Below are 57,671 nucleotides of genomic sequence, written 5' to 3' on the forward strand. Positions count from 1 at the left end.
AAGAAGCCGTCTCATAAGTCAATTATGGGGCGGTTTTTTGTTTTAGGGGATTAAGATAGGCCATTAGTCAAGCCGGACCGTAATGACTTAATTTGGAGATGCGTTCTTGTTTGGCGCTTGTTTTTTGGGGATAAAAAGCCTTTTTTCTCAGGCTTTCCACTTTCTGAGGTTGTGTGCGATGGACAGCAAACCTATTTCGACCTCGGTTTTGGATATTCCTTTCAGCAGAAAGCGCCTGAAGCCATGATTATGCTTCAGGTTTGCGAACACCGGTTCTACATCAGCGGCTCTTCGCTTTCGGTATTTGATGCCTTGTTCTGTATTTAACCTTTCTTTGGCCGCCTGCTTGTGTAAGCGCAGGCTATGATTAATCTCGACGATGCGGTTACCCTGCCCGTCATGGCAAACACCCCGCATCGGACAACCTTTACAGTTCTGCGCCCGGTAACGGCTGGTCAGTTGCACAAACCCTGATGAAGTGGCCCTGTGACCATCACCGATGTGCTGCATGCGCTGACCCATCGGGCAAACCAGGTAGTTCTCCTGTTCATTGTAGTACAAACTGTCATTACTGAAGGCCTTGGTACCTTCTTTCTGCTCTTTATCAAAGGTGTTATACTTGATGTAAGCCTCTATGCCTTTTTGTTGCAATATTCCATAGTTCTCATCCGAGCCATAACCGGCATCGGCAACTACGGCTTTCGGTTTTTCATTGTACAGGGCTTCATATTCGGCAATGTGTGACGGCAGGGTTCCATAATCTGTTGAGGTTTGGTGAAGTGAATAATTGAGAATGAACTGCTCCTGGGTGGAGATCTGCAGGTTATAAGCCGGTTTAAGCTGACCGTTCAGCATATGGTCTTCTTTCATCCGCATGAAAGTGGCATCCGGGTCGGTCTTGGACATACTGTTACGTCCTGCCAGTAACTTCTCCTGTTCATTGTACCTGGTCAAATTCTCCGGCCAGTGCTTCTTCGCGTAGTTCAGCTTTTGCTTTACCTTCTTGTCAACGTCTTCCTTGTCTTCTAAGGCCGCATTGATCTTTGCGATGGTTTCCTTTACTTTTTCCGGGTTGATCTCGCTGTATCCCAGCGGTGCGGTATCCTTCAGTTCTTCTGCGGCAATGCTTTGCGCATAACCCCACAGCTCATCAAGCTGGGCTTTCATCTTCTCCCTGCTTTTCTTAATGCTTTTGCCCCATACAAAGGTGTACCTGTTCGACGCTGACTCGATCTTGGTACCATCAGTAAATACCGCTTCTTTCAGCGATACGATACCTTCCTGCTGTAATAACAAAACGATCTGGGAGAAAATCTGCTTTAAAATACCTGATAGCTTTTCACTGCGGAAGCGGTTGATCGTATTATGGTCGGGCTTCTTCATGCCCAAAAGCCACATGAAATGTACATTCTGCGCTGCTTGTTCTTCCAGTTTACGTGAAGAATAAGTATTGGTCAGATAACCATAGACCACCAACTTCAGCATTAACCGCGGATGAAAGCTTGACGCGCCTCCGCCTTTATACTTGCGGTTGATCGGTTTAACATCTACCGCATCTACCACTTGTTTAACGATCCGTACCGGATGAGCTGACGGTACCAATTCTTCCAGTTTGTAAGGTAAAAAAGTTAACTGGTCAGGATCATATTCCTTAAAGACTACTTTGCCTCCCATGCCTTTAAGATAACCAAAATCATCCTAAAATAAAAGAGGCCGCCTCACTTTTGAGACAGCCTCTTTATTTTAGAAATCTATTTTAAATATTTGTGTTAATGCGTACTTTCAGCGATTAAACCAAATAGTTAAATGGATCATCAAGCTAAAACCAACAGCCGTAATGTAATTTTCTTAGTTATTGTAGCTGCTCTGGGCTATTTCGTCGATATTTACGACCTCGTTCTGTTTTCGGTAGTGCGCTTAAAAAGTTTTACCGATATAGGGGTTTCTGCAGCACATATGCGTACCGAAGGGGAATACGTTATCAATATGCAGATGTTTGGCCTGTTGCTTGGAGGCTTAATTTGGGGAATAATAGGCGATAAATTCGGGCGGATCAAAGTATTATTCGGATCAATTTTAATGTATTCATTGGCAAATATAGCCAATGGCTTCGCAATTGATGTGCATACCTATGCCATGATCAGGTTTATAGCAGGCATTGGCTTAGCGGGCGAATTGGGTGCGGGCATTACCCTTGTTACGGAAACCATGGATAAAGAAAAACGCGGTTACGGTACCATGGTGGTGGCTGGCATTGGTTTACTGGGCGCCGCGGCAGCAGCTACCATCGGAAAGCATTTTACCTGGCAAACGTCTTATTTTGTAGGTGGCGGTATGGGCTTGCTGTTATTGCTTTTGCGTGTAGGCACTTTCGAATCGGGTATGTTTAAACATGCTGAGCAGGATAAACAGGTTTCAAAAGGTAATTTCTTTATGCTATTTTCTGATCGGAAAAGATTCTTAAAGTACCTGGCCTGTATCTGTCTGGGCCTTCCGCTCTGGTTTATTGTCGGAATTTTAGTTACCCAGTCACCAGAAATAGGTAAAGCATTGGGCGCTAAGGATGCCTTGAATGCAGGAACCGGCATTATGTATACCTATTTTGGTATTGCCATTGGCGATGTGGTTTGTGGTGTTTTAGCACAGGTTTTAAGATCGCGTAAAAAAACAGTACTTATTTTTCAAAGTTTATCGGTAATCACCGTCCTGGTTTACTTAAATAGTACTGGTTTAACAGAAAGTAATTTTATCTTGATCTGCCTTTTTATGGGTTTTGCAGTTGGTTATTGGGCAACGTTTGTGACCATTGCTGCCGAACAGTTTGGTACAAACATCCGCTCAACAGTTACCACTACAGCGCCCAACTTTGTGCGTGGCGCTTTGATTCCGATCACGTTTGTTTTCGAATTCTTTGTGCATCGCTACAACATTGTATCTGCTGGTTTTATTGTGATGGGGATTGTAACCGTAATTGCCATGATTTCTGTTGCCTATTTAAAAGAAAGCTTTAATAAAGACCTTAATTACCTGGAACAATAGGCGCAGGATTCGGGACAGCGGAGATGAAAGACTTCTGGCTAAAAAGCAATGTCAACGCAATGTACTATATAAACATAAATCAATATAGCTGCCTTATTAGCTTTAAATTTGTATGGAAATAGAAAAAATCATCATGTTCAAAGAAGAAGTAGCAGTAAGATATAAGCAAATACAGGATGAAATTTGCAGGGGACTGGAAATTGCAGATGGCAAAGGAAAATTTGAGGAAGAGCTCTGGGATAGAAATGGCGGGGGAGGCGGGCGTACCCGGATTATGCAAAAGGGCGCAATCATCGAAAAGGGTGGCGTGAATTTTTCTGCTGTACATGGTAAGCTGCCGGAAGCGGTAAAAAAAGCCTTCAAGGTTAATGAGGATGATTTTTTTGCTACAGGCGTTTCTATCGTAATCCATCCAAATCATCCACTGGTACCGATCATTCACATGAATATCCGTTATTTTGAACTCAATGAGGAAACGCGTTGGTTTGGTGGTGGTATCGATTTAACCCCGCATTATGTTTTCGAGAACGATGCACGTTTCTTTCATCATAAATTGAAGCAGGCATGCGACGATTTCAGCACTGAATTTTATCCAAAATTTAAAACACATGCTGATGATTATTTCTTTATTAAACACCGTGAAGAAACACGGGGTATTGGAGGTATTTTTTACGATCGCTTAAAACCTGAAAACACCAATCTGTCATGGGAACAGATTCTAGATTTCTCTATCAACGTTGGTGAAACATTTTTACCGATTTATACCGAATTAATTGACCGCAATCGGGACAAAGAATTTACCGAAGCACATAAAGAGTGGCAATACCAACGCCGTAGCCGTTACGTAGAATTTAATTTGGTATATGATTCCGGAACCAAATTCGGACTGGAAACCAACGGTCGGATCGAATCGATTTTAATGAGTTTACCGCCACAGGCCAACTGGGGCTACAATGTGCAGCCAGCAGTAGATTCAGAAGAATACAAAACGCTGCAATTGCTTAAAAAAGGGATTAACTGGATTTAGGTTGATCGTGTCGTCACCCTGATCCGATAACTATTGTATTTTTTCAGGGGCTTTCATGCAGAAGATGCTGAACAAGTTCAGCATCCTGGCTTTGAGCTAAAATAGCGTTAAGGGTGCCGATACTTCATGGAAACCAGCTTTCAGTTTACCGGTTCTGAAATCATTTACAATATTGTGCGCCATACGTGTTGGCTCAGGGATTCGGTAATTCCCCACGCAGTTTTTTACAATTTCCAGGCTTTGATCAGCGGTAATTAAATGACCGGCAGATACGTAAACCGTCGCACACTTGATCTTTGTGCGTAAAGCGAAACCTAAGGTTTCGCCATGACTGATAATTTCTGTAGTGCTTAATTTTTTATTTTCAGGAACATGGTTTTCACCATATAAAAGGCTCTTGGCACAACCTATAGTTGCTTGATTGGCCAAAATCCCAAAATGTGAAGCAACGCCCATTCGCCTCGGGTGTAAAATTCCATTTCCATCCAATACCACAACATCTGGTTTATTTTTAATCAATTCCCAAACTTTTAATAATGCAGGCACTTCTTTAAAACCTAAAAAACCAGGCTTATAAGGGAAACTGGTTTCATAAGTTGCTAACGAGAAAGATCTCAAAACCATATCCGGATAGGTGAGTATTACAATTCCCGCATACATTGTATCGCTGTTTTTATTAAAAGAAATATCAGCCCCGGCAATCGTATCAATATTTTGGAGCTGCTGAAACTTTAATTGTTTGGCGAGTTCGGTCTGATAAGCGGTAGCTTCCTCGAAGCTGTAATGGTCGTACATAATTTTAGTACAAGTTGAGGCCATAATTGTTTGCATTAACCTAAAGACAATGAAATTGGGAAGAACTCAAAACAATTTTAATGGTTGATAATCAGCTAAATTAACAGCGTGCGTTCTGGGCGAATTTCTCCAGCTTATTGACCGGTTTTTCTTTGATCCTTCACAATATTGACCATCTACCTGTTCGCTTAAAAAGGAAAATAGGAAAAGATGGTGCTTCGGAAAAACAACTTCCTCATCTTTGATCAGAGGAATTTCATTTAATTGTTTACTGATTTCGCCGATCAAATGAATTGGCTCAGCGCTAAAAATTGGTATATCCTGAAAATGGAGCAGTTTTGCGCGGTCATCGGCAAAAATTTCCACCAGCTGATCTGCTTTGTACTCCAGAGATATTCCTGATCCCCAGAATGTGGTGGAAATATCGTCCCGCTCATTGCCAATAGTTTCCTCTAATGCTTCAATTGCGATTTTTAAATCTTCTTTACTAAAAAATTGGCTGAATTGTTTTACTGTATCCTGTAAATCCTGTTTCCGTTTTTCCAGGTTCTCGTGTTCTTCTGCTATGATTTTACCCAAGATTTTATCATATAACTGTACATCTGTTTTCTCCGAGAGAAACTGTATAGGTCCTAAGCCTTTTAGTGGCAATAATTCCCAAAACAAATGTAAATCTAATTGATCCATAATTTAAATGTAGTTAATTAACGGCGTATAGATTTTATTTTTTAAAAAGCTTAAATAAATGTGTAATAACTATTAAAGTAGTATTAAATTTCATTACTTTAACTATTTTAGGAATATGTAACAGAATTAAACCTGAAAATGAACAATATAGCCTTCTTTGATATAGAGCTAAATGCCTCGGACAAACAATTGCTTGATATTGGCTGTGTGTTGTCAGATGGGCAGGGCTTTCATAAAAATCACCCGGAAGAATTTGTAGATTTTATCAGGAAGTGCGACTTTATTTGTGGACATAATATTGTAAAACATGATCTGGCTTACCTGCAAAAGTATTTTAGTCATGCTGAATGGGGCTTCGATAAAGCTATTGATACCTTGTTATTATCGCCTTTATTGTTTCCGAAACTACCTTATCACCGTTTGTTAAAAGACGACAAAGTTCAAACCGAAGAGCGCAATAATCCTTTTAACGATGCGAAAAAAGCAAAAGACTTATTTTACGATGAATTAAGGGCTTTTAAAACGCTTGATGAGCGCTTTAAGTTGATCTTGTATGGTCTGTTGCATGATCAAACCGGTTTTGATAATTTCTTCAGATATTTTAATTATTCCGCACCAGTTAATAAAGAACAGCTTAATACTAATATCAGTATTTTATTTCAAGGTAAGGTTTGCAAAGAATTTGAACTTAATCATTTTATCGATACAACTCCTGTTGCTTTGGCTTATACGCTGGCTTTGCTCCATTGCGATGATCGTTTTTCGATTACACCACCCTGGGTATTAAAAAACTATCCAGATGTAGAGCGCCTGCTTTTCCTGATGCGGAACAATCCGTGCTTGCGTGGATGTGATTATTGCAGACTTGCCCACGATCCGATATTGGCATTGAATAATCATTTTAGTTTTTCCGGGTTTCGTAAGTATGGCGATGAGCCGCTCCAAGAGGATGCCGTTAGGGCTGCTATCCAGGGCGAATCTATTCTGGCAGTATTTCCAACGGGTGGTGGTAAGTCTATTACCTTCCAGGTACCTGCATTAATGAGCGGCGAAAATGCAAAGGCCTTAACCGTAGTAATTGCTCCCTTACAATCTTTGATGAAAGATCAGGTAGATAACCTGGAAAAGAAAGGGATTACAGAAGCAGTTACCATCAACGGACTGTTAGATCCGATAGATCGTGGCAAAGCGATAGAACGTATAGAAAATGGCTATGCAAGCTTACTTTACATTTCGCCTGAATCGCTTCGTTCAATTACTATCGAAAGGCTGCTACTTAAAAGGAAGATTGCCAGATTTGTGATCGACGAAGCACATTGTTTCTCATCCTGGGGGCAGGATTTCCGGGTAGACTACCTATATATTGGCGATTTTATCAAAAATCTGCAGCAAAAGAAAGGACTTGATCATACCATTCCGGTGTCGTGCTTCACGGCAACAGCAAAGCAGAATGTAATTGAAGATATCAGGTCTTATTTTAAAGAGAAATTACAACTTGATTTAAAAGTATTCAGGGCTGATGCATCACGCACAAACTTACACTACCGTGTTTATCAACGGGATAATGAGGATGAAAAATATAATCAGCTTAGAGATATCATCGAGGAAAAGAATTGTCCTACAATTGTTTACGTATCCCGTACAAAAAGGGCCAGGAATTTGGCCCATAAGCTAACCAAAGATGGATTTGTTGCCAAGGCCTACCATGGCAAAATGGAAAAAGACAAAAAGTCTCAAAATCAAAATGCTTTTATGCGCGGTGAAGTCAACATTATGGTAGCCACTTCTGCATTTGGTATGGGGGTAGACAAAAGTGATGTTGGCGCCGTTATCCATTACGACATTTCCGACTCGCTGGAGAATTATGTACAGGAGGCCGGTAGGGCAGGGCGTGATGAGCAGCTACAGGCCGATTGTTTTGTACTTTTTAGTGAAGAAGACCTGGATAAACATTTCATCCTACTCAACCAAACCAAAATTAGCAGCAAGGAAATAAACCAGATATGGAAAGCCATAAAGGAGTTAACCAGATCAAGGGATAAAGCTTCTAATTCAGCGCTTGAGATAGCAAGGAAAGCAGGCTGGGACGATGGCATCAGTGAGATTGAAACCAGGGTAACCACCGCTATTGCAGCATTGGAAGATGCCGGTTATTTAAAGCGAGGACAAAATATGCCTAGGGTTTTTGCGACCAGCATATTGAGTAAAAATGCACAAGAAGCAATAGAGCGGATTTATGCATCAGAAAAATTTTCCGAAGACCAGCAGAAGCAGGCAGTGCGGATTATTAAAAAACTTTTTTCGAGCAAAAGCAAAAGATTATCAACAGATGAGGTTGCTGAGTCGAGAGTAGATTATATATCCGATCAATTGGGTATGTACAAAGAAGATGTAATTAGGGCAATTGAATTGATGCGCGAGGAAAAAATACTGGCCCATACCAAAGACCTTACAGCTTTTATTAAAAAGACAGAGTCTGCCAGCAGATCATTGGCCATTGTAGAAAGTTTTAGAAAACAGGAAGAACTCTTATTGTCACAATTAAAAAACGGGGAAGGAGCTTACTATTTAAAGGAAATCATTGAGGTATTTTTTAATTCCGGTATCAAAGATAGTTCGCTTAACCAGTTAAAGACGATCATTAACTTCTGGGCGATAAAAAAATGGATCAATCGCCGCAATTTAGAACACACGAAAAACCATATGCAGATCGCTTTACTGGTGGATAAAGCAATCTTTAGCGGAAAGCAGGAAAAGCGGCATCTTCTTGCAAGGATGATTACAGAATATCTGCACAGAAAAGCATTGGCACTTGTTAAATCTGATAACAATGAAGAAGAAGAGGTCTTGATTGAATTTTCTGTACAGGAACTTAAAGAGATGGTAAAGAAGGAGCAAGGCATGTTTTCTCTACAAGCTGATATCGATGATATTGAAGACAGTCTTTTTTACCTGTCGCGCATAGGCGCCATAAAGATAGAAGGCGGGTTCATGGTTGTACATAATAAGCTCACCATTGAGCGGATTGAAAAGAACAACCGTATACAATATAAAGAAAGTGATTACGACAAACTGAAACTGTTTTATCAGCAAAAAGTGCAACAGATCCATATTGTTGGAGAATACGCCCAGAAAATGATCCGCAACTATAATGAAGCGCTAAAATTTGTCGACGATTATTTTAAACTAAACTATCCTTCTTTTCTCTCGAAATATTTTCCCGGCAGCAGGCAGGATGAAATAAAACGCAGCCTTACGCCTGCAAAATTTATGAAATTATTTGGTGCGCTTTCACCAACACAGCTAAAGATCATTAATGATACAAGCAGCCAGTACATCGTTGTAGCTGCCGGACCCGGAAGTGGCAAAACAAAGTTATTGGTACATAAGTTAGCCTCTTTACTAATGGCTGAGGATGTAAAACATGAGCAATTGTTAATGCTTACATTCTCGCGTGTAGCGGCAACAGAATTTAAGAAACGGTTGATGGAACTCATTGGTAATGCTGCCCATTATACCGAAATCAAGACTTTCCATTCGTACTGCTTTGATCTGTTAGGCAGGGTAGGAAGCCTTACGGCTTCTGAAAATATTATCCAAGCGGCGGTTGACAAAATTAGGGTTGGGGAGATGGAGCCTTTCAGGATTACAAAATCCGTATTGGTGGTGGATGAGGCTCAGGACATGAATAAAGAAGAGTATGAACTGGTACAAGCCCTGATGCAGCAAAATGAAGATATGCGGGTAATATTGGTTGGCGATGATGACCAGAACATTTATGGTTTTCGCGGGGCAGATGCCGCCAACATGCAAGCCTTTATTACTGAAAAAGATGCTGTTAAATATGAGCTTACGCTAAATTACCGTAGCAAAAACAATATCGTATCGTTAGCCAGCCAGTGGGCAGAAACCATCAGCGGCAGGCTCAAAACTGAACCTTGTTTTGCAAGCCAACATCAAAACGGACTGATCCATATTATTGAGTATGCCAAAAACCCAATTATCGTTTCCCTGGTTGATAATTTAAGCGCAGCGGAACTTTCCGGATCTACCTGTGTGCTTACACATACCAATGAAGAAGCCATGTTACTCTGTGGCCTGCTTTTGCAAAAAGGAGTAAAGGCTCAGCTAATACAGTCAAACGATGGCTTTAACTTGCAAAATCTTTACGAACTACGCCTTTTCTCTGATATGATCAATGCCTTTTCAGACAGTCCACTGGTAGCAGATGAAGAATGGAGTGAGGCCAGTCGGCGTTTAATGGGTTATATTGAAACCAGTGCCCAGAAAAACATTGCTATTTCTGCAATACGTAAGTTTGAGGAGGTGAATAATGCTAAAAAATATAAAAGTGACTGGAAAGCTTTTCTTTTTGAATCTAAAGTAGAAGATTTCGTGGATATTGATGCAGTAGTAGTATATGTTTCTACGATCCATAAAGCCAAAGGTAAAGAATTTGACAATTTATATCTGTTATTACAGCATTTTAAACCCCTTAATGATGAGTATAAGCGACAATTTTATGTAGCCGTTACCAGAGCTAAAACCAATCTTAATATATACTATCAAGGCAGTTATCTCCGGCATTTTGTCGCAAACGGACTTATATATGCCAAAGATGATAACCAATACCCTGAGCCGCAACAAATAACCATGCATCTTACGCTTAGAGATGTACAGCTTGGTTATTTCGAACATATACAGAATCGCATTAATTCAAGCTTTAGCGGTTTACGTCTGCAGCCGTCAGATGAAGGATTAAAAAATGGTCATGGTGAACTCATCGTTAAATATTCACAAAAATTCAAAAACATTCTACAGGAGCGTTTTGACCAGGGATTTAAAATAGCTGCTGCGAAAATAAATTTTATAGTGTACTGGAAAGACGAGGAGAAACAAAAAGAATCAAAGATCGTGTTGCCATCATTATTGCTGAAAAAAGATTGAGGTTTAAATAAGAATACGCCATAACAAGCAATATAATATTGTCTTATAATTAATATTATGTTAAGTTAAATATTGCAATAGTACCCTATCGACTTAAATTTCAAACTCTTCTATAATTCCTGAAGTCTGCGGTTAAGTTCCTGCACTCTGTTTGTTGCTCCTTTTTTATTATAGATATCGATCAGCAACTGCACGGTTTTTCTATCGTTCGGATTAATTTCGTTTGCGCGCTGCAAAGCAAACTGGGCACGGTTAATTAAACCTTTATATTTTTCGGTTTTGTCTGCGTCGCTTTTACGCAGCGTTTCATTTGCAGTATTGATATAGGCCAGACTTAATTGGTACAAGGCGTCAAAATAATTCTGATCGGTAGACAATGCTTTATCATATGCTAAAATTGCGGTAGCGTTATTGCCGCCAATCTGCTGCAGGTATCCATAAAGGAAATAAAGTAACTTATTGCCTTTTTCTACCTTTAAATTGCTTTCGATCAGTCCCTGTGCTTTACTATAATTTTCGGTATCCAGCAACAGGTTGATATAGTCGTTGGTTAAAAAACGGTTAAACGGATTAAGTGCTAATCCTTCTTCAAGTGTTTTAATGGCGGTTTCAGTTTCCGATTTAACAACATACATCTGTGCCATTTTTTGAAAAACTGATGGATTTTTGATTCCGTTTTCTTTCGCACGTTTAAAATAAGTTAAAGCTTCATCGTAAGCCTGGATGTTTAAGGCGCAAATGGCGGTATTCAGTGCCAAGGTGGTATCAGCAGGGAAATTATCGCCTACATCCTTCAAATCTGCAAATGCCTCCTTAAAATCGTTGTTGAAAAAAGCCTCATTGCCCTTTTCTTGTTTTTTGATCAGGATATTGTGGTTGGAAGCCTTAATCAGGCCTGAATTGTCATCGTATCGGTCGAGCGATTTTGCCTTTGCAACAGCATCAATCGCATTATCATAATACTTATTGGCATTATTCGGATCAGTATCTATTAAACTCGCGAAAGACATCAGATAAGATTTGATCGACCAGGTTTCCGCCCATTTTTTTGTTTTATTATCTTTTTCTGCAGATTCAATAGCTTTTAAACCTTCGTTAATAATAGCCAATTGCTTTTTTTCATTTTCTTTATTGGCGATAGATGCCTGCAATTTACCTACAGCGTTTCGGGCAATCAGGATCTGACTTTTTTGGGCAACGGCATTAAAAGAGACGAAAATTAAGACAATCAATGATATTTTAAAGCAATTTTGCATAAGCTAGATATGTAGTAAACCGTAATAAACCATAAAAATAAACATAAAAAAAAGAGCCCCGAAATTTCAGGGCTCTTTTTTTAGATCGGTATCAGAATTATTCTTTAGGCAAAGCGTCTAAACGTTTTTTGATATCTTCGTAATTTTTAGTATCGTTTCTGAAAGCATAGATGGTTTTCAACGTTTCCAAAGCCCCTTGATTTTTAGCATCAATTTCTAAAGCTTTTTTGTAAAACGGAAGAGATTTATCCAACAAAGCATTCATTTTACCCGTTACTTCGTTAAATTCTTTCACCTTTTTGGAGTCGATCTTATTTCTGTCGGCTTGTAATTTTAATGCCTGACTGAAATAGATATTACCTAATAAAACCTGATAACTGGCATTGTTTGGCTCCTTAGCAGCCAATGCTGTTAACATCTGCTCAGATTTTGCTGCGTCACCCCTATCAATATAAATCTGGGTTTCAGTTTTGATCCAGTCAGTATTTTCAGGAAATTTTGCAGTAGCTTCCTTAATTAGCGCTAATGCGGCAGTAGTATCTTTTTGCTTACTTAAAGTAGCATTCAGTATCTCAGAATATAAATCTTTAGATTGAGGTGAATTTAAAGAGATCACTTTTTTAAACTGAGTAATCATCGCCGGATAATCCTCTATATTTCTCGCTGCAATACCAGCGTTCAGATACATCGCAGTATCTTGTGGGTTAATCACAGTTGCAGCCACAAATTTCTCGTAAGCAGTTTTGTAATCTTTTTTATTATAGGCAATTACACCAGCATTTCTGACAGCGTTGCTAACATTGGTTTCTGCTAAGCTGATGTTATCTTTTTCATTACCCTTGGTGTCTAATTTCTTTGCTTCAACAATTGCATCCTGGGCAATTTTTAAATTCGCATCAGCATTTGCAGCACTGGTAGAATCCAAAATTGCTGCAGAGGAAGCAAATAGTGCACGGTATGACCATGCTTCAGGCATTACTTTAGATTTCTCATCAGCAATAGCTTTATCTGTATGGGCTAAACCTTTTGCCAAAGCTTCAAGTTTCTTCGCTAGTGGAGTTGTTGCACTGGAATTGGTGATCTGGAACAAATTCCAATCGTTTTTTGCGGCATTAACTTCACTTTTCTGAGCAAATGCAGCGCTTACCGCACCTGCTAAAACTATACTTAGAAATACTTTTTTCATAATTTTTATGCTAATCTTATTTTTAGTTTAATTTTCTTCTTCTTCCGCTTCGTTATCTGATTCCCCCTCTTCTTCTTCAGTCTCAGCATCATCAGTTTCAGGTGAAGTATCCGCTTCCAGCTCTTCGCCGTCTGTAACTACCACATCAGTTAAATCTACTGTTTCTTCTTCATCTTCCTCATGGTCGATTTTTGTTACTGAAGCAATCTCGTCATCACCTTTTAGTGAGATTAAACGAACCCCTTGTGTGGCGCGTCCCATTACCCTCAATGCTGAAACCGGAATTCTGATGACAATTCCTGAGCGGTTAATGATCATCAGATCTTCGCTATCAGTAACGTCTTTTATAGAAACCAATTGTCCGGTTTTTTCAGTAACGTTAATCGTTTTTACCCCTTTACCACCACGGTTGGTTACACGGTAATCTTCAATATCGGTACGTTTACCATATCCTTTTTCTGATACTACTAACACCGTAACCTCAGGATTGTTTACAGCAATCATGCCAACAACTTCATCCTGATCGTGCGCAAGCCTTACACCACGTACACCTGTAGCGGTTCTACCCATCGGACGAACGGTTTTTTCGTTGAAACGGATGGCCCTGCCTGAACGCAATGCCATTACAATTTCGCTTTCGCCATTGGTTAAACAAGCCTCTAACAAGATATCGCCCTCGTTAATGGTAATGGCATTGATACCATTGACACGCGGACGTGAATATGCTTCAAGAGAAGTTTTCTTAATGGTACCTTTTTTAGTACACATAATGATGAAATTGTTCTCTAAATATTCCTGGTCTTTAAGGTTTTTAACTTTGATATAAGCTTTGATTTTCTCTTCTTTCGGAATATTAATGATATTCTGTATCGCTCTTCCCTTACTGGTTCTTGAACCTTCCGGAATTTCGTATACCCTCAGCCAGAAACACCTTCCGGCTTCGGTAAAGAATAACATATAATTGTGGTTGGTGGCCACCAGCATGTGCTCAATAAAGTCTTCATTTCTTGAGGTACTGCCTTTAGAACCTTTTCCGCCCCTGCCCTGTGCTTTAAATTCGCTTGCCGGCGTGCGTTTAACATAACCTTCATGAGATATGGTAATCACCACTTCTTCATCATCGATGAAATCTTCCATGCTCATATCTTCAGCCGAGTGAACGATGGTGGTTTTACGCTCATCGCCAAACTTCTGTTTTACTTCTTCCAGCTCGTCTTTAATGATTTTCATCCTTAAACCTTCATCTGCCAGGATAGATTTCAAATATTCGATGGTTTTCATCAGTTCGGCATATTCTTCTTTGATCTTATCACGCTCTAGTCCGGTTAAACGGCGTAAAGTCATATCAAGAATAGCACGTGCCTGAAGGTCGCTCAGCCCGAATTTCTCCATCAGGCCTAAACGGGCCTCATCTGGTGTTTCGGAAGCACGGATTAATTTAATTACTTCATCTAAATGATCCAAAGCAATTAAATAACCCTCTAAAATATGTGCCCGTTTTTCAGCCTCAGCCAGCTCGTATTTGGTACGGCGAACGATTACATCATGGCGGTGATCCACAAAATGTACAATCAAATCCTTAAGATTCAACATCTGTGGACGTCCCTTTACCAATGCAATATTATTTACGCTGAAAGAGGTTTGTAAGGCCGTATATTTATATAGGTTGTTTAAAACGATTGAGGCATTGGCATCGCGTTTAATTTCGTACACGATACGGATACCATCTTTGTTCGATTCGTCTTTAATGTTGGCAATGCCCTCCAGTTTTTTCTCGCCTACCAATTCAGCAGTACGCTCAATCATCTGGGCTTTGTTTACCTGGTAAGGAATTTCGGTAACAATAATCACCTCGCGGTCTTTAATGCTTTCTATTTCGGCTTTTGCACGCATTACAATACGTCCGCGGCCGGTTTCGAACGCTTCTTTAACGCCGGTATATCCATAAATGATACCGCCGGTAGGGAAATCAGGAGCTTTTACAAACTTCATTAATTCCTCTATGGTAATATCTCTATTGTCAATATAATTTACCACCCCATCAATTACTTCTGTTAAATTGTGTGGTGCCATATTAGTGGCCATACCTACGGCAATACCAGAAGATCCGTTAACCAATAAGTTAGGGATTTTTGCAGGTAAAACAGTTGGTTCTTGTAGCGTATCATCAAAGTTTAACTGGAAATCTACCGTATCTTTGTTAATATCGGCAAGCATTTCTTCAGCGATTTTCGAAAAACGCGCCTCCGTATAACGCATTGCCGCCGGAGAATCGCCGTCAATGTGGCCAAAGTTTCCCTGACCATCTACCATAGGATAGCGCAAGCTCCAATCCTGAGCCATACGTACCATGGTAAAATATACTGATGCATCACCATGTGGGTGATACTTACCCAGAACCTCCCCTACAATACGGGCAGATTTTTTATGTGGTTTATTGCTGGTTACACCAAGATCAAGCATACCATATAAAACCCGGCGGTGTACCGGTTTTAATCCATCGCGTACATCAGGCAATGCCCTTGATACGATAACCGACATTGAATAATCAATGTAGGCCGATTTCATCTGCTCTTCTATGTTAATTGGAATGATTTTGTCGTTCTGCTGATTCTCTAAATCTTCTGCCATAAATTATTATTCTCGCTACTTGAAACGATATTAAAAAAGGGTGTTATTATAACCTTGCGAATTTAGCAAAATTTAGCCGGATTAAGGCATTGTGGAAAATTTTTGACCGTTGCCATAGGTTTTTTACTCTCGGCCGGATTTTAAGTTATTGAAGGCCAGTTTAAGGGTTTTTAATCTAAAACCTGTCAGGTTTTGAAATCTGACAGGTTTGCCTGCTTGGATTGATGACTTTTTTTGAAAATGTAGGGTGCTGTTTTAGCGGCGGTCTGCAGTCCTGCTACCACTTCATGTCCTCGCTCGTAGCTCGCTGTGGGCTATCCGCTATATCAGGTTTATAAACAGTGATTGTGTATGATATGCTGATTTAGACCGCTCAGTTTTCTGGAACTAAAATTTACATTCTTAAGTAATTCTGATACTTTTGTTTTTCAACCTTTTAAAGATGGCAAACAATAAGAAATCTGCAATGAGTTTCATTATGGTCACCCTCCTGATTGATTTTACAGGTTTTGGGATCATTATCCCTGTGTTACCGAAGCTTATACAGGATTTGACCGGCAGCGGTTTCGGTTTGGCCGCAGAATACGGGGGCTGGCTTACACTGGCCTATGCATCAGTACAGTTTATAAGCGCTCCAATTATCGGTTCATTGAGCGATCGTTACGGAAGAAGACCCGTATTATTAAGCTCTTTGTTTGGTTTAGGTATCGATTATATCTTTTTGGCCTTCGCTCCTTCCATTATATGGTTGTTCGTAGGACGTATCATTGCAGGTATCACAGGTGCCAGTTTTACTACCGCCCAGGCATACATTGCCGATGTTTCAGCTCCCGAAAAACGGGCACAGAATTTTGGGCTGGTTGGCGCTGCATTCGGTGTTGGTTTTATTTTAGGTCCCGTTTTAGGTGGTATTTTTAGCCATTTCGGCACCCGGGTACCATTTATGATCGCTGCAGGCTTGTCCTTAGTGAACTGGCTTTATGGTTATTTTATATTACCTGAATCTTTGCCGGTAGAGAAACGCAGGGCTTTCGACTGGAAAAGGGCCAACCCCATTGGCTCATTACGGAGTATCGGTAAATATCCGGCATTGGCAGGCTTAATGGCTACCTTATTTTTGCTGTATTTTTCCAGTCATTCGGTTCAATCCAACTGGACATTTTATACCATGGAGAAATTTAACTGGGATGCGGCATGGGTGGGTTATTCATTAGGCTTTGTGGGGTTAGTTATCGGAATTGTACAGGGTGGATTAATCAGGATAATTTTACCAAAAATAGGAGAAAAGAAAGCAGTTTACTTCGGTCTTATTTTATATGTAATCGGCTTTGTAGCCTTTGCTTTTGCATCTAAAGGCTGGATGATGTTTGCGTTTATGCTTCCTTACGGTTTGGCCGGAATTGGCGGACCTGCCATGCAAGGACTGATTTCTAATCAGGTGCCTGCCAATGCGCAAGGTGAAATGCAAGGTGTTTTAACAGGTTTACAAAGTTTGGCAGCCATATTTGCGCCCTGGGTAATGACACATATATTTGCGTATTTTATAGAAGGGAAAGCACCGGTTTATTTCCCCGGGGCACCGTTCATATTAAGCGCGGTGTTAACGCTAATTGGGTTGTTTATTTGTTTGAGAAGTTTGAAGAAATATCATTAATTCCAAATGAGGCTGTATCTCTACAATAAAAGTCGTCATCTCCTGAAGCGCAGTCCCGAATTTTCGGGAGAGAGATCTACCTCCTAGATAGATTTAGCTTCGCTGAGCACTTCGTGGTTCTCGACTTCGTTACACTCCGCTCGAAATGACGATCATTTGGTTGGGAGTAGAAATATTACAATAACTCATTTGCCAGATTAGCCAACTCGCTCCGCTCTCCTTTTTGTAAGGTAATATGCGCATATAGCGGATGGTTTTTTGCGTTTTCGATTAAATAAGACAACCCATTACTTTCCGAATCGAGGTAAGGTGTATCAATCTGATAAATATCACCAGTGAAAACAATTTTAGTATGCTCCCCTGCCCTTGAAATGATGGTTTTAACTTCGTGCGGTGTTAAGTTCTGTGCCTCATCAATGATGAAGAAGATTTTGGTGAGGGTTCTGCCCCTGATAAATGCCAGAGGTGCGATGGCTATTTTTTCAGTTGTAATCAGTTCATCAATCTTTTCCGACATTTTATCATCTCCAATAAACTGCTCTTTAATAAACCGCAGATTATCCCAAATGGGTGCCATAAAAGGATCTGTTTTAGATTTTGCATCGCCCGGCAGGAAACCAATATCTTTATTGCTCAGTGAAACAATGGGCCGGGTGACATAAATCTGCCTGAAATTTTTACGCTGTTCCAGCGCGCTGGCCAGGGCCAACAGTGTTTTACCAGTTCCGGCATTGCCCTGTATGCTTACCAGTTTAATTTCCGGATCTAAAAGTGCGTGGATGGCAAATGCCTGCTCGATATTTTTCGGTTTTATTTTAAAGATTGCATCCGTTGAGACAGCCGAAATCGTTTTTAAACGATGGTTATAAAATACACTGGCCGTTTTTCTTTTATTTTTTAGAACGTAAAAGTGATTGGCGTTTTTAGGCGGTAGTGCTATTTCGCCTGCATCAATAAATGATTGTTTTTTTACTTTCTCAATGATGTCAATCGGAAAATTATCCAATTCGGTCTTGCCGGCGTAGAGTTCATCTACATTTTTAATCTTGCCTGTTTCGTAATCTTCAGCATTTAAATCCAAAGCCTTTGCTTTTAACCTCAGGCAGATGTCTTTAGATACCAGTATTACTTTTTTATCTGGGTATTCTTCTTTTAGACTTAATGCTGCGTTTAAAATTTTATGGTCGGTTTTACCTTTTCCATAAACCTCTTCTGCATTTACAGTTAATGGCTTTTCATTTAAAACGACCTTAAATTTACCTAAATCGTGACTTTTCAGTGAAATCCAATCGCTGATGAGTTTTTGCTTTGAGGTTTCATCAATAAGGCGGATAAAACTTCTGGCTTCGAAATTTCGGGTATCATTACCGCTTTTAAAATGATCAAGCTCTTCTAAAACCTGGATGGGAATGGCTACATCATGCTCCTGAAAGTTGTTGATCGCGTCATGATCGTATAAAATGACTGAAGTATCAAGAACGAATATCTTTTTTGACAGACCGGAGAATGATTTACCTTTTTTAGCCATTTGGTAAATTTAATGTTTAAGCATTAAATAAAGGAAATTCCTTGATTTTTATACAATGGATGCTACCTCAGGATGCGCCAGCACCTAGGTTCAAAATAAAAACGGGGACCTTCTTCTTTCGATTGAGTTCCCCGTTTTAACTTTAAAATAACCGTAGTTACATTTAAAGCATCAAATCTTATTTACTTTGATTTTTCCGTTCTCGTTAGGTTTTTTCAACTTTTACGATTCGTGAAAATTTATTTCCAGCTCATCCGTCCGTAAACTTCGTAGCTTTCTATAAGCGCTGTTTGGGCCTGTGCGATTTTCTTATTGTCCAATCTTTCGATGTTAATATATATTCTTACTCGGTTTTACCCTTTCTGAAATTAATCGTTTTCCCTGTAAACGATCCGAAATAATTCTCCTTTCGGTTCTTTATCTCTTTTGGATTATTTTGTCAGCATTCAAAGTACTCCGTATTTGATATGATCTAATTTAGGACATAAAACCGTAATTATCAAGTATAAAATAAATATTTTTATGAACAATGTTATCCACTTAAAAACACTGGTTATCAACAGGTTGAATTCAACTAAACTTCGAATTTATGGTTGCGTGCGGCATGTTTTGAGTTTGTCAACAATGGACATTTACATACTTATTAACATGCTTGCAGGTGTTTAGTAATCAGTTGATTATCGTTTTTCTGCGCAAGGATAGTAAAAAAACAAAAAACTTAATTTTAATCCCAACAAAAAACATCCCTATTATGTTATTTTTGTAACATGCAGATCAGGCAACCCATTAGAAATATACAAGACTTTTTATTGAGTACGTATTTTGCCGATGGTCTCCGTATTACCATAGGTGTACTACTCCCCTCTTTAATTTTTGCCCAGTTTAGCTTATTAAAATACGGCATGACTCTATCTTTGGGCGCTTTATGTGTCAGTGTGGTTGATAGTCCGGGACCGATGGTACACCGCCGAAATGCCATGCTGATTACCACGGCACTCATTTTTACCTTCTCCATCATCACTGGCCTAACCAATAAAAATCATTACTTTATAGGCTTTTTATTGGCCGTATCAAGTTTTGTATTTTCGATGTTTTATATCTATGGCATCAGGGCGGCATCAGTAGGTACCGCAGTATTGTTGATTATGGTACTGAGTATTGATGATATCCGGCCATGGCAGGAGGTATTGTTACATGCCGCTTTGGTGCTGGCTGGTAGCCTATGGTATACAGGTTTAAGCTATTTTGTGTATCGTTTACGTCCTTTTCGTTTGGTACAGCAATCGCTAAGTGATTCTATTTTAGAAGTGGCAGAATTTCTTCGCGAAAAAGCCAAATTTTATCATCAGAATAATAACTACGATAAAACCTATTCAGAACTGTTACAACTTCAGGTCTCCGTGCATGAAAAGCAAGATGCGGTAAGGGAATTATTATTCAGAACCCGCGAAATTGTGAGGGATTCAACTCCTGAAGGCAGATTTTTATTATTGGTGTTTGTAGATATGGTAGACCTGTTTGAGCAGGTGATGTCTACCTATTATAATTACCAACAGTTGCACGACCAGTTTGATAAGGCCGGTATCTTATCAGATTATGAAATGGCCATCAAGCGGATTTCGTATGCCCTTGATGATATTGCATTTGCCCTGAAAAGCGGAGGCATACCTGTTATTTCGAAGCGGTTACTGATTGAGATCGAAAGGTTAAAGATCAAAATCAATCATCTGGAAAAAAACAACCAAAATCAGGAATACAATACCCTGGGCATTATTGCCTTAAAAAATATTGAGGTAAACATCGAAAATATCCTGGCAAGGGTTAAAACCATTTTCAGCTACTTTAAAATCAGAAACAGCAAAGATATCAGAAAGGCTGAGGTAGATACAGAGAAATTTATCACCAGGCAAAAATTCGATTTCAACCTGTTTACGGAGAATTTAACCTATACTTCTTCTACTTTTAGGCATTCGTTACGGGTTACTGTTGTGATGCTTTTGGGTTTTATAGTGGCTCAGATTCTCGATTTCTCGCATAGTTACTGGATTCTTCTCACCATCCTGGTGATTTCAAAGCCGGGATTTAGTTTAACTAAAGAACGTAATTATCAGCGTTTAATCGGTACCACAGTTGGGGCTTTTATTGGCATGGGCGTTATTACTTATATCCACGATCGGAATACCTTGTTTGTAATCCTGTTATTCTGCATGATCGGTTGTTATAGTTTCCAAAGGAAAAATTATGTAGTCAGCGTACTCTTTATGACGCCTTATATCTTAATCCTGTTCGATTTTCTGGGAATGGGATCGATCGCTTTGGCGCGTGAAAGGATTTACGATACCTTTATAGGCTCTGGTATTGCTCTGTTAGCCAGTTATTCCTTATTCCCAACCTGGGAACATGAAAAGCTGAAAGAAGCTATGGTAGATATGCTGAAAGCCAATAAAGCGTATTATGAACAGGTGATTAAACTGTATTTTGAAAAAAATTACAACAGAACGGAGTATAAGCTGGCCCGTAAAGAAGTGTATGTAAGTACCGCGAATTTAGCTTCATTATTTCAAAGGATGTTTTCTGAACCTAAAAGCAAACAGCTGTTTATTAAAGAGGTTCATCAGTTTACCGCACTAAGCCATTTATTGTCATCTTATGTTGCAACACTTTCGCTATACAATAAAGAACACCAGTTTATCTTCGAGAGTTTCGAGACCTTAAAGCCGATCGCCAATAATACCAACTATTTATTAGATGCATCTATTGATAATCTGGAGCAGGGAAAGGAGGCAATAGAAAATGTACCTTTAATCAGGTTAAATGATAATGGAGTTGCAATAAAAAAAGGAGAAGACCTGGTTCCTGAGCAGTTTGACCTGATCCAGAAAGTGGCTTATGATATTTACAAATTATCGGTAAAAATACGGCTTTAATTGATAACCGGAATTAACTTCCAATTTCACTCTTAGGCGTTTCATCAGGCCGTATTTACGGATGCCTGAAACAAAGACCAGTATAATTTGTTAAACCTAATCAATTAAAAAAATGATGATGGAAAAGTTATATACGGCTGAAGTTACAGCTACCGGAGGAAGAGACGGACACATTAAATCGGGTGACGGAATTTTAGATTTAGAGCTGAGAAAACCAAAAGAATTAGGCGGTCAAGGTGGAGCAACGAATCCTGAAGAATTATTTGCAGCAGCATGGGGACCTTGCTACTTAGGTGCCTTAGGCTCTATTGCCGAACGCGAAGGTGTTGATGTTAGCGAAGCTAATGTTAAGGTACTTGTTTCGTTTAATAAGGATGGAAATGCATTTGCACTTTCGGCAGATCTTGATGTTCACATTCCAGGGATTTCGCATGAGGAAGCCCAGGCGCTAGCCGATAAAGCGCACCGGACCTGTCCATATTCGAAAGCAACCAAAGGTAATATTGAGGTAAGGGTAACAGCGGTATAGACAAATTTCCCTCGTGCTGTCGGATGTTACCATCCGACAGGTAGATAGACTTCAGACCAAAGTATTATAAACAAGAAAGTCCCGGATTTTAATCCGGGACTTTCTTGTTTATAGCATTATTTGCATTTTCAGTTGGAAACAACTGACAGCATAGATGTTTTATGAATTATGTTAAACGGCTTCCTGTTCAATTATGGTATTGGCAGGTCTGCCATTTTTAAAGGCATCGCGGGTTTTTAAACCCAATAGTTCAAACATAGCCATATCGTCAACAAATGCCGGATTTGGCGTGGTTAATAATTTATCGCCTGCAAAGATAGAACTCGCACCAGCCATAAAACAGAAGGCCTGTTCCAATGTACTCATTTCATTTCTGCCAGCTGATAAACGTACTACTGAATTTGGCATTACAATACGTGCTGTTGCAATCATCCTGACCATATCCCAGATCGGAACACGTGGCTGATCGGCTAAAGGTGTTCCTTTTACCGGTACCAAAGCATTAACGGGTACTGATTCGGGATGTTTTTCCATGTTTGATAAGGTTTGCAGCATCGAAACCCGGTCCTCTACTGTTTCCCCTAAACCTATAATACCGCCACTACATACGGTTAGTTTAGCTTTCCTTACATTTTTGATTGTATTTAAACGGTCATCATAAGTTCTGGTAGATATAATCCGCTTGTAATCATCTTCAGAAGTATCGATATTATGATTATAGGCATACAAACCCGCATCAGCTAAGCGCTGTGCCTGGTTTTCGGTAAGCATGCCCAATGTGCAGCAAACTTCCATATCCATGTCATTCACGGCCTTAACCATTTCAATCACACGGTCAAAATCGCGGTTATCGCGTACTTCGCGCCAGGCAGCGCCCATACATAAACGAGATGCTCCGCCCTCTTTGGCTTTAACTGCAGCGCTAACTACCTGGCTCACCTGCATCAGGGGCTGTACTTCTAAATCAGTATGGTAGCGGGCTGCCTGCGGGCAATAGCTACAATCTTCTGCACAGCCACCGGTTTTAATGGAAATTAATGAACTCACCTGAACTTCATTATAATCTTTATTTTCGCGGTGAATAGTTGCGGCTTCATAAACCAGATCCAAAAACGGTCTATTATAAATTTCGTATATTTCTTCTTTTGTCCAATCGTGTCTTGTTGTTTGCATCGGGATCAGATTTTGCAGATAATTTTGTTGTTTTAATTAATTAACAGCCATTCCAGTTTGGTTTTGCCCTAATACTGGTCTTGCTGGTTTATAGTAAAAGTTTGCTGGCCAATCCTAAAATTAAAAGGAATCCAAAAACATCGGTAAAAGTAGTAATAATTATAGATGATGCAATGGCAGGATCAATACCTACACGTTTTAAAATAAGCGGAATACCTGCACCTGTTATCCCTGCAATAATCAGATTACCGGTCATAGCCAGGAAGATAACCAGACCGAGCATGGGGTTTCCATCAAAAAAGAAAGCAAAAATAAATACGATCAAACCATTAGCTGCACCGTTAATTAAACCTACCGTAAATTCTTTCAATACCGTTCGGTAAGCTTGCTTATCTGTTAAGTCATAGAGCGATATACGTCTTACCGTTACGGCAAGTGCCTGGGTAGCTGCATTCCCGCCCATGCCGGCAATAATGGTCATGTACGCCGCTAATGATGGAATCAGCTTAATGGTTGGATCGAAATAACGTACTACTGAAGAAGCAAGGAAAGCCGTGCCCAGGTTGATAATTAACCAGGGTAAACGTGATTTTACGGCTTCAACCCAGTTACCGCTCAATTCCTCATCTTCCGATACCCCTGAAATTTTCAGGATATCCTCGGTACTTTCCGCCTCCATTACATCGATCACATCATCGAAAGTTACCCTGCCAAGCAGTTTTTGATTTTCATCTATTACCGGGATACTGGTTAAGTTATACTGTGAAATCAAATTGGCTACTTCTTCCTGATCTGTATTAGGATGTACATAAACTGCATCTATTTTAACCAGTTCCGTTATTTTGGCATTGTGTTTTGCCTTAATGATATCTTTTAAGGAAACAATGCCTTTAAAAGCTTCCTCATCATCCACCACATAAATGGTATAAAACTCTTCCATTTCCTCGCTCTGGCGGATAATCTCATCAATAGCATCCTTTTTGGTGAGGTTAATGTTTACACAGATCAGTTCTGTGTTCATCAAACCACCTGCAGTTTTTTCGTCGTAGGTTAAGAGGTTTCGGATTTCTGAAGCATGGTCTTCGGTCAGGTCTTCCAGAATTTCTTTCTGCTCATGGTCTTCCAGTTGCGAAATAATATCTGTAGCATCATCATAATCCAGCTCTTCAACAATCTCTGTACGTTTATCAGGGTGAAGCTCAAAAAGTAGCTCCTCTGGATGGGATTCTTCATCCATTTCCGAGATAATCTCGGAAGCAATTTCTGCAGGAAGAAGGTTTATGATATGCCGCTGTTCGGATTTATCCAAACGTTCGAACAAAATCGCGATTTCGGAGGCATGGTACTCCTCTAAAACCATTTTTAAAGTTTCATCGCCAGCTAAAATTGCATTTTTAACCTTGAGTACGTCGCTTTTATCTATTTCGAATGACTGCATCTATAACCTAAACCAAAATGCCCTAAAGCTACGAATATTAACAATTGATTTTTACAGAAACTGACATCTAATATTCTTCATTTACAGGTATACCTAAAGGTCTGTCAATTTAGCTCTTAAATCGATCTTAGCATGTAAAATCCTAACTATTTCGATTTCTACATTATCAATTATCAGATAGAAAATGATATATTCGCCAGCTTTGAATCCTAATATGTTTTGGTTCGTCTCTATATAATTTCTACCTTTTTCAGGTTTCTTAGCAATCTGATTACAAAATTCAATGAGTAACTTATAATATTTGTCGGCTTGATTTTCTGACCAAACATCATAGGTATAGTCCCAAATTTCACTTAAGTCTTGAAGTGCTTTATTACTAGAAGAGAACTTAGCCATTTGTCCTCTTCTTGTCTTTCAACATTTCAATATGTTTTTTCGGATCGAAATCCTTTACCCTTCCACTATCAATTCCTACCTGAAGTGCTTCTCTTAAAATTTGATTTTGTTTTCTTCATCTTCCAGTAGTCTTAGTCCCGCCCGAATAACCTCGCTTGCATTTTTAAATCTTCCTTCAGAAATTCTTTCATCAACAAAGTTTTCAAAATGATCTCCCAAAGCGATAGATGTATTTCGTCCCATTGTCTTAATATTTGAATATTATTAAAGTTACCAAAAAAGGTACATTATTAAAATGATGTTTTATTTAAACCATCCTTTACGCCAAAAATAAATCACCTGTATAATGGCAATCACTGCCATTACCAGCCAGGTGTATAAGTATCCATGCTCTGCATACAATTCTGGCATATTATCCTTCAATATTTTTCCTGTTGCCGGATCTTCCCTGCTGAAATTCATTCCATAAATTCCGGCAATAAAAGTTAACGGAATAAAAATGGACGAAATAATGGTCAATACTTTCATGATTTCGTTCATTCGGTTACTGATAATCGATAGATTCATGTCAATATTGGCAGAAGCAATCTCCTTTAAGGATTCGATGAAATCGATAATCTGGATGCAATGGTCGTAAGCATCTTTCATGTAGGTTTTGGTCAGATCGGATATTAATGGACTGTCTGAGCGGATAATATCATTTAATTTATCCCTTTCTGGCCAGGTTACTTTTCTAATGGTGATCAAAGATCTTTTAATGGCCTGTGTATCGTACATGATCCTTCTATCCGGATGGTCGTATAACCGGTCTTCAATCGCATCTAATTCTTCGCCCCAAAAATTCAGAAGTGCAAAATAGTTATCTACAATTACATCCATGATGGCGTACATTAAGTAACTACTGCCGCCAATTCGGATGTTGCCCTTTCCTATTTCCAAACGTTTCCTTACCGGCTCAAAACAATCTGCATAGGTTTCCTGGAAAGTGATTAATGTACGCTCTGATAAGATAAAAGAAATCTGATCATTACAGAGCACATTTTCATCGCTAAAATATAAATGCCTGCTTACTGAAAAAATGTATTTATCGTTATCGTATTCATCCAGTTTAGGACGTTGATAAGAGCTGGTAATGTCTTCCAGTACAAGCCTGCTGATATCTAATTTAGCATATAAAGTTTCAAATATATTGGGGTCAGCCAGGCCTTTAATATCAAACCAGTAAAAAAAATCTTTGTTTTCGATCAGTTTATCGATGTTATTGATGTTTTCCAGTTCTGTTTTCTTATAACTCTTATCGTTATAAGCATGCAGTACAATAACTGGCTTTAAGGCGTCTTCATCAATGGCGTATAAACCCGGACTGGTGCCTGGAGCTGGGACTTTGTAGTGCTTATGACGGTTACGTGGCTTGCTTTTTCCCATATGTTATAAATATAGCCGGGCTTGTGGACCCTGGTTAAATAACAGATCAACAATACTTAAGTTGGGTAAAAATTGATGTTTATCTTCAAAAACCTGATAATAGGGTTTATTGTTTACAATATCTTCAGGTTTTTTAGGGTTCATGGCTGAGCGGAAATCGAGTGCAGGCTGGATGTTATCAAAATACTCGCCTGTGAGTTCAAAGCGTTTATTTAGTTTTAATTTTTTATTCAGCCACATTAAAAGTTCGAGGTTGTAATCGAACAAAAATTCAAATTTCTCGGTATAGAAACGACTAAGTTCATCTTCATAAAACTCAAAATAGGCCGAGCTGCGGTAACAGCTTTCTAAGCTTAACCAATGTAAACGTTGCCAGTTAAAATCGTAACTGATCCGAACATCTTTCATTTTTGTATGTGTTTTTGAGCCTTTAACCAAAGGAACGGTAATATCTAATTTGCCATTAGGTGAGTAGATGCTGGCCCTGTTACGGTAAGTCTGTTTGGCTAAATGCTCATGTTGTTCTATTAAAAAATCTTCTCCCAGCTGTTGCAATAAACTAAAATAACCTACTGGTGGAAGATAAAATAATGGAAGTATAGCTGTATTCTGCATTTGAAAATTTATGTTTGTAGCTGAAACGTTTTAAAAATAATGATTAAGAAAGGGATTGCGCATGTAGGCGTATTTTTTTTGTACCTGTTATCGCTGCTCCCCCTGCCCTTTTTGTTTTTTTTTGCAAGATTACTATATTATCTTCTTTATTACGTAATTGGCTATCGAAAAAAAGTTGTCAGACAGAATTTGACGCAATCCTTTCCTGAAAAATCTGCTGCCGAAATAAAAGTCATTGAGAAAAAATTCTTTGTATACCTGGCAGAACTCATCTTTGAAATCATCAAAATGACGAGCATTTCAAAATCGGAGGCTTTAAAAAGGGTAAAGTTTACGGGATTGGAACAATTAGAGTCGCATTTTAAAGCCGGAGAAAGCGTACTGGCCTGTACCGGTCATTATGGAAACTGGGAATTGGGTACCCTGGCGCTTGGATTAAGCATATCTGCCAAAACCCTGGTTATTTTTAAGCCCATCAAAAATAAAATCTTCGAAACATGGTTTGACTGCATGAGGACAAAGTTCGGGAATGTTTTTATTGCCATGAGGCAAACCCTGCGGGGAATAGCTGCTTATAAAAACGAACCTACCCTATTGTGCTTTGCGAGCGACCAGTCGCCCACCAGGGAAGAAGCCAAATACTTTACAGATTTTTTAAATCAGCCCACAGCTGCACTTTTAGGTGTAGAAAAGATTGCGAAATCGACCAGAAGACCGATATATTATTTCAAAGTAAGTGTAGTCAAAAAAGGTTATTACCATGTAGAAGTAATACCCATGTGTCTCGATCCGGAAAGCATACGCGAATTTGGGATAACTGACCTGCATTTTAAATTTTTAGAAAACATTATAAAAGATCAGCCCCAATACTGGCTATGGAGCCATAAGCGCTGGAAATTTAAACCCGAACAAAAAGAATGAACCCATCAGTAGCTGTTGTAATTTTAAACTGGAATGGAAAGGCATATTTAAAGCAGTTTTTACCCGGAATCCTGCTTTCCGAATATGACAACCTGCAGATTGTTGTGGGCGATAATGCTTCGACCGACGATTCAGTTTCATTTTTACAAGAAAACTTTCCAACTGTTAAAATTATTCAGAACGACCGGAATTATGGATTTGCGGGAGGCTACAACAAAGTTTTAGAACGCGTTGAAGCAGATTATTTTGTTTTGCTTAATTCTGACGTAGAAGTAACTCCCAATTGGATCAAGCCTGTGGTTGATTTGATGGAAAGCGACATGCGTATTGCTTCGGCACAGCCTAAAATTAAATGGCAGTTAAACAAAAAACAATTTGAATATGCAGGTGCTGCGGGCGGATATCTTGATATTTATTCGTTTCCATTCTGTCGCGGCAGACTTTTTAATGTATATGAGCTTGACAATGGTCAGTACAATGACGCAAGGGAGGTTTTTTGGGCAAGCGGGGCGGCATTTTTTATCAAAAGTAAATGCTGGATAGAGGCCGGAGGATTGGACGCCGATCTTTTTGCACATATGGAAGAAATAGATCTTTGCTGGCGATTGAAAAACCTCAATTATAAAATCATGTACTGTCCGGAAGCTGAAGTATACCACGTAGGCGGCGGAACGTTACAAACTGAAAATCCTTTTAAAACTTACCTTAATTTCAGGAATAACCTGATCATTATGCAAAAAAACCTCCCGGCAGGTGATGCAATTTTTAGGATTACCATCCGGATGTTTATTGATTTTGTTGCCTGGTGGCATTTTTTACTGACCGGAAAACCAAAATTTACGATGGCCGTGACCAAAGGCCACTGGCATTTCCTTAAATCGCTTTTAAAAACAAGCAAAAAACGGACAGCGTTTCAGAAAGATTATGTTAAACATACCGGGGTGTATAATAACAGTATTGTTTGGGCATTTTTTATTAAGAAAATCCAATATTTTTCGAAGTTAAGATAAAGCATTTCGTCCTTTCGAGTGAAGCGAACAGCTATTCATCAGTTGCGAAATATTTAAACTTGCTTAAAAGATTTCTCGACTGCGTTGCACTTCGCTCGAAATGACGAATCGATCTTCCCAATATTACCTGATGCTACCTGTGATAGTTTTAAGACTAACAAATTATATTACACCAATAAACTTTCAATAGCCAGGCGGTAACCCTTCATTCCAAACCCGGTTAACACCCCCTGGCAGTTTTTTCCGGTTAAGGAAACATGTCGGTATTCTTCACGGGCGTAAATATTAGAAATATGCACCTCAACCACCGGCGTTTTAATAGCGGCAATGGCGTCTGCAATGGCAACCGAGGAATGTGTATAACCGCCAGCATTTAGTACTACTCCATCATAACTAAAACCAACCGCATGTAATTTATTAATAAGCTCACCCTCAACATTACTTTGATAGTATTCGATTTCGATATCCGGATAAGCCGTTCTTAGTTCTTTAATATAATCTTCTATACTGGTGTTTCCATAGATAGATGGCTCACGGACACCTAATAAGTTTAAGTTTGGGCCATTAATAATTTGTATTTTCATCATATAATGTTGTAACGTTGCAATGTTATAAAAAATCTCAAATAAAATCATGCTTTGGTCATCATATATTAAAGGATTTAAATTGTATTTGAAACTGGAACGGTCATTATCCGGAAATTCAATTGATGCCTACCTCAATGATCTCAATAAACTGATCCAGTATTTTCAATCGTTAAATGCAGAACCAAAACTTAATGAAATTACAATAACCCATCTAAAATCTTTCATTTCATGGTTAAATGAACTTGGGATGCTACCGAGTACGCAAGCCAGGGTAATATCGGGTTTAAAGGCTTTCTTCGCCTATTTAATGATTGAAGATTTGATTTCAAATGATCCAACAGCATTATTGGAGGCGCCAAAGCTCAGCAGAAAACTACCGGATACGCTGAATATTTATGAAATTAATGCGCTTATAGCTGCTATAGATGCTTCCAAGTCTGATGGGATGCGCAACAAAGCCATTATAGAGGTGCTGTATGGTTGTGGTTTAAGGGTAACTGAATTAACCGAATTAAGGATATCAAATGTGTTTGATAAAATCGAATTTATCAAGGTTATTGGGAAAGGTAATAAAGAACGTTTGGTACCCATCGGTAGTGTAGCGCTTAAACTAGTTAATATTTACCTGAATGAAGTTCGCGTACATGCTAATATTAAAAAAGGAAACGAAGATTTTATTTTTCTAAACCGTTTTGGGGCGAAACTTTCACGTATTTCGATATTTAACCTTATTAAAAGCCTTGCTATCTCCGCAGGAATAAAAAAGACGATCAGTCCACATACGTTAAGACATTCATTCGCGACTCATTTAATTGAAGGTGGTGCTGATTTACGTGCGGTACAGGAAATGCTGGGTCACTCGAGCATTACGACCACGGAGATTTATACACACATTGATCGGGATTATTTAAGGGACGTAATTACCCAGTTTCATCCGAGAGCTTAATTATAGACAAATTTAAATATGATTAAAGTTACAGTTCCATTTGATAAAAGCATTTTAATTAAAAGTAATAAACTCAAATTTAGATTAGAATATAAGCAGAGTTATATAAAATTGCTCATTTATGTTATGCTAACAATGGGATTAATAATTTTAATTATTACAGATAAAGGACCATCCTCATCTTTTTATGGGGTAGCTGGAATGATACTTTTCATATTGACCTTTAATTATATCTTAAGAATTATAAATTTAAGAACACTTTTTTTTAGAGAAATGGATGCCCTGAGTGAGAAACATGAGAAACAGAATTTCATTTATACTTACGAATTTACTAATGATGAATTTTGTTATTCTGATAATGAAAAAAGATTTCATTTTAATTGGGGAGCCTTCTCAAATTATTCGGTTATCAATGATTTCTTTATATTGTTTATTGACAAAAGAATATTTTTCATGCTGCACAAATCTGAAACAAGTGAGTCACAATTTAACAATATCATTGAATTAACTAATTCAAAGCTGGATTTTAAAAAAGTTTAGTCATCATAGCCTTACCTAAAACAGCTAATTTTCCGTGCATCCGTGCATTATTTTTAAGCACAAACGACATAAATTTCAATTAGAGTGTTTTTGCTGCTTTATGTTTCTTGACTTTCGGACGCCTGACTTGGTGATATCTTCCTTATCATTAAGAAGTTGAGGATATTAAGAATTCTGGATGAGTCCTATAACTATAGAAATTGATCATTGTTATTGGTTTAGATTCCATCATCCATTTTTCATCGCACCTCTAACATCAAGCCCTGCTTTTACCATCCTATCTTTACCTTGCATGTCTTGTCTTAACTCTATATTTATAAAACCTTTATCTTCCAGCATCTCGATAGTTTCTTTACCAAGATATTCGTTTATTTCGAAGTAAAGTTGTCCGCCAGGTTTTAGGTTTGTTTTTGCAAATGCTGCAATAGCTTTGTAAAATAGCAGCGGGTTGTCGTCGCTTACAAATAATGCCAGATGTGGCTCATGTAATAACACATTATGATGCATTTCTGCTTTTTCTAAATCTCTGATATAAGGTGGGTTACTGACGATGATATCAAATTTTTCTTCATATTTAAAATGTAAGATGTCTGCCTCTATAAAATTGATTTCTACACCGATTTGTCTCGCATTCTGTTTAGCGACTATGATAGCTTCAGGAGAAATGTCCAAGCTAGATACTTTTGCGTATGGCAGATGTTTTTTTAGAGTGATAGGTATACAACCAGATCCGGTTCCAATATCGAGTATGCTTGGCTTTTCAGATGACGTTAAACTGTCAACTGCCAACCATTTATTACAATCCGATATGATCCACTCTACCAGTTCCTCTGTTTCAGGCCTGGGTATCAACACATTTTCATCAACGTTAAAAACCAGTCCATAAAAATGTGCTTCTGCCAAAATATGCTGAATTGGCTTTCCGATCTGCAAATCGTTCAGGATACTCAAAAGTTTTTGCTGATCGATAAAGTTGATTTCCATGTCTTTCGCCATCATCAGTTTACTGCGAGACAGGTTTAAAACCTGTTCGGCAGCCAGACTAAAAAGCCATTTGGCCTCCTCGCTGTCGTAAAACGGCACCAATTCCAATTTATAATGCTCTTCAAGCGCTCCTATTTTCATGTCAGACAAAATTACTTATTTGCGACGATAACCATTCTCTTTTGATCGGCCTGTGATGCTTTTTTTACTACTTTTGCGCTAATGAGTGATGAATTTTATATCAAACGATGCCTTGATCTGGCTACCTTAGCTTCAGGGAGTGTTAGCCCTAATCCCATGGTTGGCTGCGTGATTGTTGCAGACGGGAAAATTATCGGGGAAGGTTATCATCAGGAATATGGAAAGGCACATGCAGAACCCAATGCGGTTAAAGCTGTATTTGATGCTTATGGCAAAGAGGCCGAGAATCTATTAAAACGGGCTACAGCGTATGTTAATCTGGAGCCTTGTGCACATTTCGGCAAAACTCCCCCATGTGCTGATTTATTGGTAAAACATCAGCTAAATAGAGTAGTTATTGGCAATAGAGATCCTTTTTCAGGTGTTGACGGCAAAGGCATAGAGCGACTCAAAAATGCAGGTATTGAAGTGGTGAGCGGGATTTTAGATGATGAATGCCATTATTTCAACAGAAGATTTTTTACAAGGATAAAAAAACAAAGACCTTATATTATTTTAAAATGGGCCGAAACCGCTAATGGCTATTTCGCTACAAAGGATGGTCATCAGAAATGGATCAGCGGTGCCCTGGCTAAACGTCTGGCACACCAATGGAGAAGTGAAGAGGATGCGGTCCTGGTTGGCAAGCAGACCGCGATAATGGATAATCCGCAGTTGACGTCCCGCGAGTGGCCGGGTAAAAATCCTGTCCGTTTGGTAATTGATAAAAATCTGCAGGTACCACTGTCCAATCATATTTTTAATAATGAAGCCAAAACCATCATTTTTAATGAAATTAAAACCGATGTTGTTGATAATATTCATTATATCCAGATGGAAGATATGCACTTTTATCTGGCACAAAAAATAGCTTTCCAGCTTTACCTAATGGATATACAGTCGGTTATTATTGAAGGTGGTGCCAAAATTTTGAGTCAGTTTTTAAGTACTAACCTGTGGGATGAAGCACGTATTTTTACCTCATCCAGCAGTTGGAGCGATGGCGTACCTTCTCCAAATATTAATGGAAACCTTCAAGAAACCGTACAGGTTGGAGACGATAAACTCTCGATCTATTTAAACGACATCCGATAAAATGATTTATATTATTTTAAGCATTTGCTGCAGTGTTACGGTAGCTGTTTTATTAAAGCTGGCCAAACGATACCAAATTAGCGTTATTCAAGCCGTTACGGTCAATTACTTTATCGCATTAAGCTTATGTTTCCTTTTTTTTAAGCCTGATGTTAAGCTGGTCACCTCTGCTGCCCCATGGCCCATTTATATTGCACTGGCTATTCTACTGCCATCCATATTTTTGTTTCTTGCCGCATCAGTAAAGAAACTTGGCATCGTTAAAACCGACATTGCCCAACGTTTATCGCTATTTATTCCGATACTGGCGGCTTATTTTCTCTTTAAGGAAGATTTTAATCAGTTCAAAGTTATTGGCCTGGCGATAGGGTTCGTTGCTATTGTTTTAACATTCCTCCGAAAATCTGATCATCAGAAAACCGGGAAAGAAAGTCTCCTCTATCCTATTATGGTTTTTGTTGGTTTTGGCTTCATTGATGTGCTCTTTAAACAAATTGCGCTGTACAAAGAATTACCCTATACCACCTCACTTTTTACTGTTTTTGGTCTGGCCTTTATTGTTTCGATAATATTGGTAATTGCCATGGTGGTGGCTGGCAAAACAAAACTGCAATTGATAAATGTAGTTTGTGGATTCATTTTAGGCTTGTTTAATTTTGGTAATATCCTTTTTTATATGAAAGCGCATAAGGCATTGGCAAACAATCCGTCTACCGTTTTTGCCGCAATGAATTTGGGGGTAATTATTTTAGGCACTTTAATCGGCCTGATTGTGTTTAAAGAGAAACTGAGTAAATTAAATTATACGGGGATAATTTTGGCCATTGCGGCTGTTATCTTCATTACCTTATCACAACATGCTGTTCGATGATTCTTATAAAACAATCGAAAATACTTCAGAGGGTATATTTCGAGATAAGGGGAGCAAATTTATTGCATATGCCTACCCCATCCGTGGCGAGGAAGAAGTAAAACCGTTTATAATGAACCTGCGGTCTGCAAATCCTAAAGCCAATCATTTTTGTTATGCTTACCGTTTAACACCAAACCGTTCGGTTTTTAGGGTAAGCGATGATGGTGAACCATCCGGTACTGCAGGCAGGCCAATACTGAACTGCCTTTTATCTGAAGATCTTACCAATATACTCATTGTAGTGGTACGTTATTTTGGCGGCACCCTACTGGGCGTTCCTGGTTTAATTAATGCCTATAAAAATGCTGGCATAGAGGCTATTAAAGCTTCAAAGATCATTTCCAAAACGGTTAATGATGTGTATGAAGCTCACTTTGAATACATGCAGATGAACGATGTAATGAAGTTAAGCAAAGAAGAAAATCTGCAGATTTTAGCACAGCAATTTGATATCAATTGCATCCTGAAATTTGAAGTGAGAAAAGCACAACTTAATCAGGTTTTAAGTAAATTTGATAAGATTGAAGGTGTCAAGCTAAAATATTTATACACCAGTTAGTCACCACAGGTATTAGCCCACTGAAATCTGCGTGAAAAATAGCATGTAAAAAACTTAACAAGTAGCTGCAGATTTGGATATTACAGCGATAAATCTGTTTAAGCCAAATCTGTTGGGATAAAATAAACCAAATATGAAAATATCAGAAAGCGACCTAATCATCAATCCTGACGGCAGCATATATCACCTCAATCTTTTACCAGGAGATATTGCCGAAACCATCATCACTGTTGGTGATCCTGACCGCGTTGGTGAGGTCAGTAAATATTTTGATCAGATAGAATTTAAAAAAGGTAAACGGGAATTTGTTACCCACACCGGGTATGTAGGCAAAAAACGCGTTACCGTACTCTCAACAGGAATCGGAACTGATAATATAGATATCGTTTTCAATGAGTTGGATGCACTTGTTAATGTTGATTTTGAAACCCGTGAAATAAAAAAATCGCTTACTTCTTTAAATATAATCAGAGTAGGTACATCTGGTGCGGTCCAGCCAGATATCCCGATGGGAACCATTTTAGCTTCATCGTATGGCTTAGGAATGGATGCTTTAATGAATTATTATGTTCATCAATTATCTCCTGATGAACAGCTGTTGCTGGATGATGTAAAAACTCACTTTGGTCAACTTAAACATATTAATCCTTATCTGACTGCTGCGGATGATGGCCTGCTACATACCATTGGTAAAGACATGATTCACGGTATCACCATTACTGCCCCGGGTTTTTACGCGCCACAAGGTAGAATCGTAAGGGCAAAAAATTCGGTTACAGATTTCATTGGTTTAATTAACAGTTTTCAGCGTAACCAGCACCGCATTACTAATTTAGAAATGGAAACTGCCGGTATTTACGCTTTAGCTAAAGTTTTGGGGCATAAAGCACTGTCAATTAATGCTATTTTGGCCAGCAGGGTAAAGTTCGAATTTAGCAATGAACCGAATAAAATTGTAGAGCAAGCGATTAAAATGGTACTGGAAAGGGTTTAGTTATTATCGTTTAATATTAGTTTTTCGATCAGCTTAAGTATTTTTAAATTAAGCGAGCGTCACCCTGACCTGTCAAGCGGAAAGCTACGCAGTAAACCGAGTCTTCTGCGAGCTCACCGAAGGTAATTTATTTCAGGGTCTCCCCAGCTAAAAGATGTTAACCACGAGTGCTGAGCTTGCCGAAGTATCAAAACGCTTTTGGGGAATTTCAAACACGATCCTTCGACAAGCTACCATTGACGTTATTTTGTAATTACCTATTAATGAGCAGAATGCGGCATCATGCATTTCCGTATAGCTAGGCCATAGCACCGTATCACCGTTCTACTTAAAACCGGCCTAATAAATTTTTCGGACTGCACTGTTCTAGCCATAACACTGGCTTTGAAAGAAAAATTTTCAGCCGGCATTTTTTGTTACTTTTTGATGCCAAAAAGTAAGAGCCCTTCGGCGGCGGTGAGCCGAGGGCAAGAATTGTGCGAAGGAAAAAACGTCAATCATATTGATTTTTATAAGATAAATTATCCCTCAGGATGACACTTTTACTTAAAATATAGTCTTTGTATATTTCTAAACCGCAGGAATATTTTCCTTTACCAGTTCATTTCCCTCGGCATCTAAATAAGTACAGGTCATTTCATCCAGGTCTGTAACCCATTTTTCTACGCCCGCGTCTGCCGCCTGTTTACAAAAGCTGATGTAATCTGTTTCACCTTGTTGATGTACTTTTAAAGCGTGCTCCAATTTTCCTGCAGAAGCCTCCTCATTAATGACCAATGTTGGATATTCATCAGGACTTACCTGCTGTGCATTGTCTTCATCATCGAAATAGATCGATAAGCCATTGCTGACGTAAACATCATTCCGTTTAACCCCCAATTCCTTAATTTCCTTTATAAACTTCGGAAAATCTGAACCGGATTTGATTTTTGACGCTGCGGCCTGTATATGTTCAATAGTAAACATAAATTATTTATTTAATGAAATTTTGTAAATGGTTGTTTGCGTATACAGTTCATCCGGCCTTAAAATCGTATTAGGGAATGTTGGGATATTAACTGCATTTGGATGATGCTGGGTTTCGACACAAAAGGCATCAAAGCTGTTGTAATCCTTCCCCCCCTTTCCATTCTTTACATCTAAATATTTCGCAGTATATAAATGAGCTACCGGTTCTGTGGTGTAAACGCTTAATACTAAACCGCTTTCTTCTTCAATTGTTTTGCTTGCCAGCGACAAATCGCCATAAATTTTATCCAAAACAAAACTCTGATCATAACCTTCGTCCTTATTCCAGTCTTGCCCTATTGCTTTAGGTTTGGTAAAATCCAGAGGCGTGCCCGCAACAGCGATAAGGTTACCCGTTACCGAATAATTATCATCCTGCTCTAGATAGTGTGAAGCAAAAATCTGTTGTTTATGATTTTCGACACTCCCCCCATTAGAAGCCAGATTAAAATAACCATGATGAGTTAAGTTTATGGCGGTGGCCTGATCTGTTTCTGCTTCATAACTTAAAATCAACTCATCATTTTCGGTGAGTTCGAATGTCAGATCAATCACCAGGTTTCCAGGAAAACCCTCTTCTCCATCCACACTTTCATATTGCAAGGTAACCGAAGGTTGAGCGCCATCATTGATTTCAATAATATCCCAAACCTTTTTATCAAAACCTACAAGGCCCCCGTGCAGCGTATTATCACCGGCATTTTGCGGCAACTGATAGTCTTCCCCGTCTATACTGAATCTTCCATTTTTTATCCGATTGGCATATCTGCCAATTACGGCCCCTAAATATGGATAATTTGCCAGATAACCCGGACTCAGGTATTCATCAAATGTATTGAAGCCGAGAACAATATCCTGCTTTTCACCCCTGGCATTTGTGACAATAAATTTATTGATAATAGCACCATAATTAAATATTTTGACGTAAGTGCCTTTGCTATTGGTGAGTTCGATTGCGATAACTTCATCGCCATCAATAATTTTTCCGGTGGGTATTTGCTGTACGCTCATAAATTGTAACTTAGGGCTTTTGTTTTCAAAACAAACATAGCATTATTAATGCTTTTTATAAATATATTTTAACCCAATGAACATCAGCCTGCAGGAAAAATTCGCCCAGCAATACCATAAAAATGCCGAAGCTATTTATTTTACACCTGGACGGGTTAATCTGATCGGAGAGCATATCGATTATAATGGCGGCCTGGTTATGCCCTGCGCCATCTCTTTAGGAACCTGGGTAGCCATTGCCCCGAACAATGATGGGCAATTCAGGTTTAAAAGTTTAAACTTTGATATTGAAACGGTAGTAACCAGTAATACGATTAATGAAAAGAATGGCAGCACCTGGACGAATTATCCTATTGGGGTAATCAATGAATTTATAAAAGACGGTAAGGATATAAACGGCCTGGATTTTCTATTTTATGGAAATATTCCAATCGGATCTGGATTATCGTCTTCAGCTTCAATAGAAATAGCCACCGCTTATGCCCTGAATACCTATTATAACTTAGGCTACGATAAATTAGCGCTTGTTAAAATCGCCAAGCGTGTTGAGAATGATTTTATTGGTCTAAATTCGGGCATCATGGATCAATTTGCGGTTACTTTCGGAGAAAAAGACAAAGCCATTGTGTTGGATTGTGAAACCTTGAAATACAAAATGATTGATGTTGACCTGGGCAATTATGTGCTGGCCATCATTAATACCAATAAACCGCGGGAACTGGCAGATTCAAAGTACAACGAACGGGTTGCAGAATGCCAAATAGCCCTGAAACAATTAAACAAAGAAATTACGCTCAACTATCTTTGTGAACTTAATGCAGAAAAGTTTGCCCTGCACAGTCATTTAATCAGCGATGAAACCATACTAAACAGGGCTACACATGTGATTAAGGAGAATGATCGTGTACATTTAGCCGCTAAAGCATTAAATGGAGGAGATTTAGCAACATTTGGCCGCTTGATGTATGCTTCTCATGAATCTTTGCATACCTTATACGAAGTAAGCGGAAAAGAGTTAGATACAGTAGTAGATTTCTGTTCGGGCTATGAGCATGTAATTGGTGCACGTATGACGGGGGCAGGATTTGGGGGCTGTGCCATTGCGCTTTTAGAGAAAGGCTATGAAGAAGATTTTGCTAAACACTTAACTGGTTATTATCTTGAAAGAATAGGTTATTCAGCTGCAATTTATATCAGTGAAATTGGTGGCGGACCATCCATTTTATAAAAACAATTGCCACAAGATGCATAACATGTAAATACAGATTCTATATTACATTCAATCTGTGTAATCCTTCCATCTGTGAAATTATTTTAAAAAATAATGAGAAAATTAAAATTAGACGAGTTAAACCGTCCGGATATTAAAGCATTTCAAACACAGGAAAAATTACCTGTGGTGGTGGTTTTAGATAATGTGCGCAGCATGCACAATGTAGGTTCTATATTCCGTACTGCAGATGGTTTTGCGCTTGAGAAAGTAATACTCTGTGGCATCACCGCACAACCACCCCATCGTGAGATTGAAAAAACGGCCTTAGGTGCAACACAATCTGTTGATTGGATTCATTACACTGATACCCTAGAAGCTGTTGACACCCTGCGGAGCCTGGGTTATGAAATAGTAGCCATTGAGCAGGCTGAAAACAGTACCATGCTGAATACTTTCAATCCCGATCCCAAGAAAAAGTATGCTCTGATATTTGGAAATGAGGTTGACGGTGTTAGTGATGAGGTAATGGCCAAAATTGATGAATGTATTGAAATTCCACAGTTTGGCACCAAACATTCGTTTAACATCGTCATTTCTGCCGGAATCGTATTTTGGGATTTCTTCGCTAAATTGAGATTGTAATATGCTGATTCGATTCAGTGGCTTTGCGATTCAACATCCATCCGTATTTAGCACACTGGATGTTGGATTAATTTTATCGAATTTTACGCTATCCTGGTGTCCAGACTGAGGTTGGGCAAGGAGATCATAACTATCCTTTAAATAAAATTTTATAGGATAAATCTTAATCAAAAACCATTAGTGTATATTATTGTATACATTAAAATAGGGGGCATCCGCCATTACGTAACTTTTTTGTGAAATAAATTTGATATGTTAATTATCTGATAATATGTTATTTGTGTGGAAAATTCGGTATTTGGCAAGATTTTTTCTTATTAGCTTCAAAACAGTAGGATAAAAAAACTGTTAAGACACTAATATTTAAAAAATAGAAGAAAATGAATACTAGAATTACAAAATCAACAATGTTGGTTGCCTTATTAGGATTATCATCACAATTATTTGCACAGGATACACCAATGACTACGGGTACTACCGCAGAACGCTTTTCTCCTAAAGAATTCCGTACCTGGAGTATCGGTGTTCATGGAGGTTTGCTAACGCCAAGAACTATTTTTGGCAACTCTAATCACCAATTTCAAACGCCTGTAGAACATATCGGTTACGGAGGTTACATCAAAAAACAAATTTTACCTCAGTTAGGTATACAGGCAGATTTTTTAGCGGGTAAAGTTGAAGAATTAAGAATTGCTAATGGTATTGATGCTGCTGGAAATACAACTTATGCCGCAAACACAGGTTACAAAACAAACATTCAGTGGTCTGGTGCTTTATCAGCTGTTTGGAACGTAGCCAACATCAATATTAATAATGAAAATGGAATCCTAATTCCTTATTTAAAGGCAGGTGCTGGTTACATGTCATCAGGTGCTACCACTATGCCAGCTAACACTCAAGACGCCGGTTATTACAGAGAAGGCTGGTTTGTACCAGTAGGTGCTGGTTTTAAATTAGGTGTTGCTAAAGGAATCAATGTAGATTTAGGTTACGATGTAAACTTTGTTAAGTCTGCTAAATTTGATGGAGTTAATTCTGGTGTTAATGACAGATTTGCTTATGCACACGCAGGTTTAGAATTTGCCCTAGGCAGTAAAGAAAAACCGCAATTACAAAACTACAGTTCATTAGCTAATTTACGCAAGCAAAGTGCTGAAGAAAGTGCTGAGTTAAGAAGAGCCTTATCAACTGCTGAACAAAATGCGCAACGTGATAGAGAGCAATATGCTAAAGATCTAGCTGATGATGATAACGATGGTGTAGCAAACAAATTCGATAAATGCCCTGGAACTCCTTCAGGAACAGTTGTTGATGGTTCTGGTTGTCCAATCAAAGTTCAACGTGAAATCATTAAAGAAACTAAGGTAATTACTGAAGAAGACCGTAAAGTGGTTAAAGATGCAATTTCTAACTTAGAATTCGATTTAGGAAAATCAACCATCCGTTCTAAATCATATGCTACTTTAAACCGTGTTGCTGCTTTATTGGTAGATAAAAACTTTAGCCTGAAATTAGCTGGCCATACTGATAACACCGGTGGTAGAGAGTTAAACTTACGTTTATCTAAAGAAAGAGCAGAATCAGTTAAAGCTTATTTAGTATCTCAAGGTGCAAATGCATCTAGAATTGAAGCTACAGGTTACGGACCTGACCAACCAATTGCAACAAACAAAACTGCAGCTGGCCGTCAAGAAAACCGTCGTGTAGAGTTTACTTTATACTAATCGTAAATAACGGTTAAATAAAAAGCTCCTCAGATTAATTTCTGAGGAGCTTTTTATATATTAGAAATCGCCATCCTGAACTTCTTTCAGGATCTTTATTGGCGGAATAGTTGTTGAAGTTCAGCGTGACGCCCCCTCGTTAAGACAATCCCTTTTTATTCTTATAGGTCATTTTAGCTTTAGCGCCTGCACTATAATTGTAATTTTTTAAGTTGCTGGCCTTCTTTTCGTGAAACGCTGCACCCCTTTCAGAAGATTCATCATCCTCAGTACCTTTCTTTTTCTTTGGTTTATCAGCAGCATCAACCACCTTTAAATCTTCAGGCAGCTCCATTACCTCCAGTTTCTGACCAATAGCCTGCTCGATTCTTTTTACTTCAATCAATTCAATATCTGTAGAAAAAGTGATGGCTACCACATCTTCATTACCGTGCTTGACAATACGTTTAATTAAGGTTTCTTTTTGTTCTGGCAATTCGAAATGAAAAATGAAAGGAATTCCTTCAATATTGAGTTCGCCCGAATTCTCATTAGCCACAATTAATATCCTGGCCTCTGGGGTATCTTTAAATTCGTTAATATCATCAAACCCCCTATCATCAAAAAACAACGGGCGGTAAATGCTAATTTCGCCCTCTTTATGCTGGTTAAAGTTTTTATACACGGTTTGTGCGGTTAAACGCGTATTAACAAAAACCACAGCCTTATCAAAAACTTCAGCATCATTTAGTAGCAAGGTTAATAAATTTAGCTTTGTCCTGAAATTGGGTACCTGATAAAGCATCTGATGGTAAACTTCTGCCTGCTTCTCGCCAATCTCGTCTACCTCGATGGTTGCTGCCGAATCTTTCATGAAAGGGGCAATCATGTGTTTAAGTTTATCATGCAGTACCTCTGTAAACACCACATGTTGAGACTTGTAGGCGCTGTTTGCTAACTCTACAACTGGTAACTGCAAACCTTTTTTAACAATAAGTTCTGCATTATCTACGATAAACAATTGTATTTTATTGGTGTTTAAAGCTAGCTTTAAATACAATGCACGGGCACGATCGGGTACGGCAACAATAATATCACAGCCATCGGTAACCTCATTCATTTGCGTTTCAATGGTGCCCCGGCTGTCAATTCCCAAAATCCTGAAAGTATTGTTGCGGTTCAATAGTTTAAATTGTTCCAAAACATGGTCAACATGTTCAATGTCAGGTACTAAAATCAATGCTCTTGGCGCCTCCTCAAATGCGTATTTCAACTTCATTAAAGTAGCTAAAACATAAGTAGTAGTTTTTCCTGAGCCCTCTGGTCCAACCGCTATAACATCCTGACCACCTAATATACGCGACATCGTTCTGGTCTGGATTTCTTTTGGTGTTAAAAATCCCGCATCCGTCATGGCCGCTACAAGTGGTTTGCTAAGTTTCAATTTATCTAAAGACACAATTACTATTTTAATGTTTGAAATGCAAATATCCTTAAAATAATTATCTTTTCTGAAATTGAATTTAAAGGGATGTAAAAGCGACTATTAAAATATGCTTTACACCTCGCTTATTTCAGCATAAATAGCAGCTTTTTAGTTCAAAATCAATTTCAATAGCTGTTTGATGCATAGTAAATTTTTTTATTATACTGTAAATGAGATAATTAAATTAATTTCTAAATAAATAACTACAAAATCTATAGATATTATATACTAATTTATATATTTGTCTAAATCTAAGTGTTACATCTGTTGAACGATTAAATTAAAAATCATGTCGATTTATTTTCAATACCCTGCTATAGATGAATATCCTCAATTGCTTGATCCTTTGCAAACAGAAGCAAAAAAAATGGAAATTGATCAGGATGAAGATAATTTGAATAAAGAACAGATTTTAGCGCTAAGAGATTATTTAACACTAAAGCAATTGTAAAAACACGGCCAGTTGACCGATTGGAAGGTGGAGTTTCATAAACTCTTTATAGTGGTTCGAATCCATTACTAGGCCGCAAAGTGTATCTCATAGCACTTTATCCTGATTCTGCTCAATCAGGTAAGATTTGGTTATCTTATATTTGTTTTGTTGTTAGCAAGGCTATTCGCGATGAATAGCCTTACTTTTTATTAGACGCTGTAACCCTCCGTGCAACGAAGAATCTTGACCAAGTTAGCGCGATTGGTTGTTTTTAGAAGCGCAGTTTCAGTGCTGTTGGGAGAGGTTTGGTCCTGCTGTACACTTCAATCTTTTTGGGGAAATTAAGAAAAGACAACACGTCTTTGCCAAAAAGGATTTCCGTTTCCATCAGGGCTATACAGCAGGTATAGCGGTTTAAAATTATTTGGGACGGAATCAAATTGTTAGACATGCAAAATAAATGAGTTGGTAAAAGATTTTATGTATTGTTCTACGCGGCAAATATTTTTAAAATCTCAAAACATTTTATTTCAAATGCGGTTACTTATATAATTCACATTATACTAATCTTTTACAGATTAATTTGTTTGGTTTAAAAAAGGGATTTATGGATATAAATCCCTTTTCTTTTATGCAATTAATTTTAACTCTATATTTAGCCGTATCAATTCCACTATCCTGTTTTAGATGAATAGAAAACATTTCCTTTCTTCGTTTATTGCATCAGCTACGATGTTGCCCGCCTTTAGCGCTTTAGCTATGGAAAGCGAAAGTTCGGCATTTAAAATCCCACCCTATTTAAAACCTGGAGATACTATCGGAATAACCAGTCCGGCGGGATACATTACCCTGGAACAGATTCAACCTGCGATTTTGCAGATGCAGGGTTGGGGATTTAACATTAAGGTAGGCGAAACCATCGGCAAGCGTGATTTTACCTACGGCGGAACAGATGAAGAAAGGCTGGCTGATTTCCAGAAAATGCTAAATGATCCCGATATTAAAGCCATTATGTGTGCACGTGGCGGTTATGGTTTTATACGCATTATTGATCAGCTTGATTTTTCCTTTTTTAAAAGAAATCCTAAATGGATTATCGGTTTCAGCGATATTACTGTACTACATTGCCATCTGGCCAAAAAATTTGGCATTGCTTCGATCCATGCCAAAATGTGCAACAGTTTTCCCGATGATTGGGCTAAAGCCGAACCCATACAGATAGAAACAATCCTCTCCATAAAGAATGCTTTGACAGGTGAAGAATTGGGTTATACTGCTCCGGTAAATAGCAATAACCGTTTTGGGAATACAGATGCAATATTGGTTGGCGGGAACCTGAGCATTATTGAAACACTTGCCGGCAGCTCATCAGACTTAGATACTAAAGATAAAATTTTATTTATAGAAGATACCGGCGAATACTTGTACAGCATCGATAGAATGTTGTGGAGCTTAAAACGTAGCGGCAAACTTAAACACCTGAAGGGACTGATTGTGGGTGGGTTTAAAGTGAAACCAGACGATGCAGGCGAAGAATTTGGAAAAAATATTTATGATATCGTACTGGAGAAAGTAAAAGAATATTCCTACCCGGTGGCATTTGATTTTCCTGTTGGTCACCAACGCAATAACTTTGCACTCAAATGTGGTGCAAAACATACGCTTATGATAAATGAAAACGGCTCGGCCTTGCGCACGATTTAACTCTATCGGCTTAGTGATAAGTTTTCGCTTTATAATAGCGACTAATTACTGTTAAAATTTCGTATTTTTGATAATAAAGTATTGGTCATGACTATCATCGCACATCCTAAAAACAAAAAGCAAGCGGCTGCAATTGAGGCTGTTCTAAAAGCTTTAGATGTATCTTTTCAAAAAGAAGAGGCAAGTCCTTATCATCCTGAATTTGTAGCTAAAATAAAGTCCAGGGCAGCAAGCGCTGAGAAAGGCAACACAACCAGAATTAAAGATCCTAAAAATATATGGGAAAGTATTTTATAGAAGTTGAAAAACAAGCTAAAAAAGATCTAGAAATACAATACAAATCTGGGGATAAAGCCTCAATTAGAAGAATAAATCAGATTTTTATCGAATTATCTGAACATCCTGAAATCGGAATCGGAAAACCTGAAAGATTGAAATTTGATCTATCTGGTTTTTGGTCAAGGCAGATAAATCGTAAAGACAGGTTGATTTATAAAATAGAAGAAAATATAGTAACCGTTACCATAATATCAGCATTAGGCCATTATAGCGACAAATGAAATCTAAGCCGTTTTCACTTCATCCTCGCTGTAATCTTTGATATCAGTAATGTAACCGTTAATCAAGAGAAAATCGAACAATGGTTTGGCTTCTGGTGTAATCGGCATATTCTTCGTTGTAATGACCTGATTGGTTTTTTTGTCGAGAAAAGGGTAAGCAAATAACCGCACATTGGTATTAAACATGTCGTTTACGTAACTCAACAGTTGACCGGAATAATTTTCGCCACTGAAGTTTTTAGCATTGAATACGAACTTCAAGTTGTTGATGTTTGTAGCTAAGCCAACACTTTTTGGCTTACACCGTGCCAGGTATTTTGCAAGTCGGTTATGACGGGTAAAATTAGAAACAATCACCGTGTTTCCGGTATCGCACATCTCCTGGGTACGTTTAGCTACTGTTTCTAAATCGATATCATCAGGTGTTTCCTGCGCATCGGTTAAAACATTGGTTGCCAAAACTTCAATCATTACAGCAAGATTTCCCTCCTCTACTTTATTGGTACGTTTAAACTGCTCGGTAGCTTTGTTAAACAGGTTAAAGTTTGGCAATGATTTTTGCCCGTATTTAGTCCGTAAAATCATGATATCTTTCTTGTACAAAAGGTCCTTGGCCTGTCGTGGATGCGCATCAGCATCGAAAATGGCAGCAGCCGAGAAATCTTTCATAATCATGTACAGATTGAGTAAGATGTTATCTACTCCGGGAAATGCTGGTCCTTTAACCGAAATCAAATCAATTTCTACTGATCCGATGGTTAAATTGTCAGCCAGCGATTCTACCATGATCTTAGGATCCTGGTTATAATAGAAAGCTGCATAAAGCAAGTTTACACCGATGATACCCAGCACGCGCTGTTGCATGTTTACATCAGTATCTAACAAGCGGACATGAAAGAATATTTCATTAGGGAAGCCCCCCGGCTCATTTTGGAACCTGATTCCAACCCAGCCGTGGGGTTCATTGGTACGTTTATAATTTAAAGTGGTTACGGTATCAGCAAAAGCAAAAAAGGTACGGCTTTCATACTTTTCGCCTGATAAACGCTCATTAAGCAATCCAAATTCATGGTCAAGCATCTGTAAAAGCCTGTTTTGGCTAACGTACCGTCCATTTGCTTCTGCTCCATAAATAGCATCACTAAAAGTCATATCGTAGGCCGACATGGTTTTTGCTACTGTTCCAGAAGCTGCTCCGGCATTAAAAAAATTTCTTGAAACTTCCTGTCCGGCACCAATTTCAGCAAAAGTGCCGTAGATTCTTGGGTCAAGATTTATTTTGAGTGCTTTGCGTTTCGTATCCAGAATTTCTCTTTCCATGCCGCGAAAATACAAAAAAATGAGGTTAAGCTAATTTTAAGTATGTAACTTAAAATCGATCTAAATACTAAACGACTCCACGCCATTACCTAGAGCCATTTAGATTGAAATCTTGCAGAATGCAGAATCTGATTCCGTTGTCAACTAGATAGATTTCTCCACTTCGGTCGAAATGGACGATCCGTATTAAAAAAATAAGGTTAATGCCATCCGGCATTAACCTTATAAAACCTAAACCTAAACTCAATGATTACGAAATCTGCATCAGTCACCAATCAACTTCATCTCTAACCTACTGATGCAGGTTTCATAATACTTAAAAACTAAACTATTATGAAAAATCCTCTTCCGAGAATGCTTTATTACGATACTACAATTTCTCTGTGCTGTAATTTCGCTGTATCTTTTTTGCTGATGTTGATCGATAAAATGCCATCTTTATATTCGGCTGTGATTTTATCCCCATCAGCAGTATCAGGTAAATTAAATGATCTGGCAAATGAGCTGTAATCAAATTCTTTACGGGTAAAATCTTTAGCTACCTGGTTTTCATCTTTTTTTACTTCCGCCCAAACAGAAAGCGTGTCTTTTTTTAAATTGATTTGAAAGTCTTCTTTTTTCAATCCCGGGGCAGCCAGCTCAATTACATATGCCGCCTCATTTTCATGAATATTCACATTCGGTGATTTATCAACCATTTTGTTTTTACTTACAGCGTCGCTAAACAATGAGTCAAAAACATTGTTAAAGTAAGGAGCAGTGTTACGGGTTCTGTTGTTAAAATTTACAAGTGTCATATCGCTTATTCTTTATTTTTTCTAATTTTTAAATTGATAATTCATTCTATTCAACTTATATACCAATCCAGATATTTATGATTTTTAAGACATTTTGGCAAAATAAATCGAAATCAAAAGACAAATTGACAGAAATTAAGGCTTTTTCAGACAAATTCAATTATAAAACAAATATTCATCTGCGCTTTGTTGATTTTGATATGATGGGGCATGTAAACAATTCTGTTTACTTCACCTATCTGGAGATCGCCAGAACTAAATACTGGGAAGAAATTATTAAATGGAATTGGAAAAAGACGGGGATAGTGATTGCGCACGCAGAATTAGACTATATTTTACCCATCGTAATGAACGATAAAATTGCTGTCCACGTGAAAACATCAAGGATTGGTAATACAAGCTTCGATCTTGAGTACCAGATTGTAAAGCTGAAGGGAAGTGAAGAAGTAATCTGCAGTAAAGGAAAAACAGTTTGTATAGCCGTTGACTATGCCACAGGTAAACCTACGGCAATTCCTGAAGAAGAAAAACAAAAAATGCTGTGTTTTGAGCAATTGAGTAGTCAATAATCATCCTGCTGGACTTGTTTCACTGAGTTATAGACTCAGGTTATTAATGAGTCCGTAGAGTTGCTGTGCTTAACTCTACGGACAGAAAGGTATAAACTCACAGAAAGGTATAAACTCAGGTTTATTGATGAGTCCGTAGAGCCGCTGTGCTTAACTCTACGGACAGAAAGGGGTTTTTACTGAGTTATAAACTCAGTTTTATTCATCAATCCGTAGAGCCGCCGTGCTTAACTCTACGGATAGAAAGGGATGCCGTGAAACAAGTTCAGGGTAACGGATAAATAAATCAATCTGGCATAATCTTTCCCGGATTTAATATTCCATTAGGATCGAAAACATGTTTAATCCCTCTCATTAAATTAAGGTGTATTTCTGAGTACTTTATGGGCATAAATTCTTTCTGAACCAGGCCAATGCCATGTTCTCCTGAAAGGGTGCCGCCTAAAGCGGTGGTGAGTTCAAATATTTCAGCGATACCAGATTTGAGTTTGTTTTTCCAGTCCTCATCACTCATTCCCGCCTTAATAATATTTACGTGCAGATTTCCATCGCCCGCATGTCCGTAACAAACACTCTCAAAGCCATATCTGGCGCCAATCTCTTTAATACCACTTACGAGTTTAGGTAAAGCCGCGCGGGGAACGACTGTATCTTCTTCCTTATAAACCGAATTAGATTTAACTGATTCGGCCATTGTTCTGCGCATCCGCCACAATTCCTCTTTTTGAGCAGCTGTATCAGCAAATAAAACTTCCGTACAGTGGTGTTCTTCTAAAACGATGTTGGTTTTCTCGCAATTTTTAAAAATATCATCCAGGTCATCGCCATCAAATTCAATCATCAATAAAGCAGCCACATCTTCTTTTAAATCAAATTTAATATCATCAAATTTGATTACCCATTCTACGCCTTTCCGTTCCATAAACTCCAGGGCTGATGGTGTTACGCCGGCCCTGAAAATGGCTGAAACTGCAGCACAGGCAGCTTCGTTAGTGCTAAAAGATCCCATCATTAAAACCGATTGACCAGGCTTAGGCAATAGCTTGGTTACGATTTTAGTCACCACACCTAAGGTACCTTCCGAGCCGATCATCAATTGCGTTAAATTATATCCTGAAGCATATTTCAAGGTATTTGCGCCTGTCCAGATAATATCGCCGTTGGGCAACACCACTTCCAGATTTAAAATGTATTCGCGTATGGTGCCATATTTTACTACTCTTGGGCCACCTGAGCCGTGCGCCACATTACCTCCAATAAAACAAGATCCTTTACTACTGGGATCAACCGGATACAAAAGGCCTTTTTCTGCTACTGCATTAATAAATTCTTCGGTAATTACCCCAGGCTCAACAGTTGCCTGTAAGTTTTCGGTATCAATATCCAGAATGGCCTTAAACTTTTCCATTGATAGCGAAACCCCGCCATAAATGGGCAAGGCAGCGCCACTTAAGCCTGTTCCACCTCCACGGGGTGTAACCGGAACATGATGGGCATTGCAGATTTTCAATAAGGCCGAAACCTCTTCCGGCGTAGTGGGCTTAACCACCACCTCCGGCTGATAGCGTAAATCTTCAGTTTCATCATGGCTATATTTTTCGAGGTTTTCGGTGTCTGTGAAAACTTTATCGGCACCAATTGCTGATGTGATTGCTGCTAAAATTTCGTTATTTATAGGGGTAAAATTCATTTTAATTTGTTGCTGAATAACTAAGTTGAACAAAAGAATGGCCGATCTGTCCGGGCATTGGCGGATGAAGCTTTTTTATGCCTACGTCAATCTTTTCTACAAAGGGGTATTTTTCAATTACTTTTGAGATGATATTATTCAAAACGGTTTCTAATAGCTTTTGGGTATTTTTCATCTCCGCAATAATAATATTGTTCAAATCTTCGTAATTAACGGTCTGCACCAGTTCATCATCAAAACCCCTTGGCGTAAATTCGGTTGTTAAATCGATAATAAAATGATTTCCAGTTAGTTGCTCTTCAGGGTAATAACCATGCAAAGCAAAACATTTCACATCTTTTAAAGCTACAGTTTGTTTGAAATGGCTCATGTATGTTCTTTAAGCTGTAAAATTAAATTTTTATTCATGAATTTAATGCCCATTACCGTAAATTGTTACCTTTGAAATGAACGCGGTTTTTTAACCAGATAATACAAAATTACATGAGCAAATCAGTGAAAAAAGACCTGTATGAGGCGCCAGACTATTATTTATTAGATGAATTATTAACCGATGAACACAAATTAATCCGTGCTACGGCCAGAGATTGGGTAAAAAAGGAAGTGAGCCCTATTATTGAGGATTATGCTCAAAAGGCAGAATTCCCTAAACATTTAATAAAGGGACTGGCGGATATCGGTGCTTTCGGACCTACCATTCCGGTTGAGTATGGTGGTGCCGGACTGGATTATACTGCTTATGGAATTCTGATGCAGGAAATAGAACGGGGCGATTCAGGCATCCGCTCTACCGCATCTGTCCAGGGTTCGTTGGTGATGTACCCTATTTATGCCTATGGAACTGCAGAACAGCGTAAAAAGTACCTTCCTAAATTGGCCAGTGGTGAAATGATGGGCTGTTTTGGCTTAACTGAATCGGATCATGGCTCCAATCCGGGCGGCATGGTTACCCATATTAAAGATGCCGGAAGTCACTATATTTTAAACGGCGCAAAAATGTGGATCAGTAATGCTCCTTTTGCCGATATTGCTGTGGTTTGGGCAAAAGACGAATCAGGCAAAATCAGAGGAATGGTGATAGAACGTGGAATGGAAGGTTTTTCTACGCCAGAAACCCATAATAAATGGAGTTTACGCGCATCGGCAACCGGTGAGCTTGTTTTTGATAATGTTAAAGTGCCAAAGGAGAATGTTTTCCCTGAGATCAGCGGATTAAAAGGTCCGTTGGGTTGCTTAAACCAGGCACGTTACGGTATTGCCTGGGGTGCTTTGGGCGCAGCAATGGACTGTTATGATACTGCTTTGCGCTACTCGAAAGAGCGTATTCAATTTGGAAAGCCGATCGGTGGTTTCCAGCTGCAACAAAAAAAACTGGCCGAAATGGTAACCGAAATTACGAAAGGTCAGCTGTTGGTTTGGCGTTTGGGCGTACTTAAAAGCGAAAACAGGGCTACGGCCGAACAAATATCCATGGCCAAAAGAAACAGTGTAGAAATTGCCCTGGATATTGCACGTAACGCACGCCAAATGCTTGGCGGAATGGGTATTACCGGCGAATACTCCATTATGCGCCATATGATGAACTTAGAATCTGTAGTTACTTATGAAGGTACACATGACATACACCTATTGATTACGGGCATGGATGTGACCGGATTGAATGCCTTTAAGTAAGAAGGATTAAAAATTTTAGAATTTTAATGATAAGGAATACCAGATCAGATACATCGATATTTAAGCTTTAACTTGTCGAATAACTTTTAAAAGAGAAGCTGAAAAGAAATTTTGCTGAGGGCTTGATTTTTGGAAAAAGCCCTACCCTTTGTTATTGATAATCTATTAATTTTAGAGCTCAAGGCGCATAAATATGAAAAACTATCATTCGGCACAAGCTAAAAATTTTATTGTAGCTTATAATTTCAATGTCGGATTATTGATTAATTTTGGCGCAATAAGTCTCCAGTTTAAAAAGATTTGCAATCCTGGAATGAATATAGATCAGGATTGAACAAAGTCTAATGATTGGGATGATAACGTATACTTAATCTTAACTAATAAATAATCGGATCTGATTTTCCTGAGCTTTGATCACTAAAATCTTTAAATCCTAAAAATAATGATACAGAATGGACTTTAAAAAATATACCTACATACCTGCCCCACCCGAAGAAGTTTATTTAGCGCTGACCAAGGATATCAGCATAAAATTATGGACCGGTGCCGAAGTGGAGTTTGAAGAAGTGCCCGGAACCGAATTTTCTTTCTGGGATGGCGATATTACCGGTAAAAACATCGAATTTGTTTATGGAAAGCAGATTGTACAACAATGGTATTTTGGAGAAGAAAATGAACCATCCATCGTAACCATTAAACTTCACGAAGATAAAAAAGGAACATCACTTGAATTTAGGCAAACCAATATTCCTGATGAAGATTATAAAGATTTTACGGAAGGAATTCAGGAGTATTTTTTAGGTGGTCTGGTCGATTTTTTTGAGGAGTAACAATAGCATCAATGAAAGCTCCAATTAATACTCTCCTTTTTTCTTTTTTGCTAATTGTCTTTTTATCAAGTTCCTGCAGAACCTACCTAAGCCCGGCTTTACCTGGAAATAATATGGGGTATCTGCCGCGTCAGATGGAGGCCGATAGCATTAAATCGTTAACACATGCATCAGCCAGTTACGCCGGGGCGTCCTCTCCTGGAAATGGTAGCGTTTCATTTGAAATGGGTATGTTAAACATTAACCGTGCGCATACTTTTAAGGGGTTTAATGTTGCATATGGTGTGATGGGTTATTTAGGAAATGCTGAACACCTGTATTCAAATAATAGAAATGATGCCAATGGCGATTACCCGCCCGCTTTTAACAAAAAAATGTATGGTTTTGGTTTAAGAACTTCTGTCGGTTTTCACAGTACTTCCATAAATGGAAATACCGATTTCAGATTTATAAATTGGGAAAACGCACTAAGTACCGAAAATGGAGCATATGCTGATTTCAGGGATGAAATTTACAATGGTAAAGTTTATAATTATGCGGGTGTTTCAAACAGAAAAAGATTTTGGACAACCGGACTTTCAACCGAGGTAATTTTCAGGGCCAGGCGCAACCATGATATCAAACACGCTTTCAGGCTGTTCATTGGTGGAACTCCGGGACTGGCCAACAGTTTTAAATACGGCCAACTCGCAGATCTTGATAAAGTAATCAACAGTTCCTCTGCATGGAATTTTAACTACTTTTTAAGCGTAAAAAGATTTACACTTTCACTTGAAATAGCGAAAAATATAAATCTTGCCAGTAAGATTTCTCTTGGGTATAAATTTCAATAAAAACATATCAATGACAGAGCTGTTCTAATATAAATTAAAAGCAATATTATGAACAGAACATTAGGAATTGTATTGATTGTTGTTGGCATTGCCATGCTCATCTGGACTGGTTTCTCTTATACTAAAAAAGAAAAAATTGTGGATGCAGGTCCCATTCAGATATCAGCAGATAAAGAAAAATCTGTAAACTGGCCTCCATATGCCGGTGGTATTATTTTAATAGCGGGTGTAATTGTTTTTGCGACTTCGAAGAACAAGAAATAATATTGAAAATCCTTTCTGGCTATTATTTTAATTGAGTTAAATTATAATCTGGTTGAGCTAGTTAATGCATTTAATAATATATTGATTTTAAATTACTTGTAATTTATAAGGTGCATTTATGCAATTGATTAACTCAGTGCTGTTGCAACCGGGGATAAGCGGAAACCCCGTAACCACCTGGACAAAATATTGCGGGCAAAACCAGGGTAAGCAATGTGCTTGTTGGCACTAACTACGAGCAAAGCAAAAAAAAATAGCCTGCATTGCAGAGGTGAAGACGATTTGAGATAGTAAAATCGTTATTGCATAAATGTTTTTTCAGAAAACTCGTCATCTCGACTGAAACGCGGTGGAATGGAGAGATCTAGGATCAAGCGGAATTCTTGGGGGAAGCTTTTAAGCGTATATTTTTGATAATCTGAAAAGAAAGAAATTGATGTCTCTGACGCCTCTGGATGTTGCTCTGAACGCTTTGACTTTGGCATTGAAGGATTCGGCCGATGCATTTGTACCTCTGTTAATGAAGAAGTTTAAAATCGAAAGGTAATGTGACTGTATTGACCTGGCCACCGTACGGAAAGCTTCAATCCCGCAATCCTCAACCTGATTGTACTATAATGCCAGCTTTTTAAAGGCTTGTTCTTTACTCTTGCAGACTTTAAAGATATCCCCGAGCCTTAGTGATAGTTCATAAGCATGTTTCAATTGCGGATATCGTTCAAACAATAGTTCAGCACGTTTGCTTTGTACGGCTGTCCATTTTGAATGGTGTTTGAAAAGCAGGTATCTGCTTCTGGCAAGTAGTTGTTTGAGCGTATCTCCGTTAGAAAGCACCTCTGGCTGATAACCTGCTTTGTTCTTCCTGGCCTGCGCAACAGCCTGGTTTTCAAGATCCAGGGCAGCCCAGCGGTACTTTATCCTGCATTCCTGAACTGCATCATAAGCCAGTTTCTGTACATGGAAGCGATCAATTACCCGGTGTGCATTGACAAAACACCGCTTAATGGCCAGTTGCATATTTGCAGCCATGTCCATGGTTACCTCCTGTACACGTTTTCTAGAACGCTCAGGAATCTTCTTAAGCACACCGATGATATCTTCTGCTACAGTTCCCTTTATCATTGCTACGATGGCCCCTTTGCGGCCTTTTGCTTCCTTATTGGTAATGATGGTATAAAGTTCTCCGTTGGATAAGGCGGTCTCATCAATGCTCAGCCTGCTGCTTAGGTTACCAGCAAAAAGCATCCATTCATGGGCATGGTCCTTTTGATCCCAGCCAGAATAATCGCTGATATGTTCTTTGTACTGCTCCTGGAGCTGCTTGCCCTCAACCTGGAAATAATGCCCAAGGTGATAGCAGCTGATGGGATGGTTATCCAAATATTCCTTTTAAAAAAAGACCGAATTCCGTTGTCATTCGCGCCCCTTTTCTGATCAGATCCCAGTCCCTGCTGATGATTGCATTGGTCTTTTTAACCGTCCAGCGCCGTCTTTTGATGCGAAGGGCTACTTTTTGTCCGCGGATGGGAAAGTCCTGGATGCTAACCTCAGGAAAGAATCCCTTGGATTCAAGATCTTCCTTCAGGTAGCCTGAAGGTGCGATATTCTTCTCTTCCAGATAGATCTGCAGCTCTTTCTGTTCCTTTTCAACTTTGGTCAGTTCGAAATAATCCAGGATCCCATCGGGAAGTAATAAACTAATAAGGGTTTGCTCGGCTTGGTTCAATGTAAATCAGTAATTGTTCAGAATACAAAGGAACAAATTATTCTTTCCCCCCCAAGAATTCCGCTTGATCCGAGATCTACCAAATAGATTTCCCGACTTCGCTGCACTTCGCTCGAAATGACGAGTTTTTAAAAATCTATATCTCGTAACTATATACCGATCTTATCGCATCCCTGAGGTTATATTTTGATGCCATCACTTCTCCGTAAGCACCCGCACTTCTGATAGCAAAAATATCCCCTCTAAACGATTCGGGTTGTTCTACCTCTTTGCCAAAACAATCGGTACTCTCACAAATTGGACCGACGATATCGTATTTTACGACTTCGGACTCTGGACGGACTCCGGACTGACTAAGATTCTCTATTTTATGGTAAGCCTGATACAATGCCGGACGCATCAGTTCGGTCATCCCTGCATCTAAAACAACAAAGTTTTTCTTCTTTCCGTTTTTAATATACAGTACACGGGTAATTAATGATGCTGATTGACCAACCAAAGCCCTGCCCAGTTCAAAATGCACTTCCTGACCAGGTTTAATGGTTAAGAATTCATTGAAAATTTTAAAGTAAGATCCGAAATCAGGAATTTGATGATCGGGGTTGTGGTAGTCGATCCCTAAACCTCCACCTACATTCAATACCTGAAGTTTAAATCCCTTATCTTCAAACCATGCGGCAAATTCATTTACGCGAACGCAAAGGTTTTTATATACATCCAGATTGGTAATCTGCGAGCCGATGTGGAAGTGAATACCGATAAACTTAAGATTTTCTGAAGCTTTTAGGGCATCGGTACATTCAGTTAAATCCCATGAATTGATCCCGAATTTATTTTCATCTAACCCTGTTGTAATATTATGATGGGTATGTGCATCAACATTTGGATTAATGCGGATGGCAACCTGAGCAGTTTTACCTTTTTTAGCCGCCAGTTCATTTAATACCGCTAATTCCTGGATAGATTCTACATTAAAGCAAAAGATATCAAGATCCAGGGCCTCATTAATCTCTTTGTCAGATTTACCCACGCCGGCAAAAACAATTTTTTTATTGTCGAAACCAACCTCTACTGCTCTTTTAACCTCGCCGGCACTCACACAATCTGCACCGAAACCAATTTCTTTGATCTGTTTTAACACTACAGGATTGAAATTTGCCTTTAATGCATAATGGATGTGAAATTGATAAGGAGCTGCTGCATCTGCACAAGTTTGCAGGGTTTTTTGCAACAGATCGGTATCATAGTAGTAAAAAGGCGTTTCAATATTGTTAAACTTTGATATATCTTTATCGGCGAACATGTTCAAATTCCTTGTTATAATTTTAATTTTATTCTTTGCGCTAATTTATTTGGGTAACTACCTCGATTTAAAGCATGGAAGAATTACCCGGAAACAATATAATGGGAAAATCCGATTTTTTATCGTATTGCTATTATTGTTACTGTTTCTTTTATTTATAAAAAAATGAAGATAGAGGCCGCAATATTTATTGTTCTTATTCTTTCTGCAGGATTATTTAATTCTTACAAAAAATATAAAAACGGTTTGTTACCAGCAAACTTTCTGGCTTTTCATTGCCTTGTCGGCCTGCTGGTTGTAATCGGCGCCTTTTTCTTATTATTCGAATAACCTGTTGTGTAAGCTTCTCAAAGCCTCTGTTTTATATTCGCTTAAAATTAAAAGCGAAACGTTATAGTTACTTCCACCATATGAAATCATACGGATCGGAATGTGTTTTAATCCTTCTAAAACCCTACTGGCGAAACCGTGTTTCTCTGAACCGAAATCGCCCACTACACACACAATACTGTGATTGGTATCTACTTCAACAGTTCCAAAACTTTCCAGTTCTTCAATAATCTGTGGCAAATGCGCGGTTTCATCAATGGTTAAAGATACAGCTACCTCAGAAGTGGTAATCATATCAATAGGTGTTTTGTAACGTTCAAAAACCTCAAAAACCCTGCGTAAGAAACCATACGCCAGCAACATCCGGCTGGATTGGATGCGGATTGCCGTAATACCATCTTTAGCGGCTATTGATTTAATTTTACCCTTTTCGCTATTATGGGTAATTAAAGTGCCGGCAGCAGAAGGTTCCATGGTATTCAGCAAACGAACCGGTATCTTATATTTCTGTGCAGGGAAAACAGATTGAGGGTGTAAAATTTTAGCCCCAAAATAAGCCAGCTCAGCTGCTTCATCAAATGATAACTGCGCAA

General features: G+C 38.6%; 52 protein-coding genes and 1 pseudogene (1 of these 53 running past the window's edge). 27 read left to right on the forward strand and 26 right to left on the reverse strand.

Annotation, left to right across the window (positions count from 1 at the left end; genetic code table 11):
* Positions 1–147: 147 nt before the first annotated feature.
* On the reverse strand, positions 148–1,674 hold the full coding sequence (locus BM107_RS00005) for an IS1182 family transposase (protein WP_090978827.1): 1,527 nt from the start codon (positions 1,672–1,674) through the stop codon (positions 148–150).
* A 132-nt stretch (positions 1,675–1,806) separates the two neighbouring features.
* Between BM107_RS00005 and BM107_RS00010 the strand changes: the two genes are divergently transcribed.
* Positions 1,807–3,039: an MFS transporter gene (locus BM107_RS00010; RefSeq protein WP_090978830.1), complete on the forward strand. Its 1,233-nt coding sequence runs from the start codon at positions 1,807–1,809 to the stop codon at positions 3,037–3,039.
* 112 nt (positions 3,040–3,151) lie between these two features.
* The gene (hemF, locus tag BM107_RS00015) at positions 3,152–4,066 is read left to right on the forward strand and encodes an oxygen-dependent coproporphyrinogen oxidase (RefSeq protein WP_397237834.1); all 915 of its coding nucleotides are present in this window, start codon (positions 3,152–3,154) and stop codon (positions 4,064–4,066) included.
* A 96-nt stretch (positions 4,067–4,162) separates the two neighbouring features.
* On the opposite strand, the gene BM107_RS00020 is transcribed toward hemF, so the two are convergent.
* Complete coding sequence (locus tag BM107_RS00020) at positions 4,163–4,897, reverse strand: endonuclease V (protein ID WP_244278679.1); 735 nt, start codon at positions 4,895–4,897, stop codon at positions 4,163–4,165.
* Between the two features lie 30 nt (positions 4,898–4,927).
* On the reverse strand, positions 4,928–5,548 hold the full coding sequence (locus BM107_RS00025; RefSeq protein ID WP_090978833.1) for a hypothetical protein: 621 nt from the start codon (positions 5,546–5,548) through the stop codon (positions 4,928–4,930).
* Between the two features lie 138 nt (positions 5,549–5,686).
* Here BM107_RS00025 and BM107_RS00030 point away from each other — a divergent pair, with 138 nt between their 5' ends.
* Positions 5,687–10,495 carry a RecQ family ATP-dependent DNA helicase gene (locus BM107_RS00030; protein WP_090978837.1) on the forward strand — a complete coding sequence of 1,603 codons (4,809 nt, stop codon included), beginning with the start codon at positions 5,687–5,689 and terminating at the stop codon, positions 10,493–10,495.
* Positions 10,496–10,605: 110 nt separating this feature from the next.
* Here the strand turns inward: BM107_RS00030 and BM107_RS00035 are convergent, their stop codons facing one another.
* The 3 genes from BM107_RS00035 to gyrA form a co-directional block, all read right to left on the reverse strand.
* On the reverse strand, positions 10,606–11,751 hold the full coding sequence (locus tag BM107_RS00035; RefSeq protein ID WP_090978842.1) for a tetratricopeptide repeat protein: 1,146 nt from the start codon (positions 11,749–11,751) through the stop codon (positions 10,606–10,608).
* Between the two features lie 97 nt (positions 11,752–11,848).
* Positions 11,849–12,937, reverse strand: a complete 1,089-nt coding sequence (locus BM107_RS00040) for a tetratricopeptide repeat protein (RefSeq protein WP_090978847.1) — start codon at positions 12,935–12,937, stop codon at positions 11,849–11,851.
* A gap of 27 nt (positions 12,938–12,964) precedes the next feature.
* Positions 12,965–15,568: a DNA gyrase subunit A gene (gene gyrA / locus BM107_RS00045; RefSeq protein ID WP_090978850.1), complete on the reverse strand. Its 2,604-nt coding sequence runs from the start codon at positions 15,566–15,568 to the stop codon at positions 12,965–12,967.
* Between the two features lie 442 nt (positions 15,569–16,010).
* Between gyrA and BM107_RS00050 the strand changes: the two genes are divergently transcribed.
* The gene (locus tag BM107_RS00050; protein ID WP_090978853.1) at positions 16,011–17,222 is read left to right on the forward strand and encodes a TCR/Tet family MFS transporter; all 1,212 of its coding nucleotides are present in this window, start codon (positions 16,011–16,013) and stop codon (positions 17,220–17,222) included.
* A 175-nt stretch (positions 17,223–17,397) separates the two neighbouring features.
* Here the strand turns inward: BM107_RS00050 and BM107_RS00055 are convergent, their stop codons facing one another.
* Complete coding sequence (locus BM107_RS00055; RefSeq protein ID WP_090978856.1) at positions 17,398–18,750, reverse strand: PhoH family protein; 1,353 nt, start codon at positions 18,748–18,750, stop codon at positions 17,398–17,400.
* Between the two features lie 767 nt (positions 18,751–19,517).
* Between BM107_RS00055 and BM107_RS00060 the strand changes: the two genes are divergently transcribed.
* Positions 19,518–21,677: an FUSC family protein gene (locus BM107_RS00060; RefSeq protein WP_090978859.1), complete on the forward strand. Its 2,160-nt coding sequence runs from the start codon at positions 19,518–19,520 to the stop codon at positions 21,675–21,677.
* 118 nt (positions 21,678–21,795) lie between these two features.
* Positions 21,796–22,206 (forward strand): organic hydroperoxide resistance protein, encoded by a 411-nt coding sequence (locus BM107_RS00065; RefSeq protein ID WP_090979930.1) that lies wholly within the window; start codon positions 21,796–21,798, stop codon positions 22,204–22,206.
* Positions 22,207–22,377: 171 nt separating this feature from the next.
* Here the strand turns inward: BM107_RS00065 and bioB are convergent, their stop codons facing one another.
* The 6 genes from bioB to BM107_RS00095 form a co-directional block, all read right to left on the reverse strand.
* A complete protein-coding gene (bioB, locus tag BM107_RS00070; RefSeq protein ID WP_090978861.1) occupies positions 22,378–23,379 on the reverse strand; it encodes a biotin synthase BioB in 1,002 nt (333 codons plus the stop codon).
* 88 nt (positions 23,380–23,467) lie between these two features.
* Positions 23,468–24,817, reverse strand: a complete 1,350-nt coding sequence (gene mgtE, locus BM107_RS00075) for a magnesium transporter (protein WP_090978865.1) — start codon at positions 24,815–24,817, stop codon at positions 23,468–23,470.
* Between the two features lie 93 nt (positions 24,818–24,910).
* On the reverse strand, positions 24,911–25,213 hold the full coding sequence (locus BM107_RS00080; protein ID WP_090978869.1) for a type II toxin-antitoxin system RelE/ParE family toxin: 303 nt from the start codon (positions 25,211–25,213) through the stop codon (positions 24,911–24,913).
* Between the two features lie 93 nt (positions 25,214–25,306).
* The gene (locus tag BM107_RS24890; protein WP_208864302.1) at positions 25,307–25,456 is read right to left on the reverse strand and encodes a type II toxin-antitoxin system ParD family antitoxin; all 150 of its coding nucleotides are present in this window, start codon (positions 25,454–25,456) and stop codon (positions 25,307–25,309) included.
* A gap of 60 nt (positions 25,457–25,516) precedes the next feature.
* Positions 25,517–26,638, reverse strand: coding sequence for a magnesium/cobalt transporter CorA (gene corA / locus BM107_RS00090; protein ID WP_167543435.1), 1,122 nt, complete (start codon positions 26,636–26,638; stop codon positions 25,517–25,519).
* A gap of 3 nt (positions 26,639–26,641) precedes the next feature.
* Positions 26,642–27,253, reverse strand: coding sequence for a WbqC family protein (locus BM107_RS00095; protein ID WP_090978873.1), 612 nt, complete (start codon positions 27,251–27,253; stop codon positions 26,642–26,644).
* A 39-nt stretch (positions 27,254–27,292) separates the two neighbouring features.
* On the opposite strand from BM107_RS00095, the gene BM107_RS00100 reads away from it, so the two are divergent.
* Both BM107_RS00100 and BM107_RS00105 read left to right on the forward strand, forming a co-directional pair.
* A complete protein-coding gene (locus BM107_RS00100; RefSeq protein WP_090978877.1) occupies positions 27,293–28,174 on the forward strand; it encodes a lysophospholipid acyltransferase family protein in 882 nt (293 codons plus the stop codon).
* Positions 28,171–29,184, forward strand: a complete 1,014-nt coding sequence (locus BM107_RS00105) for a glycosyltransferase family 2 protein (protein WP_090978880.1) — start codon at positions 28,171–28,173, stop codon at positions 29,182–29,184. The genes BM107_RS00100 and BM107_RS00105 overlap by 4 nt, the downstream gene beginning before the upstream one ends.
* 167 nt (positions 29,185–29,351) lie before the next feature.
* Here the strand turns inward: BM107_RS00105 and aroQ are convergent, their stop codons facing one another.
* Positions 29,352–29,768, reverse strand: coding sequence for a type II 3-dehydroquinate dehydratase (gene aroQ / locus BM107_RS00110; RefSeq protein WP_090979934.1), 417 nt, complete (start codon positions 29,766–29,768; stop codon positions 29,352–29,354).
* A gap of 49 nt (positions 29,769–29,817) precedes the next feature.
* On the opposite strand from aroQ, the gene xerD reads away from it, so the two are divergent.
* Together xerD and BM107_RS00120 are read left to right on the forward strand one after the other, a co-directional pair.
* Positions 29,818–30,717: a site-specific tyrosine recombinase XerD gene (gene xerD, locus BM107_RS00115; protein ID WP_090978883.1), complete on the forward strand. Its 900-nt coding sequence runs from the start codon at positions 29,818–29,820 to the stop codon at positions 30,715–30,717.
* An 18-nt stretch (positions 30,718–30,735) separates the two neighbouring features.
* Entirely contained in the window at positions 30,736–31,257 is a 522-nt protein-coding gene (locus BM107_RS00120) for a YcxB family protein (RefSeq protein ID WP_090978887.1), read from the forward strand.
* Between the two features lie 228 nt (positions 31,258–31,485).
* Here the strand turns inward: BM107_RS00120 and prmC are convergent, their stop codons facing one another.
* Positions 31,486–32,382, reverse strand: a complete 897-nt coding sequence (prmC, locus tag BM107_RS00125) for a peptide chain release factor N(5)-glutamine methyltransferase (RefSeq protein ID WP_090978891.1) — start codon at positions 32,380–32,382, stop codon at positions 31,486–31,488.
* A gap of 81 nt (positions 32,383–32,463) precedes the next feature.
* Here prmC and ribD point away from each other — a divergent pair, with 81 nt between their 5' ends.
* From ribD to BM107_RS00145, 4 genes are all read left to right on the forward strand, one after another.
* Entirely contained in the window at positions 32,464–33,516 is a 1,053-nt protein-coding gene (gene ribD / locus BM107_RS00130) for a bifunctional diaminohydroxyphosphoribosylaminopyrimidine deaminase/5-amino-6-(5-phosphoribosylamino)uracil reductase RibD (protein ID WP_090978894.1), read from the forward strand.
* A gap of 1 nt (position 33,517) precedes the next feature.
* Entirely contained in the window at positions 33,518–34,387 is an 870-nt protein-coding gene (locus tag BM107_RS00135) for a DMT family transporter (RefSeq protein WP_090978897.1), read from the forward strand.
* The gene (locus BM107_RS00140) at positions 34,374–34,988 is read left to right on the forward strand and encodes an IMPACT family protein (protein ID WP_090978900.1); all 615 of its coding nucleotides are present in this window, start codon (positions 34,374–34,376) and stop codon (positions 34,986–34,988) included. Before BM107_RS00135 ends, BM107_RS00140 begins: the two co-directional genes overlap by 14 nt.
* Positions 34,989–35,121: 133 nt before the next feature.
* Positions 35,122–35,982, forward strand: coding sequence for a nucleoside phosphorylase (locus BM107_RS00145; RefSeq protein WP_090978903.1), 861 nt, complete (start codon positions 35,122–35,124; stop codon positions 35,980–35,982).
* Between the two features lie 570 nt (positions 35,983–36,552).
* Here BM107_RS00145 and BM107_RS00150 read toward each other — a convergent pair.
* Entirely contained in the window at positions 36,553–36,948 is a 396-nt protein-coding gene (locus tag BM107_RS00150) for a DUF1398 domain-containing protein (protein ID WP_090978906.1), read from the reverse strand.
* A gap of 3 nt (positions 36,949–36,951) precedes the next feature.
* A complete protein-coding gene (locus tag BM107_RS00155) occupies positions 36,952–38,001 on the reverse strand; it encodes an aldose epimerase family protein (protein WP_090978909.1) in 1,050 nt (349 codons plus the stop codon).
* 76 nt (positions 38,002–38,077) lie between these two features.
* On the opposite strand from BM107_RS00155, the gene BM107_RS00160 reads away from it, so the two are divergent.
* From BM107_RS00160 to BM107_RS00170, 3 genes are all read left to right on the forward strand, one after another.
* On the forward strand, positions 38,078–39,229 hold the full coding sequence (locus BM107_RS00160) for a galactokinase (protein WP_090978913.1): 1,152 nt from the start codon (positions 38,078–38,080) through the stop codon (positions 39,227–39,229).
* A gap of 96 nt (positions 39,230–39,325) precedes the next feature.
* Positions 39,326–39,856 (forward strand): RNA methyltransferase, encoded by a 531-nt coding sequence (locus BM107_RS00165; RefSeq protein ID WP_090978916.1) that lies wholly within the window; start codon positions 39,326–39,328, stop codon positions 39,854–39,856.
* A gap of 380 nt (positions 39,857–40,236) precedes the next feature.
* The gene (locus tag BM107_RS00170) at positions 40,237–41,580 is read left to right on the forward strand and encodes an OmpA family protein (RefSeq protein WP_090978919.1); all 1,344 of its coding nucleotides are present in this window, start codon (positions 40,237–40,239) and stop codon (positions 41,578–41,580) included.
* Positions 41,581–41,719: 139 nt separating this feature from the next.
* Here the strand turns inward: BM107_RS00170 and BM107_RS00175 are convergent, their stop codons facing one another.
* Positions 41,720–43,018, reverse strand: a complete 1,299-nt coding sequence (locus tag BM107_RS00175) for a DEAD/DEAH box helicase (protein WP_090978922.1) — start codon at positions 43,016–43,018, stop codon at positions 41,720–41,722.
* Positions 43,019–43,334: 316 nt separating this feature from the next.
* Here BM107_RS00175 and BM107_RS24575 point away from each other — a divergent pair, with 316 nt between their 5' ends.
* From BM107_RS24575 to BM107_RS00190, 4 genes are all read left to right on the forward strand, one after another.
* On the forward strand, positions 43,335–43,496 hold the full coding sequence (locus BM107_RS24575) for a hypothetical protein (RefSeq protein ID WP_159435170.1): 162 nt from the start codon (positions 43,335–43,337) through the stop codon (positions 43,494–43,496).
* 669 nt (positions 43,497–44,165) lie between these two features.
* Complete coding sequence (locus tag BM107_RS00180) at positions 44,166–45,182, forward strand: S66 peptidase family protein (protein ID WP_090978925.1); 1,017 nt, start codon at positions 44,166–44,168, stop codon at positions 45,180–45,182.
* 87 nt (positions 45,183–45,269) lie between these two features.
* Entirely contained in the window at positions 45,270–45,479 is a 210-nt protein-coding gene (locus BM107_RS00185) for a DUF2683 family protein (RefSeq protein ID WP_090978927.1), read from the forward strand.
* Positions 45,461–45,742, forward strand: a complete 282-nt coding sequence (locus tag BM107_RS00190; protein WP_090978930.1) for a Txe/YoeB family addiction module toxin — start codon at positions 45,461–45,463, stop codon at positions 45,740–45,742. Before BM107_RS00185 ends, BM107_RS00190 begins: the two co-directional genes overlap by 19 nt.
* 3 nt (positions 45,743–45,745) lie before the next feature.
* Here the strand turns inward: BM107_RS00190 and BM107_RS00195 are convergent, their stop codons facing one another.
* On the reverse strand, positions 45,746–47,062 hold the full coding sequence (locus tag BM107_RS00195; RefSeq protein ID WP_090978933.1) for a nicotinamide mononucleotide adenylyltransferase: 1,317 nt from the start codon (positions 47,060–47,062) through the stop codon (positions 45,746–45,748).
* A gap of 362 nt (positions 47,063–47,424) precedes the next feature.
* Positions 47,425–47,859, reverse strand: coding sequence for an Hsp20/alpha crystallin family protein (locus BM107_RS00200; RefSeq protein WP_090978936.1), 435 nt, complete (start codon positions 47,857–47,859; stop codon positions 47,425–47,427).
* Between the two features lie 77 nt (positions 47,860–47,936).
* Here BM107_RS00200 and BM107_RS00205 point away from each other — a divergent pair, with 77 nt between their 5' ends.
* On the forward strand, positions 47,937–48,428 hold the full coding sequence (locus tag BM107_RS00205) for an acyl-CoA thioesterase (protein WP_090978939.1): 492 nt from the start codon (positions 47,937–47,939) through the stop codon (positions 48,426–48,428).
* A gap of 286 nt (positions 48,429–48,714) precedes the next feature.
* Here BM107_RS00205 and BM107_RS00210 read toward each other — a convergent pair whose 3' ends face one another.
* Together BM107_RS00210 and BM107_RS00215 are read right to left on the reverse strand one after the other, a co-directional pair.
* Positions 48,715–50,118 carry an FAD-binding oxidoreductase gene (locus BM107_RS00210; protein WP_090978943.1) on the reverse strand — a complete coding sequence of 468 codons (1,404 nt, stop codon included), beginning with the start codon at positions 50,116–50,118 and terminating at the stop codon, positions 48,715–48,717.
* Position 50,119: 1 nt separating this feature from the next.
* Positions 50,120–50,488, reverse strand: coding sequence for a dihydroneopterin aldolase (locus tag BM107_RS00215; RefSeq protein ID WP_090978947.1), 369 nt, complete (start codon positions 50,486–50,488; stop codon positions 50,120–50,122).
* A gap of 113 nt (positions 50,489–50,601) precedes the next feature.
* On the opposite strand from BM107_RS00215, the gene BM107_RS00220 reads away from it, so the two are divergent.
* The 5 genes from BM107_RS00220 (at position 50,602) to BM107_RS00240 (ending at position 53,719) form a co-directional block, all read left to right on the forward strand.
* Positions 50,602–51,792 carry an acyl-CoA dehydrogenase family protein gene (locus BM107_RS00220; protein WP_208864303.1) on the forward strand — a complete coding sequence of 397 codons (1,191 nt, stop codon included), beginning with the start codon at positions 50,602–50,604 and terminating at the stop codon, positions 51,790–51,792.
* 193 nt (positions 51,793–51,985) lie between these two features.
* Positions 51,986–52,126, forward strand: coding sequence for a GxxExxY protein (locus BM107_RS25300; RefSeq protein ID WP_134203527.1), 141 nt, complete (start codon positions 51,986–51,988; stop codon positions 52,124–52,126).
* Positions 52,127–52,244: 118 nt separating this feature from the next.
* The gene (locus BM107_RS00230; RefSeq protein WP_090978950.1) at positions 52,245–52,622 is read left to right on the forward strand and encodes an SRPBCC domain-containing protein; all 378 of its coding nucleotides are present in this window, start codon (positions 52,245–52,247) and stop codon (positions 52,620–52,622) included.
* A gap of 113 nt (positions 52,623–52,735) precedes the next feature.
* A complete protein-coding gene (locus tag BM107_RS00235) occupies positions 52,736–53,455 on the forward strand; it encodes a hypothetical protein (RefSeq protein WP_134203528.1) in 720 nt (239 codons plus the stop codon).
* A 48-nt stretch (positions 53,456–53,503) separates the two neighbouring features.
* A complete protein-coding gene (locus BM107_RS00240; RefSeq protein WP_090978957.1) occupies positions 53,504–53,719 on the forward strand; it encodes a hypothetical protein in 216 nt (71 codons plus the stop codon).
* 396 nt (positions 53,720–54,115) lie between these two features.
* Here BM107_RS00240 and BM107_RS00245 read toward each other — a convergent pair.
* From BM107_RS00245 to BM107_RS00260, 4 genes and pseudogenes are all read right to left on the reverse strand, one after another.
* A pseudogene (locus tag BM107_RS00245) lies at positions 54,116–55,099 on the reverse strand (ISAon1 family transposase).
* Positions 55,092–55,445 (reverse strand): ISAon1 family transposase N-terminal region protein, encoded by a 354-nt coding sequence (locus BM107_RS00250; RefSeq protein ID WP_090978960.1) that lies wholly within the window; start codon positions 55,443–55,445, stop codon positions 55,092–55,094. Before BM107_RS00250 ends, BM107_RS00245 begins: the two are co-directional and overlap by 8 nt.
* 136 nt (positions 55,446–55,581) lie before the next feature.
* Positions 55,582–56,748 (reverse strand): diaminopimelate decarboxylase, encoded by a 1,167-nt coding sequence (gene lysA / locus BM107_RS00255; RefSeq protein WP_090978963.1) that lies wholly within the window; start codon positions 56,746–56,748, stop codon positions 55,582–55,584.
* Between the two features lie 318 nt (positions 56,749–57,066).
* On the reverse strand, positions 57,067–57,671 hold the final stretch of the coding sequence (locus tag BM107_RS00260) for an aspartate kinase (RefSeq protein ID WP_090978966.1). 709 nt of this gene lie beyond the right edge of the window; the window shows 605 of its 1,314 coding nt (coding positions 710–1,314); the start codon falls outside the window, past its right edge — the gene reads right to left on this strand; it ends in the stop codon at positions 57,067–57,069.

The organism is Pedobacter suwonensis, assembly GCF_900111825.1.
Lineage (GTDB): Bacteria > Bacteroidota > Bacteroidia > Sphingobacteriales > Sphingobacteriaceae > Pedobacter > Pedobacter suwonensis.

Bases quoted from the DNA above. Each gene is read 5' to 3' on its own strand.
- BM107_RS00205 (WP_090978939.1), top strand. From the start codon at position 47,937: ATGATTTTTAAGACATTTTGGCAAAATAAATCGAAATCAAAAGACAAA.
- corA (WP_167543435.1), bottom strand. From the start codon at position 26,638: ATGGGAAAAAGCAAGCCACGTAACCGTCATAAGCACTACAAAGTCCCA.
- BM107_RS00190 (WP_090978930.1), top strand. From the start codon at position 45,461: ATGGGAAAGTATTTTATAGAAGTTGAAAAACAAGCTAAAAAAGATCTA.
- BM107_RS00105 (WP_090978880.1), top strand. From the start codon at position 28,171: ATGAACCCATCAGTAGCTGTTGTAATTTTAAACTGGAATGGAAAGGCA.
- lysA (WP_090978963.1), bottom strand. From the start codon at position 56,748: ATGTTCGCCGATAAAGATATATCAAAGTTTAACAATATTGAAACGCCT.
- BM107_RS00095 (WP_090978873.1), bottom strand. From the start codon at position 27,253: ATGCAGAATACAGCTATACTTCCATTATTTTATCTTCCACCAGTAGGT.
- BM107_RS00220 (WP_208864303.1), top strand. From the start codon at position 50,602: ATGAGCAAATCAGTGAAAAAAGACCTGTATGAGGCGCCAGACTATTAT.
- xerD (WP_090978883.1), top strand. From the start codon at position 29,818: ATGCTTTGGTCATCATATATTAAAGGATTTAAATTGTATTTGAAACTG.
- BM107_RS00020 (WP_244278679.1), bottom strand. From the start codon at position 4,897: ATGCAAACAATTATGGCCTCAACTTGTACTAAAATTATGTACGACCAT.
- BM107_RS00145 (WP_090978903.1), top strand. From the start codon at position 35,122: ATGAAAATATCAGAAAGCGACCTAATCATCAATCCTGACGGCAGCATA.
- BM107_RS00185 (WP_090978927.1), top strand. From the start codon at position 45,270: ATGACTATCATCGCACATCCTAAAAACAAAAAGCAAGCGGCTGCAATT.
- BM107_RS00180 (WP_090978925.1), top strand. From the start codon at position 44,166: ATGAATAGAAAACATTTCCTTTCTTCGTTTATTGCATCAGCTACGATG.
- BM107_RS00210 (WP_090978943.1), bottom strand. From the start codon at position 50,118: ATGAATTTTACCCCTATAAATAACGAAATTTTAGCAGCAATCACATCA.
- BM107_RS00150 (WP_090978906.1), bottom strand. From the start codon at position 36,948: ATGTTTACTATTGAACATATACAGGCCGCAGCGTCAAAAATCAAATCC.
- bioB (WP_090978861.1), bottom strand. From the start codon at position 23,379: ATGCAAACAACAAGACACGATTGGACAAAAGAAGAAATATACGAAATT.
- BM107_RS00100 (WP_090978877.1), top strand. From the start codon at position 27,293: ATGATTAAGAAAGGGATTGCGCATGTAGGCGTATTTTTTTTGTACCTG.
- ribD (WP_090978894.1), top strand. From the start codon at position 32,464: ATGAGTGATGAATTTTATATCAAACGATGCCTTGATCTGGCTACCTTA.
- aroQ (WP_090979934.1), bottom strand. From the start codon at position 29,768: ATGAAAATACAAATTATTAATGGCCCAAACTTAAACTTATTAGGTGTC.
- BM107_RS00195 (WP_090978933.1), bottom strand. From the start codon at position 47,062: ATGGAAAGAGAAATTCTGGATACGAAACGCAAAGCACTCAAAATAAAT.
- BM107_RS00165 (WP_090978916.1), top strand. From the start codon at position 39,326: ATGAGAAAATTAAAATTAGACGAGTTAAACCGTCCGGATATTAAAGCA.
- mgtE (WP_090978865.1), bottom strand. From the start codon at position 24,817: ATGCAGTCATTCGAAATAGATAAAAGCGACGTACTCAAGGTTAAAAAT.
- BM107_RS00235 (WP_134203528.1), top strand. From the start codon at position 52,736: ATGGGGTATCTGCCGCGTCAGATGGAGGCCGATAGCATTAAATCGTTA.
- BM107_RS00215 (WP_090978947.1), bottom strand. From the start codon at position 50,488: ATGAGCCATTTCAAACAAACTGTAGCTTTAAAAGATGTGAAATGTTTT.
- BM107_RS00060 (WP_090978859.1), top strand. From the start codon at position 19,518: ATGCAGATCAGGCAACCCATTAGAAATATACAAGACTTTTTATTGAGT.
- BM107_RS00155 (WP_090978909.1), bottom strand. From the start codon at position 38,001: ATGAGCGTACAGCAAATACCCACCGGAAAAATTATTGATGGCGATGAA.
- BM107_RS00040 (WP_090978847.1), bottom strand. From the start codon at position 12,937: ATGAAAAAAGTATTTCTAAGTATAGTTTTAGCAGGTGCGGTAAGCGCT.
- BM107_RS00035 (WP_090978842.1), bottom strand. From the start codon at position 11,751: ATGCAAAATTGCTTTAAAATATCATTGATTGTCTTAATTTTCGTCTCT.
- gyrA (WP_090978850.1), bottom strand. From the start codon at position 15,568: ATGGCAGAAGATTTAGAGAATCAGCAGAACGACAAAATCATTCCAATT.
- BM107_RS00240 (WP_090978957.1), top strand. From the start codon at position 53,504: ATGAACAGAACATTAGGAATTGTATTGATTGTTGTTGGCATTGCCATG.
- BM107_RS00005 (WP_090978827.1), bottom strand. From the start codon at position 1,674: ATGGGAGGCAAAGTAGTCTTTAAGGAATATGATCCTGACCAGTTAACT.
- prmC (WP_090978891.1), bottom strand. From the start codon at position 32,382: ATGAAAATAGGAGCGCTTGAAGAGCATTATAAATTGGAATTGGTGCCG.
- BM107_RS00160 (WP_090978913.1), top strand. From the start codon at position 38,078: ATGAACATCAGCCTGCAGGAAAAATTCGCCCAGCAATACCATAAAAAT.
- BM107_RS00030 (WP_090978837.1), top strand. From the start codon at position 5,687: ATGAACAATATAGCCTTCTTTGATATAGAGCTAAATGCCTCGGACAAA.
- BM107_RS00120 (WP_090978887.1), top strand. From the start codon at position 30,736: ATGATTAAAGTTACAGTTCCATTTGATAAAAGCATTTTAATTAAAAGT.
- hemF (WP_397237834.1), top strand. From the start codon at position 3,152: ATGGAAATAGAAAAAATCATCATGTTCAAAGAAGAAGTAGCAGTAAGA.
- BM107_RS00200 (WP_090978936.1), bottom strand. From the start codon at position 47,859: ATGACACTTGTAAATTTTAACAACAGAACCCGTAACACTGCTCCTTAC.
- BM107_RS00170 (WP_090978919.1), top strand. From the start codon at position 40,237: ATGAATACTAGAATTACAAAATCAACAATGTTGGTTGCCTTATTAGGA.
- BM107_RS24575 (WP_159435170.1), top strand. From the start codon at position 43,335: ATGTCGATTTATTTTCAATACCCTGCTATAGATGAATATCCTCAATTG.
- BM107_RS24890 (WP_208864302.1), bottom strand. From the start codon at position 25,456: ATGGGACGAAATACATCTATCGCTTTGGGAGATCATTTTGAAAACTTT.
- BM107_RS00140 (WP_090978900.1), top strand. From the start codon at position 34,374: ATGCTGTTCGATGATTCTTATAAAACAATCGAAAATACTTCAGAGGGT.
- BM107_RS00080 (WP_090978869.1), bottom strand. From the start codon at position 25,213: ATGGCTAAGTTCTCTTCTAGTAATAAAGCACTTCAAGACTTAAGTGAA.
- BM107_RS00055 (WP_090978856.1), bottom strand. From the start codon at position 18,750: ATGGCTAAAAAAGGTAAATCATTCTCCGGTCTGTCAAAAAAGATATTC.
- BM107_RS25300 (WP_134203527.1), top strand. From the start codon at position 51,986: ATGAAAAACTATCATTCGGCACAAGCTAAAAATTTTATTGTAGCTTAT.
- BM107_RS00025 (WP_090978833.1), bottom strand. From the start codon at position 5,548: ATGGATCAATTAGATTTACATTTGTTTTGGGAATTATTGCCACTAAAA.
- BM107_RS00135 (WP_090978897.1), top strand. From the start codon at position 33,518: ATGATTTATATTATTTTAAGCATTTGCTGCAGTGTTACGGTAGCTGTT.
- BM107_RS00230 (WP_090978950.1), top strand. From the start codon at position 52,245: ATGGACTTTAAAAAATATACCTACATACCTGCCCCACCCGAAGAAGTT.
- BM107_RS00065 (WP_090979930.1), top strand. From the start codon at position 21,796: ATGGAAAAGTTATATACGGCTGAAGTTACAGCTACCGGAGGAAGAGAC.
- BM107_RS00050 (WP_090978853.1), top strand. From the start codon at position 16,011: ATGGCAAACAATAAGAAATCTGCAATGAGTTTCATTATGGTCACCCTC.
- BM107_RS00010 (WP_090978830.1), top strand. From the start codon at position 1,807: ATGGATCATCAAGCTAAAACCAACAGCCGTAATGTAATTTTCTTAGTT.